At 54.1% G+C, this 57327-nt stretch carries 53 protein-coding genes and 1 tRNA gene (1 of these 54 only partly in view); 46 read left to right on the forward strand and 8 right to left on the reverse strand.

What is annotated here, in order from left to right:
* Nucleotides 1-167: 167 nt before the first annotated feature.
* From cuyB to ACESY8_RS02595, 4 genes are all read left to right on the forward strand, one after another.
* Nucleotides 168-872 carry a cysteate racemase gene (gene cuyB / locus ACESY8_RS02580; RefSeq protein WP_007494712.1) on the forward strand — a complete coding sequence of 235 codons (705 nt, stop codon included), beginning with the start codon at nucleotides 168-170 and terminating at the stop codon, nucleotides 870-872.
* Nucleotides 873-990: 118 nt separating this feature from the next.
* Nucleotides 991-2511, forward strand: a complete 1521-nt coding sequence (locus ACESY8_RS02585) for a Mur ligase family protein (protein WP_434307799.1) — start codon at nucleotides 991-993, stop codon at nucleotides 2509-2511.
* On the forward strand, nucleotides 2501-3325 hold the full coding sequence (locus ACESY8_RS02590; protein WP_044940738.1) for an epoxyqueuosine reductase: 825 nt from the start codon (nucleotides 2501-2503) through the stop codon (nucleotides 3323-3325). The genes ACESY8_RS02585 and ACESY8_RS02590 overlap by 11 nt, the downstream gene beginning before the upstream one ends.
* 55 nt (nucleotides 3326-3380) lie before the next feature.
* Nucleotides 3381-3818, forward strand: a complete 438-nt coding sequence (locus tag ACESY8_RS02595) for a CBS domain-containing protein (protein WP_009257909.1) — start codon at nucleotides 3381-3383, stop codon at nucleotides 3816-3818.
* A 69-nt stretch (nucleotides 3819-3887) separates the two neighbouring features.
* Here the strand turns inward: ACESY8_RS02595 and typA are convergent, their stop codons facing one another.
* Nucleotides 3888-5714 (reverse strand): translational GTPase TypA, encoded by a 1827-nt coding sequence (gene typA / locus ACESY8_RS02600; protein ID WP_007494705.1) that lies wholly within the window; start codon nucleotides 5712-5714, stop codon nucleotides 3888-3890.
* A 313-nt stretch (nucleotides 5715-6027) separates the two neighbouring features.
* Here typA and ACESY8_RS02605 point away from each other — a divergent pair.
* Nucleotides 6028-6104 (forward strand) — tRNA-Arg (locus ACESY8_RS02605).
* Nucleotides 6105-6334: 230 nt separating this feature from the next.
* Here ACESY8_RS02605 and ACESY8_RS02610 read toward each other — a convergent pair.
* Together ACESY8_RS02610 and ACESY8_RS02615 are read right to left on the reverse strand one after the other, a co-directional pair.
* Nucleotides 6335-7765, reverse strand: coding sequence for a site-specific integrase (locus ACESY8_RS02610; protein WP_009257964.1), 1431 nt, complete (start codon nucleotides 7763-7765; stop codon nucleotides 6335-6337).
* 21 nt (nucleotides 7766-7786) lie between these two features.
* On the reverse strand, nucleotides 7787-7996 hold the full coding sequence (locus tag ACESY8_RS02615; RefSeq protein ID WP_009257965.1) for a helix-turn-helix domain-containing protein: 210 nt from the start codon (nucleotides 7994-7996) through the stop codon (nucleotides 7787-7789).
* A gap of 940 nt (nucleotides 7997-8936) precedes the next feature.
* On the opposite strand from ACESY8_RS02615, the gene ACESY8_RS02620 reads away from it, so the two are divergent.
* The 20 genes from ACESY8_RS02620 to ACESY8_RS02715 all read left to right on the forward strand — a co-directional run bounded on the left by ACESY8_RS02620 (nucleotide 8937) and on the right by ACESY8_RS02715 (nucleotide 30900).
* Nucleotides 8937-10001: a YqaJ viral recombinase family nuclease gene (locus ACESY8_RS02620; RefSeq protein WP_009257966.1), complete on the forward strand. Its 1065-nt coding sequence runs from the start codon at nucleotides 8937-8939 to the stop codon at nucleotides 9999-10001.
* A gap of 17 nt (nucleotides 10002-10018) precedes the next feature.
* Nucleotides 10019-12292 carry an SF1B family DNA helicase RecD2 gene (recD2, locus tag ACESY8_RS02625; protein ID WP_009257967.1) on the forward strand — a complete coding sequence of 758 codons (2274 nt, stop codon included), beginning with the start codon at nucleotides 10019-10021 and terminating at the stop codon, nucleotides 12290-12292.
* 69 nt (nucleotides 12293-12361) lie between these two features.
* On the forward strand, nucleotides 12362-13426 hold the full coding sequence (locus ACESY8_RS02630) for a hypothetical protein (RefSeq protein WP_009257968.1): 1065 nt from the start codon (nucleotides 12362-12364) through the stop codon (nucleotides 13424-13426).
* Nucleotides 13427-13465: 39 nt separating this feature from the next.
* Nucleotides 13466-15256 carry a YodL domain-containing protein gene (locus tag ACESY8_RS02635; RefSeq protein WP_071698921.1) on the forward strand — a complete coding sequence of 597 codons (1791 nt, stop codon included), beginning with the start codon at nucleotides 13466-13468 and terminating at the stop codon, nucleotides 15254-15256.
* 35 nt (nucleotides 15257-15291) lie between these two features.
* Nucleotides 15292-15507: a hypothetical protein gene (locus tag ACESY8_RS02640; protein WP_227144128.1), complete on the forward strand. Its 216-nt coding sequence runs from the start codon at nucleotides 15292-15294 to the stop codon at nucleotides 15505-15507.
* A gap of 76 nt (nucleotides 15508-15583) precedes the next feature.
* The gene (locus ACESY8_RS02645) at nucleotides 15584-16534 is read left to right on the forward strand and encodes a hypothetical protein (RefSeq protein WP_498794584.1); all 951 of its coding nucleotides are present in this window, start codon (nucleotides 15584-15586) and stop codon (nucleotides 16532-16534) included.
* 12 nt (nucleotides 16535-16546) lie between these two features.
* Nucleotides 16547-17092 (forward strand): DUF7666 domain-containing protein, encoded by a 546-nt coding sequence (locus ACESY8_RS02650; protein ID WP_009257972.1) that lies wholly within the window; start codon nucleotides 16547-16549, stop codon nucleotides 17090-17092.
* A gap of 1 nt (nucleotide 17093) precedes the next feature.
* Entirely contained in the window at nucleotides 17094-19286 is a 2193-nt protein-coding gene (locus ACESY8_RS02655) for a PcfJ domain-containing protein (RefSeq protein ID WP_009257973.1), read from the forward strand.
* Nucleotides 19287-19347: 61 nt separating this feature from the next.
* The gene (locus ACESY8_RS02660; RefSeq protein ID WP_009257974.1) at nucleotides 19348-19830 is read left to right on the forward strand and encodes a hypothetical protein; all 483 of its coding nucleotides are present in this window, start codon (nucleotides 19348-19350) and stop codon (nucleotides 19828-19830) included.
* A gap of 12 nt (nucleotides 19831-19842) precedes the next feature.
* On the forward strand, nucleotides 19843-20064 hold the full coding sequence (locus ACESY8_RS02665) for a hypothetical protein (RefSeq protein WP_009257975.1): 222 nt from the start codon (nucleotides 19843-19845) through the stop codon (nucleotides 20062-20064).
* The gene (locus tag ACESY8_RS02670; RefSeq protein ID WP_009257976.1) at nucleotides 20061-20381 is read left to right on the forward strand and encodes a hypothetical protein; all 321 of its coding nucleotides are present in this window, start codon (nucleotides 20061-20063) and stop codon (nucleotides 20379-20381) included. Before ACESY8_RS02665 ends, ACESY8_RS02670 begins: the two co-directional genes overlap by 4 nt.
* Nucleotides 20381-22402: an NAD-dependent DNA ligase LigA gene (ligA, locus tag ACESY8_RS02675; RefSeq protein ID WP_009257977.1), complete on the forward strand. Its 2022-nt coding sequence runs from the start codon at nucleotides 20381-20383 to the stop codon at nucleotides 22400-22402. The genes ACESY8_RS02670 and ligA overlap by 1 nt, the downstream gene beginning before the upstream one ends.
* 327 nt (nucleotides 22403-22729) lie before the next feature.
* Nucleotides 22730-24844, forward strand: coding sequence for a hypothetical protein (locus ACESY8_RS02680; RefSeq protein WP_009257978.1), 2115 nt, complete (start codon nucleotides 22730-22732; stop codon nucleotides 24842-24844).
* Complete coding sequence (locus ACESY8_RS02685; protein WP_009257979.1) at nucleotides 24841-27300, forward strand: hypothetical protein; 2460 nt, start codon at nucleotides 24841-24843, stop codon at nucleotides 27298-27300. The genes ACESY8_RS02680 and ACESY8_RS02685 overlap by 4 nt, the downstream gene beginning before the upstream one ends.
* 14 nt (nucleotides 27301-27314) lie before the next feature.
* Nucleotides 27315-27947: a hypothetical protein gene (locus ACESY8_RS02690; RefSeq protein ID WP_009257980.1), complete on the forward strand. Its 633-nt coding sequence runs from the start codon at nucleotides 27315-27317 to the stop codon at nucleotides 27945-27947.
* 22 nt (nucleotides 27948-27969) lie between these two features.
* The gene (locus ACESY8_RS02695) at nucleotides 27970-28506 is read left to right on the forward strand and encodes a hypothetical protein (protein WP_009257981.1); all 537 of its coding nucleotides are present in this window, start codon (nucleotides 27970-27972) and stop codon (nucleotides 28504-28506) included.
* Nucleotides 28507-28508: 2 nt separating this feature from the next.
* Nucleotides 28509-28748, forward strand: a complete 240-nt coding sequence (locus ACESY8_RS02700; protein WP_009257982.1) for a hypothetical protein — start codon at nucleotides 28509-28511, stop codon at nucleotides 28746-28748.
* A 293-nt stretch (nucleotides 28749-29041) separates the two neighbouring features.
* Nucleotides 29042-29374 (forward strand): pantoate--beta-alanine ligase, encoded by a 333-nt coding sequence (locus ACESY8_RS02705; protein ID WP_071698923.1) that lies wholly within the window; start codon nucleotides 29042-29044, stop codon nucleotides 29372-29374.
* Nucleotides 29375-29569: 195 nt separating this feature from the next.
* Complete coding sequence (locus ACESY8_RS02710) at nucleotides 29570-30481, forward strand: ParM/StbA family protein (protein ID WP_071698924.1); 912 nt, start codon at nucleotides 29570-29572, stop codon at nucleotides 30479-30481.
* Between the two features lie 5 nt (nucleotides 30482-30486).
* Entirely contained in the window at nucleotides 30487-30900 is a 414-nt protein-coding gene (locus ACESY8_RS02715; RefSeq protein ID WP_009257985.1) for a hypothetical protein, read from the forward strand.
* A 33-nt stretch (nucleotides 30901-30933) separates the two neighbouring features.
* Here the strand turns inward: ACESY8_RS02715 and ACESY8_RS02720 are convergent, their stop codons facing one another.
* Nucleotides 30934-31269 (reverse strand): helix-turn-helix domain-containing protein, encoded by a 336-nt coding sequence (locus tag ACESY8_RS02720; protein ID WP_009257986.1) that lies wholly within the window; start codon nucleotides 31267-31269, stop codon nucleotides 30934-30936.
* Nucleotides 31270-31372: 103 nt separating this feature from the next.
* On the opposite strand from ACESY8_RS02720, the gene ACESY8_RS02725 reads away from it, so the two are divergent.
* The 9 genes from ACESY8_RS02725 to ACESY8_RS02765 all read left to right on the forward strand — a co-directional run bounded on the left by ACESY8_RS02725 (nucleotide 31373) and on the right by ACESY8_RS02765 (nucleotide 40536).
* On the forward strand, nucleotides 31373-31957 hold the full coding sequence (locus tag ACESY8_RS02725; protein ID WP_071698999.1) for an SLOG family protein: 585 nt from the start codon (nucleotides 31373-31375) through the stop codon (nucleotides 31955-31957).
* 140 nt (nucleotides 31958-32097) lie between these two features.
* Nucleotides 32098-33078, forward strand: a complete 981-nt coding sequence (locus tag ACESY8_RS02730) for a helix-turn-helix transcriptional regulator (RefSeq protein WP_044940849.1) — start codon at nucleotides 32098-32100, stop codon at nucleotides 33076-33078.
* Between the two features lie 128 nt (nucleotides 33079-33206).
* Nucleotides 33207-33809, forward strand: a complete 603-nt coding sequence (locus ACESY8_RS02735) for an MptD family putative ECF transporter S component (protein ID WP_044940852.1) — start codon at nucleotides 33207-33209, stop codon at nucleotides 33807-33809.
* 115 nt (nucleotides 33810-33924) lie between these two features.
* Nucleotides 33925-34698, forward strand: a complete 774-nt coding sequence (locus ACESY8_RS02740) for an energy-coupling factor transporter transmembrane component T family protein (RefSeq protein WP_071698925.1) — start codon at nucleotides 33925-33927, stop codon at nucleotides 34696-34698.
* 1 nt (nucleotide 34699) lies between these two features.
* On the forward strand, nucleotides 34700-36166 hold the full coding sequence (locus ACESY8_RS02745) for an ABC transporter ATP-binding protein (RefSeq protein WP_071698926.1): 1467 nt from the start codon (nucleotides 34700-34702) through the stop codon (nucleotides 36164-36166).
* Nucleotides 36167-36181: 15 nt separating this feature from the next.
* Nucleotides 36182-37966, forward strand: a complete 1785-nt coding sequence (locus ACESY8_RS02750; RefSeq protein ID WP_071698927.1) for an ABC transporter ATP-binding protein — start codon at nucleotides 36182-36184, stop codon at nucleotides 37964-37966.
* Complete coding sequence (locus ACESY8_RS02755) at nucleotides 37967-39715, forward strand: ABC transporter ATP-binding protein (protein WP_071698928.1); 1749 nt, start codon at nucleotides 37967-37969, stop codon at nucleotides 39713-39715.
* Between the two features lie 16 nt (nucleotides 39716-39731).
* On the forward strand, nucleotides 39732-40100 hold the full coding sequence (locus tag ACESY8_RS02760; protein WP_071698929.1) for a metal-dependent transcriptional regulator: 369 nt from the start codon (nucleotides 39732-39734) through the stop codon (nucleotides 40098-40100).
* Nucleotides 40101-40137: 37 nt separating this feature from the next.
* Nucleotides 40138-40536: a winged helix-turn-helix domain-containing protein gene (locus ACESY8_RS02765; protein ID WP_058722710.1), complete on the forward strand. Its 399-nt coding sequence runs from the start codon at nucleotides 40138-40140 to the stop codon at nucleotides 40534-40536.
* Nucleotides 40537-40695: 159 nt separating this feature from the next.
* Here ACESY8_RS02765 and ACESY8_RS02770 read toward each other — a convergent pair whose 3' ends face one another.
* Nucleotides 40696-40947: a helix-turn-helix domain-containing protein gene (locus ACESY8_RS02770; RefSeq protein ID WP_207731714.1), complete on the reverse strand. Its 252-nt coding sequence runs from the start codon at nucleotides 40945-40947 to the stop codon at nucleotides 40696-40698.
* Nucleotides 40948-41003: 56 nt separating this feature from the next.
* Complete coding sequence (locus ACESY8_RS02775; protein ID WP_058722745.1) at nucleotides 41004-41324, reverse strand: helix-turn-helix domain-containing protein; 321 nt, start codon at nucleotides 41322-41324, stop codon at nucleotides 41004-41006.
* Between the two features lie 142 nt (nucleotides 41325-41466).
* Here ACESY8_RS02775 and ACESY8_RS02780 point away from each other — a divergent pair, with 142 nt between their 5' ends.
* The 5 genes from ACESY8_RS02780 (at nucleotide 41467) to ACESY8_RS02800 (ending at nucleotide 47313) form a co-directional block, all read left to right on the forward strand.
* Nucleotides 41467-42351: a hypothetical protein gene (locus tag ACESY8_RS02780; RefSeq protein ID WP_058722711.1), complete on the forward strand. Its 885-nt coding sequence runs from the start codon at nucleotides 41467-41469 to the stop codon at nucleotides 42349-42351.
* A gap of 31 nt (nucleotides 42352-42382) precedes the next feature.
* Nucleotides 42383-43000, forward strand: a complete 618-nt coding sequence (locus ACESY8_RS02785; protein WP_058722712.1) for a hypothetical protein — start codon at nucleotides 42383-42385, stop codon at nucleotides 42998-43000.
* A gap of 131 nt (nucleotides 43001-43131) precedes the next feature.
* The gene (locus ACESY8_RS02790) at nucleotides 43132-43761 is read left to right on the forward strand and encodes a TetR/AcrR family transcriptional regulator (RefSeq protein WP_498794592.1); all 630 of its coding nucleotides are present in this window, start codon (nucleotides 43132-43134) and stop codon (nucleotides 43759-43761) included.
* Nucleotides 43762-43843: 82 nt separating this feature from the next.
* Nucleotides 43844-45586 (forward strand): ABC transporter ATP-binding protein, encoded by a 1743-nt coding sequence (locus ACESY8_RS02795; RefSeq protein ID WP_058722713.1) that lies wholly within the window; start codon nucleotides 43844-43846, stop codon nucleotides 45584-45586.
* Complete coding sequence (locus ACESY8_RS02800) at nucleotides 45583-47313, forward strand: ABC transporter ATP-binding protein (RefSeq protein ID WP_058722714.1); 1731 nt, start codon at nucleotides 45583-45585, stop codon at nucleotides 47311-47313. Before ACESY8_RS02795 ends, ACESY8_RS02800 begins: the two co-directional genes overlap by 4 nt.
* A 158-nt stretch (nucleotides 47314-47471) precedes the next feature.
* Here the strand turns inward: ACESY8_RS02800 and ACESY8_RS02805 are convergent, their stop codons facing one another.
* Nucleotides 47472-48434 (reverse strand): helix-turn-helix transcriptional regulator, encoded by a 963-nt coding sequence (locus ACESY8_RS02805; RefSeq protein WP_058722715.1) that lies wholly within the window; start codon nucleotides 48432-48434, stop codon nucleotides 47472-47474.
* 188 nt (nucleotides 48435-48622) lie between these two features.
* Here ACESY8_RS02805 and ACESY8_RS02810 point away from each other — a divergent pair, with 188 nt between their 5' ends.
* From ACESY8_RS02810 to ACESY8_RS02840, 7 genes are read left to right on the forward strand one after another with little or no spacing between them, the layout of a single operon-like run.
* Complete coding sequence (locus tag ACESY8_RS02810) at nucleotides 48623-49234, forward strand: MptD family putative ECF transporter S component (RefSeq protein ID WP_058722716.1); 612 nt, start codon at nucleotides 48623-48625, stop codon at nucleotides 49232-49234.
* The gene (locus ACESY8_RS02815) at nucleotides 49234-49956 is read left to right on the forward strand and encodes an energy-coupling factor transporter transmembrane component T (protein ID WP_058722717.1); all 723 of its coding nucleotides are present in this window, start codon (nucleotides 49234-49236) and stop codon (nucleotides 49954-49956) included. The genes ACESY8_RS02810 and ACESY8_RS02815 overlap by 1 nt, the downstream gene beginning before the upstream one ends.
* Entirely contained in the window at nucleotides 49953-51470 is a 1518-nt protein-coding gene (locus ACESY8_RS02820) for an ABC transporter ATP-binding protein (protein WP_082670659.1), read from the forward strand. Before ACESY8_RS02815 ends, ACESY8_RS02820 begins: the two co-directional genes overlap by 4 nt.
* 3 nt (nucleotides 51471-51473) lie before the next feature.
* On the forward strand, nucleotides 51474-53234 hold the full coding sequence (locus ACESY8_RS02825) for an ABC transporter ATP-binding protein (protein ID WP_118438869.1): 1761 nt from the start codon (nucleotides 51474-51476) through the stop codon (nucleotides 53232-53234).
* Nucleotides 53231-54940: an ABC transporter ATP-binding protein gene (locus ACESY8_RS02830; RefSeq protein WP_058722718.1), complete on the forward strand. Its 1710-nt coding sequence runs from the start codon at nucleotides 53231-53233 to the stop codon at nucleotides 54938-54940. The genes ACESY8_RS02825 and ACESY8_RS02830 overlap by 4 nt, the downstream gene beginning before the upstream one ends.
* Nucleotides 54941-54956: 16 nt before the next feature.
* On the forward strand, nucleotides 54957-55328 hold the full coding sequence (locus ACESY8_RS02835; RefSeq protein ID WP_058722719.1) for a metal-dependent transcriptional regulator: 372 nt from the start codon (nucleotides 54957-54959) through the stop codon (nucleotides 55326-55328).
* Nucleotides 55329-55355: 27 nt separating this feature from the next.
* Nucleotides 55356-55643, forward strand: coding sequence for a winged helix-turn-helix domain-containing protein (locus ACESY8_RS02840; RefSeq protein ID WP_058722746.1), 288 nt, complete (start codon nucleotides 55356-55358; stop codon nucleotides 55641-55643).
* Between the two features lie 57 nt (nucleotides 55644-55700).
* Here ACESY8_RS02840 and ACESY8_RS02845 read toward each other — a convergent pair whose 3' ends face one another.
* Nucleotides 55701-57327: the 3' portion of an ABC transporter ATP-binding protein gene (locus ACESY8_RS02845; RefSeq protein WP_058722720.1), read on the reverse strand. 98 nt of this gene lie beyond the right edge of the window; 1627 of the gene's 1725 nt are visible here — the last part of the coding sequence; its start codon lies beyond the right edge, outside the window; its stop codon occupies nucleotides 55701-55703.

The following is a 57327-nucleotide window of genomic DNA, read 5'->3' on the forward strand; positions in this document are numbered from 1 at the left end:
CAGGGCCCCCCCCACCCGGCTTGCGCCGTGCGGGGACCCCGATGATCTCATCTGCTCGGGGCAAATGAATTGCCCCGGCATCAAGGTTTTGGCCGTCGGCCAAAACGCTTGTGACGCCGCACTCGCGGCGTCGGGTCCCATGCCGCTGCATGACAGGAGGGACGGGTATGTCTGAACAGCGCCTCGGCATTTTAGGCGGCATGGGCCCCCAGGCCACCCAGGACTTCTACCAGCGGATTCTGGATCGCACCGACGCCTCCTGCGACCAGGAGCATCTGCCCACTCTGATCTGGAGCGATACCTCCATGCCCGACCGCACCGCCGCCATCCTGGGCGGGGACGCGGAGGGCTGCTACCGCCGCCTGCTGGACGGGGCCAGGCTGCTGGAGCGGGGCGGCTGCACCGCCCTGGCCATCCCCTGCAACACCTCCCACTACTTTGCCGACCGGCTTCAGGGGGATATCGCCATCCCCCTCATCCACATGCCCCGGGAGACCGTGGGCGTGCTGGCGGCGGACGGGAAAAAGCGGGCGGGTATCCTGGCCACCGACGGCACGGTTCAGACCGGCATCTACCAGAGGGAGTGCGCCGCCCGGGGCATGGAAGGCGTGACGCCCCCCGCCGACGTGCAGAAGCTGGTCATGAGCATCATCTACGACGAGATCAAGCGGGGCGAGAAGGGCTCCCGGGAGAAGTTCGCGGCCATCGACCGCTGGCTGCGCGCCTCCGGCTGCGACGCGGCCATCCTGGGCTGTACCGAGCTGTCCGTCTACCGCACCTACCACGGCCTGCCCGACTACTATCTGGACGCCATGGAAATCCTGGCGGAAAGGTGTATCACCGCCTGCGGCTACCGGCTGCGGATGGTGTAGTGGGAGAGGGGCGGGCGGAGAGGAGCCCCGCCCCTGCCTTTGTACCCGAAGAGGCCGATGCCCACATCGGCCCGCGCGTTCGGCCTTCCCAAAAATGATTGACTGGTGGTGAATCCGTATGTCCAACCGAACCCGTCTGCCCTTGGGGGACTATTATCAGCTCCTGCTCCGCCATGGACTGCTGGCGGACGCGGCCCCCCTGGCCGCCGACCTGACCCACCCGGTGTCCCTGGTGTCCTGTGACTCCAAGCTGGTCATCCCCAACACCCTCTTTGTCTGCAAGGGGGTCAAATTTAAGGAGGAGTACCTCTGCTCCGCTATGGAACAGGGGGCCTTCGCCTATGTCAGCGAGCGGGAGTATCCCGCCGTCCCCCTGCCCTGCATCCGGGTCACCGATATCCGGCAGGCCATGGGCCTCTTGGCCGACCGGGCCTACGGCCATCCCTCCGGGGCGCTGCGGATCACCGGCATCACCGGCACCAAGGGCAAGACCACCACGGCCTATTATATTAAGTCCATCGTGGATGCCTGGCTGGCCGGACAGGGCCACCGGGAGAGCGCCCTGCTGTCCACCATCGTCACCGACGACGGGGTGGAGCGCAGGCCCGCCAAGCTGACCACGCCGGAGCCGCTGGATCTCCAGCGCCACCTCTGGAACGCGGTGTCGGCGGGGGCGGACTATCTGACCATGGAGGTGTCCAGCCAGGCCCTCAAGTACGGCCGGGTGATCGGGGTGGAGCTGGCCTGCGCGGTGTTTCTCAATATCGGGGAGGACCACATCTCCCCGGTGGAGCACCCTGATCTGGAGGACTACCTCAACTCCAAGCTGCTGATCTTTCGGCAGGCCCGGAGCGCCTGTGTCTGCCTGGACTGCGACCATGTGGAGCGGGTGCGCGCCGCGGCGGCCGCCTGCCCCCGGGTGGTGACCTTCTCCCAGAAGTTCCCCTCCGCCGACGTGTACGGCGCCCAGGTGCGCAAGGAGGGGGACCGCATTGCCTTCCATGTGCGCACCCCCCGCTATGAGCGGGAGCTGGCCATTTCCACACCGGGCCTGTTCAATGTGGAAAACGCCCTGGCCGCCGTGGCGGCGGCGGAGGTCTACGGCATTCCCGCCGAGGCGGTGGCCGCCGGACTGGTGCGGGCCTTCGTGCCCGGCCGCATGGAGCACTATGTCAGCGCCGACGGGGAGATTTCGGTGATTGTGGACTACTCCCACAACGGCATGAGCCTACAGAACGCCCTGCGCTCCGTCCGGGCGGAGTACCCCGGCCGGGAGCTGACCGTCCTCTTCGGCTGCACCGGCGGCAAGGGCATCGACCGCCGGGAGGGCATGGGCAACGCCGCCGGAGAGTGGGCCGACCGGATTATCCTCACCGAGGACGACCCCGGCCCCGAGGAGGTGGAGGCCATCTGCGCCGATATCGGCGTGTTCCTCACTGCCCACGGCAAGGATTACACCGTGATCCCCAACCGGGAGGCGGCGGTGGAGACCGCCATCCTGGGCGCCCGCCGCCCGGCGGTGGTGTTGCTGGCGGGCAAGGGATGCGAGGAGGCCCAGAAGCGGAAGAACGGCCCGGAGCCCTGCATCCCGGACGGGACGCTGGCCCGGCGGGCGCTGGACAAGTACAATGCTGGATAAGTGGTTCGCAGCCGCCGGGGCCGCCGCCTGGGGCGGCGTGGCCTTCCGGCGGCTGCTTCCGTTTTTGTCCACCGGTGCCCGGGAGAAGGTGGAAACCCTCTGCCCCGCTCCAGAGACTGTCCTGGTGGCGGCCTTCCCCTACTACGCCGGGGAGCGGCCGGGCAACCTGTCCCTCTACGCCCGGGGGGAGGACTACCACCGGGTGCTCACCCGGCGGCTGAATACGGTGTGTGATGCCCTGCGCCGGAAATACCCGGGGGAATCGTTTGTCCCCGCCGCCGACAACTCCCCCCTACCGGAGCGGGAGGCCGCCTGGCTGGCAGGCATCGGCCTGCGGGGGAAAAACGGCCTGCTGATCCTGCCGCCCTACGGCACCTATGTATTTCTGGGTACCATTCTCACCGGGGCGGCGCTGGACGTGCCGGAGCGCCCCGCCGCGCCGGACTGCCCCGGCTGCGGGGCCTGCCGGGCGGCCTGTCCCGCCGGGGCCCTGGGAGAAGGGGGGCCGGATGTGTCCCGCTGTCTGTCCGAGCTGACCCAGAAAAAGGGGGCGCTGACGGAGGAGGAGACCGCCCGGCTGAGGGTCCACCCGTTGATTTGGGGCTGTGACTTCTGCCAGCGGGCCTGTCCCTACAATGCCGCCCCGGCCCACTCGCCGCTGCCCGAGTTTTCCACATCTCTGGTAGACGCTCTGGAAAACTCCGATCTCGAGGGGCTCACCAACCGCACGTTCCGGGACAAGTACGGGGGCCGGGCCTTCGCCTGGCGGGGCCCCGGCCCTCTGCGGCGCAATCTCGGGCTGAAAGAGGAATAAAACCGCCTTTCCCGTCCAAACTAGCAGTAAAGTTTGGGAGAAAGGCGGTTTTGTCATGCAAGTACGCGATCTTATGAACCCCAGCGTGGTCTCCATCACCCCCAGCGAGTCGGCCTCCCTGGCGGCCCGGCTCCTGTCCCGGCACAACGTGGGCTCCCTGCCCGTCTGCGGTGAGGACGGCGGCCTGCGGGGCATTGTCACCGACCGGGACATCATCCTGCGCTGCGTGGCGGCGGAGGAGGACCCCCTCAAGACCCAGGTGAAGGACATCATGACCCGCAACTGCGCGGTGGTGTCCCCCGACGACGACGCCAGAGAGGCCACCCGGATCATGGCGGCCAAGCAGGTGCGCCGCCTCCCCGTGCTGGAGGGGGGCAAGGTGGTAGGGATGGTCTCTCTGGGGGATCTGGCCCAGTGCCGCCAGTTTGACATGGAGGCCAGCAAGGCCCTCTGCGAGATCTCCGACCAGGTAAAGCACGGCTACGTGGAGTAGTCGTTTCCCCGGCAGACTGAAAAACCGCCCCCGGAGCATGCTCCGGGGGCGGAAATCATGTTGCGGCAATCAGCCCTTTTTCTTGGAGGCCTCGCGCATGCGGGCCGCGTGGTCCAGCAGGCGCTTGCGCAGGCGCAGGGATTCGGGAGTGACCTCCAGCAGCTCGTCATCGGCCAGAAACTCCAGGCACTGCTCCAGGCTCATCTGGCGGGGCGGGGTGAGACGCAGGGCGTCGTCGGAGCCGGAGGCGCGCATGTTGGTCAACTGCTTCTTTTTGCAGATGTTAACCGAGATGTCCTCCTGCTTGGGGGTCTCGCCCACCACCATGCCGGCATAGACGGGCACGCCCGCGCCGATGAACAGCACACCACGCTCCTGGGCGTTGTAGAGGCCGTAGGTGACGCTCTCGCCGGTCTCGAAGGACACCAGGGAGCCGGAGTTGCGGCGCTGGATCTCGCCCTTCATGGGGGCATAGGAGTCAAAGACCGAGGCCATGATGCCCTCGCCCTTGGTGTCGGTGAGGAACTCGTTGCGGTAGCCGAACAGGCCGCGGGAGGGCACCAGGAACTCCAGCTTCATCCGATCACCCACCGGAGTCATCTCCAGAAGGTCGCCCTTGCGGGCGCCGATCTTCTCGATGACCGCGCCCACGCTGTCGCTGGGTACGTCCACCACCAGACGCTCCACCGGCTCGCACATTTTGCCGTCAATCTCCTGGTAGAGCACGCGGGGGGGGGAGACCTGGAACTCGTAGCCCTCCCGGCGCATGGTCTCGATGAGGATAGACAGGCTCATCTCGCCCCGGCCCGCCACGTTGAAGGCGTCGGTGGAGTCGGTCTCGGTGACCCGCAGGGACACGTCCTTCATGGTCTCGCGGAACAGCCGCTCCCGGATCTGGCGGGAGGTGACGAACTTGCCCTCCTTGCCCGCGAAGGGGGAGTCGTTGACGGAGAAGGTCATCTCGATGGTGGGGGCGGAGATCTTCACGAACTCGATGGGCTCCACCGCGTCGGGCGCGCAGATGGTGTCGCCGATGGTGATCTCGCCGATGCCGCTCATGGCGATGATGTTGCCGGCGGTGGCCTCGGTCACCGGCACCCGGCCCAGGCCGTCAAACTGATAGAGGGCGGTGGCCTTGGCCTTCTGAGGCGCGGCGTCGGGCTGGTGGAAGTTGCATACCGCGATCTCCTGGTTCTGCTTTACAGTGCCCCGCTCGATGCGGCCGATGGCGATGCGGCCCACAAACTCGTTGTAGTCAATGGAGGAGACCAGCATCTGGAAGGGGGCCTCCGTGTCCGCCTCCGGGGCGGGGATATAGTTGAGGATGGTCTCAAACAGGGGCACCAGGTCGGTGCCGGGCACGTCGGGGGAGTAGGAGGCGGTGCCCTGGCGGCCGGAGCAGAACAGGGTTGGGGACTCAAACTGCTCGTCGGTGGCGTTCAGATCCAGCAGCAGCTCCAGCACCTCGTCCATGACCTCGTGGATGCGCTGGTCGGGGCGGTCCACCTTGTTGACCACCACGATGACCTTGTGGCCCAGCTCCAGTGCCTTGCTCAGCACAAAACGGGTCTGGGGCATGGGACCCTCGGCGGCGTCCACCAGCAGGATGACGCCGTTGACCATCTTGAGGATCCGCTCCACCTCGCCGCCAAAATCGGCGTGGCCCGGCGTGTCCACGATGTTGATCTTCACGTCCTTGTAGTGGACGGCGGTGTTCTTGGCCAGAATGGTGATGCCGCGCTCCCGCTCCAGATCGTTGGAGTCCATGACGCGCTCCACCGTGGCCTGGTTCTCGCGGTAGATGCCGCCCTGCTTGAGCATTTCGTCCACCAGGGTGGTCTTGCCGTGGTCGACGTGGGCGATAATGGCGACGTTTCTCAGCTTCGTATCTTGCAAAGTGGTGCACCTCTCAATTTATTCCGAAATCTGTCCATATCATTGAAAGCTCGACCACATATTATACCGTAGAACAGTAACGCGCGCAACTGATTTTGCAAAAAAAACGCCCAAATCGGGGGACAAAAACACCCCTTGCCGTTGACAGGCGCGGGGAATTGGGGTACAATATCAAAGCATCTGCGCGCCAGTTTTTCCACAATTTCATATGCGCCTGTAGCTCAGCAGGATAGAGCGACCGCCTCCTAATAATCAGGTCATCAAAGTCCTGGGAGGCGGATCGCTCCATCCTTGACCATGAAAAATCGAATATGTCTCCGTAGCTCAGTTGGATAGAGCACACGCCTCCTAAGCGTGGGGCCGGCAGTTCAAATCTGCCCGGGGACGCCATAAATGCCGTAACCGCAAGAGGTTGCGGCATTTTCCTTATCTTTTTTCGCTACGAGGATTAGAACAGATTTCCTTTTTATCATTGGTTAGAGTGGAGACTTCTTACTCCCATCTGCTCAAATTTCCATCACAGGACTCGAACGATTTTTATGCCAAACTTGAAAAAACTGCTCATTTTGCTAATGAGCACTGCCGCAGCATTTTATGTCGTCTCATGCTTTCCTGTGTATTTATGCACCAATCAGTTTTTTTGCTAACTGATTCATAATCTGTTCTCCATACTGCTCAACAAACTTTTTCGTGAAGGCATCCATGAGTTCGGGTTTAGCCTCCAATTGCTTCAGCAGAATTTCAGAGTCAGGTTCAGCAACGGCGCTTTCTGCGCGAAGCCTTTGCTCAACGCCACGCAAATCCGCGTTCGCATAAAAGGCCATTTCGAATTTCTGGGCGTTGACCTTCCGATCCTCATCCAAGATGTGTGCGTAAACTTGGGTAACCATGTCGCTTTGTGCATGACCGGTATCACCCTGCGTTGCCTTAACATCTCCCTTATTGATTTTCAGCTTATAAGTTGTGCTGGAGTGACGGAGAGAATGAAAAACAACATTTGGAAGACCAGCGGATTTTTTCAATCGTTCAAACTGATTTCCAATAATCCGATCTTCACAGGGGCGGCCCGTTTCCTGCGCCAAAACCAGATTGTAGTCGATATAGTCATCGCCCATAAACTCCTTGAGCTTGTCCTGCTTCTCTTTCCATTCCCGCAAGATAAAGGCAAGAGTTCGCGGAATCCAAACCTTACGAATGCTGCTTTCTGTTTTAGGCTTTTTCAAAACGAGCCGCGTAGAAGACTTCCCGCCCATCAAGCGCGGGAATACAAAGAGGATGTCCTTTTCGCCAACTGCGTTGATAGCCTTCTGGTCAACACGGGCCAGCTCTTTTTCAATCCAGACGAAGGCATCATCCCGAGCGATTTCTTCATCTGATATATGAACACAGTCCCATGTAAGGCCGGTGATTTCGCCCATCCGCATGGAGCAGGCAAAGGCCAGGTTGATTGCGACATACAGCTTTCCATCCGAGCAGTGGTTGAGAGCATCTCGAATAATATCGGCAGTCCAGATGGCTCTGACCTTTTTCTCCCGCTTGGGCAAGATTGCATCCTCGAACGGATTTTTACCAATAATGTCCCAGCGGACAGCCTGATGAAATGCACAGCGCATCAGCTTAATAATCTTTTCAATGGTGCATGGCGTAACAAAGTCTGTCCGTGCATGTCTGTATGGAGTTTCGATTGGAGGCGTTTTCTGCAGCTTCTGGATGAATTGGTCCACTGACCTGCGATTGATGTCCTGCACAATTTCGTCCCCAATCAACGGGTTAATGTAATTGCTGATTAAGCCATTATTAGAAGCATAAACAGACAGTCCCCATCTTTTGGTTCCATATAGTTCTACAAAGTCTCGCAGAAAATCTTTTACGGTCAGTTCACTGGGCGGAATAAAAGTGCCGTTATTGATCTCATTTTCCACCGCGGCTTTCCGCTTCAACGCCTCTTTTTTGGTTATAAAAGTTTCCCACTTCTGTTTCTTCTCACCTTTTGAGTCATCATAGGTGTAGACAACAGCATATTTCTTACCGCGTTTCTGTATTGATGCCATAGTTGTAGGCTCCCTTCCAAATCAATCGGAACCATCAAGCCATTCGTCAAAGGACTTTCTGGAAATCCTCAATTTAGTCCCTATGCGTACAGATTTGAATGCTCCGCTGGCGCACAGGTTATAAATGGAGCGTTTGCTGACGCCCAGGATCTCAGCAGCCTCTGAAACGGAATAGCTCCGTTTTTCTGCATTATTCCGATCTGTGTTTTCAAGAAATTGTTTATCAGCCACGAATAGCCTCCTTTCTGTGTGGCCGACAAAGAAGCCTACGATTCCCTACATATATCATATACGCTTTCTCTGCCGCCACATCAACAAAAAAGTAAAAAACAAGGCGTTCGATTCCAAATATTTAAGTAAGCTGTCCCAGGTCACTTCCTGCGCCGGGGCTTTCCGCCGCGTATTGCCAGGGCCTGCTATGCAGTATTTCAACCGTGGGTGAGCACACAAAGTCTCCGCACACTATCCGCGCTCCCTGTATAACCCCTGAAACAGAGTTATTCTTTTTTCAAAGTACAAAGGCGTACAGATCAGCATGGAACATCCTGCTATATCTGTACGCCCTATAAATAGGAAAATGGTGCAGGAATTTCTGCACACATTACATGCTTTCTCAAAAACTTTTGAGAAAGTAAAAGCACGCGCCCGAAACACCAAATATAGATATTCATTCTTGACTAAATCAATATATTGTGCTATCCTGTACTTGTAATTGATTTTTGTGCGTTCCCCATGTGGGATACAGATCTTGTATCTGTACGGCAAGGCTCAAAGCCCTGCATTGCACACGCAGTTAAGATTGTATTTGTGCCAGTAGTATTGCTGCGCCCATTCGGGCCAGTATATTACTGGCTTTTTTTATTTTTCGGGGTTTCCCCATCAGCGAGGATGACATTGGTTCATAGGCAACTATGGACAACAGGCGTTTTGCCCTTTGTCATGCTCGCTTTTTTGTCGCCCAAATGCCGGAAACGGCTTTGAGGATATATCAAACTACAGAAAGGCAGGTAACACGCATGAATGTAAAAAAGCGAAGGCAGGAGCCTAGGGCAAAAAGGAAATGGCCTTTGGAGAACTGGCAGCATCAGAAGGTGCCCAAATCCAGCCAAGTCCATAGTCCAATGATTCGAGTACACGCTATTCCCCGCCGAACACGGAGGGGGTGCTAAAGATGCCGGCGAGCAATGTAGCCGCCGAAAAGCGAAGTCAACCCCAAATTTTGGTGGAAACGGCGGGCCTGTCCGAAGAGAAATGGCTTGCATACCGCCGGAAAGGGATTGGCGGCAGTGATGTGGCGGCTCTGCTGGGAATTTCACCCTGGCGGACGGCAAGAGACCTCTACTTTGACAAGTTGAATATTGTAGCGGTCGAAGATAATGAGGACAACTGGGTTGCTCTGGAAATGGGGCACCTGTTGGAGCCGTTGGTGGCGAAGATATTCCAACACCGCACAGGGTACAAGGTCTATCAGATCAAAAAAATGTTCCAGCACCCACAGTATTCGTGGATGCTGGCCGATGTGGACTATTTTGTGGAATTGCCGGATGGCAGTACCGCAATTCTGGAGATTAAAACGACAAATTATAACGCAAGGGATAACTGGTGGCTAAACGGTGAAGAAACTGTTCCCGTCTATTATGAAACCCAAGGGCGGCACTATATGGCTGTCATGAATGTGGATCGCTGCTTCTTCTGCTGCCTGTATGGCAACAACGAGGAAGAAACCATTATTCGTGAAATCCGGCGGGATGAGTCCTATGAGGAGGAGATGATTTTCCTGGAGCAGTATTTCTGGGAAAACCATGTTCTTACCAGGACGCCGCCGCCTTATACCGAAGATGGTGATCTGGTGCTTGAAAGCGTGCGCCGGCATACGGGCTCCGCGGATCAGGATGCCCCCGTTGTAACGCTTGATTTGAGCCTGACAGCCAAATTGATGCGCTATCTCCAGCTCCAAGAGCAGAAGAAACTCACGGAAGCAGGCAGCAAAGAGATCGAGGCGGATATGAAGCGGCTGAAGGCGGCGCTGGTTGCGGAAATGGGCAAGAGCTGCAAGGCCGTTTGCCAACAGGATGGGGTGAACTATATTGTCACCTACAATCCAGTGAGAACGCCCGGCATTGACAAAGACAATCTGATACGGCTGAAGCTGGACCACCCTGATATTTACGAGCAGTATGTAACCGTTTCAGAATCCCGAAGGTTCAGTGTGAAAATTGATACCAAGACGGCATGAGAAAGGAGGAAAATGATTTGATCCATAGAGGAACTTATGATGGGACAATTTACTATAATCCTGCAAATAAGTTCTGCATCATCAGTGTAAAAACCGCGGAGAAGGATGTACCCGAAGAAGCCAGGTCTATCCGCCGACGCAAGGATCATCTGATTCGGTTTGTGGCAACCGGCTACGAACTGCCCCGCACAGATGCGGTAGAACTGGAACTGGATGGCGAATGGAAAAAAGGAAAGTATGGGATGCAGCTTCAGGTGGAGCAGTGGCATGAAATTGTCCCTCAAACCAAGAGTGGAGTGGAAGGCTATCTGGCCTCTGGCCTTATCAAAGGCATTGGGCCGGCGCTCGCCAAACAGATCGTATCACGCTTCGGCGTGGAGACACTGGACATTCTGCAAAATCGCCCGGAGCGGCTGCTGGAGATCAAGGGCATCACGGAGAACAAGCTGGAGGCCATCAAGACCTCATATGCAGAGAGCCGGATGTTGCAAGACCTGATGACGCTGCTCTCCCCGTTCAAGATTACACCGAAAACAGCGCAGAAGATTTATCAGTTTTTCGGCCCGGCCAGCGTGGACATTTTGAAAAAGAGTCCGTTTGAGCTTTGCCAAATATCCGGTTTTGGCTTTTTAAGGGTGGATGCCATCGTTCAGAAAAACGGAGGCGACCTGCGCGCCCCTATGCGAATCAAAGGCGCCTTGTTCTGGGCGTTGGAGGATAGCAAGGGGAAAAACGGACATTTGTTTTTGACCAGTGAGGCTTTGCAAAAAGAGGCGCTCCAATTACTCAACGCTAAAATCCCTATTCCTTCGCTTCGGCTCCATGCACAAGAGGTCAGCGATGTCCTCGAAGATATGATCCTGCATGGAGAGGTCGTATCCGTCAAAGGAGACATTTATCTTCCCCGTGTGTTTGCACAAGAGGATGAAACCGCCCGCCGGATTGCGATGCGTGTGGTGGAGCCTCCTGCTCCGGAGAAGATCGAACAAATTTTGGAGCAGGTCAAACGAGAAATTGGATTGGCGCTGTCCTCAAAACAGGAAGCGGCTGTGTATGCAACCTATCGCCACAATCTTTCCATCATCACAGGCTCCCCGGGCACCGGCAAGACAACCGTGCTGAAAACAATTTTGGAGGTCTACCGCCGCCTGCATCCCCAGGGAGAGATCGCCTTGATGGCGCCGACAGGCCGAGCCAGCCGGCGTATGGCGGAAAGCACCGGGGTTGATAAGGCCAAAACGCTGCACAGCATTTTGGGGCTCGCCAGCGAGGAAGATGAAATAAAACGCAACAACACCCAAGAGCCGCTTTCGGCCGATTTGATCATTGTGGACGAGTTTTCCATGGTGGACATGTGGCTGGCAAATAAATTTTTCTCACGCATCAAAGGTGGAGCACGGGTCATTCTTGTCGGAGACCCGGATCAGCTTCCCAGTGTAGGCGCCGGGAATGTGTTCCGCGAACTGATTGACTGCGGCCTTATCACCGTGACGGTGCTGGATCAGATTTTCCGTCAGTCCAAGGACAGCCTGATCGCCTACAACGCCAAATTCATTAACGAAGGCAACACCAAGCTGTACTACGGCCAGGATTTCGTTTTCATGGCAAGCAACAATCAGGCGGAAGCCGCTGAACGAATTGTTGCCCGCTACTGCCGGGAGATCGAGGAAAGTGGGATTGACCGGGTGCAGATCCTGTCGCCTTTCCGCTCGGATGGCGCGGCCTCTGCGGAACAGCTCAACGAAGCGATCCGCGAAGTGGTTAACCCGTTCCGTTCCGCCGAGGAAGAAATCAAAATCGGTGTCAAGGTATTCAGGGTCAATGACCGGATCATGCAGACCAAAAACACTGCCAAGGTATCCAATGGCGACCTGGGATTCATCCGCTATATCAAAAATGATGAAGATGGAACTCGCGTTGGACTTGACTTCGGTGTGGGCCGTGAGTTGGAGTACGGCATAGAGGATATGGTCAATCTGGACCTCGCCTATGCCACCACGATTCATAAAGCAATGGGCAGCGAGTACGATACGGTCATTATGCCGCTCTTAAAGGCACATACTGTCATGCTCTATCGAAATCTGCTCTACACTGGCATTACCCGCGCAAAAAAGCGTGTGGTGCTCATCGGTCAAAAGCAGGTACTGTTCATGGCAATCCATCGCAACGAGATCGGCAAACGCAACACGCTTCTGGGTGAGCGCATCCACCTGTACTATAAGGCGTACGCCCGGCGGGCCGGTATTCCCGTTCCGGCGGACTTGGAAAAAGAATTGAAGCACGCAGGCTAAAAATGTGACGCAAGGTGCAGAAAAATGCCCGGCGTCCCCTATTTATTATACAGGAAGGAGTTTATGAAGATGAGTGACAACAACAATAATGCAAAAACGATGTACGAGGCCGTTCCTGCCGCTGCGGAACTGAACAAGGTACCGGGGTTTGATCCGCTGAAGTTCCTCCGGCGTGCCGGGGACTCCATGAAATTGGACTTACCCTATCAGAAACTCTGGTTCCGAATGGCACACCCCAACGGGCGTATGCGTCTGACGGCCATGAGGATCACAGAGCAGATGGCGATTTTCGAGGCCAAGGTATTTCTGGACCGCAGTGACGCGGAGCCGTTCAGCGTGAGCGTTGCCCAGCAGACCATGCAGGATAGCAGGGACTTTGTGAAGGCAGCTCAAAATGAGGCGTTGAGCCAGGCCCTTTCGGACGCTGGATTTGGCATCCAGCTTGTGAGCGCCGACACTCATGCCGCTTCCGTACAGAAAGCGGCGCCTGTGAGTAAAACGCAGCCCTCTGCCATTACTCCGCCTGTGAGCACTGTGTTGCCGCAGGAGCCCTCCAGCGCCTCGCAGAAGGCCGCTGTTCTTTCCGAGGGTAATTCCGTTTCCGGGGGCACACAAACGCCACAGAGGGCATCTGAAAACGCAGAAACAGCAAGAACGAAGATTCAGCCTGCAGCAACTCCGGCCCATGAGCAGAGTTTGCCGGTAAGCCCTACTACAAACACGGATACGCTGCCAGCGGATTCCGCGCCAACGACAGAGCAGCCGGAAAACAGCAAGACAGCGGAGGAATTGCCAATTCATCTCCCTGCGGAAGAACTGCCAGTTCAGCGCCCTGCGGAGGATCTGACAGTCGCCAAGGAGGCACAGGAGGTCCCCGAAGCCAAAGTCGTACAAGAGGCCCCTGCATACACCCCGGATATGCCAGTAGAGGATATTCTGAAGGTGATGACGCTGGAACAGGCACAGGAGGTCGTTGTGGACAGCGGCGTATGCCGGGGGCTGACTATCGCAGAGGTGGCGAAGAAGCGGCCTGTCAATCTGCGTTTCTATTTGACTCCGGGCAACAAAAGCAAGGACAACATCGTTCGGGCTGCTGCCCAACTGGTCCTCAATTCACTTCAAAAGGCTGGTTGATGCGAAGCCCTGGCTCGGGTATGAAGGGAGGAATGACAAATGGGCTCATACCCGGATGAATTTCCTTTCGGCATCATGGAAGTTGTCAATCTATTAAACCTACGCATCAGGCGTCAACAGGCGAACAGCGTCTATGTGGACTGCCCGTTCTGCGGTGACCGCCGGGGACGGATGAATGTCAATTTCGTCAAGAATGTCTGGCGGTGCAACTACTGCGATGCACATGGCGGAATGCTGGCGCTGTATGCTGAACTTAACCATACGACTACATCCGATGCCTACTGGGAGATTGCAGAAGCTCTGTGTGACAATATCCAAGAGGAACACGCACGCTCCGGGAATGAAGCCCAACAGCGGCCGGCCAGCCCAAGCCCTTCAACTTCAGGGGCCTGGGCTGCCCCTGCCGGCCATTCTTCTTCCGAGCGAAAAACAGTACCACAGTCGAATAAGGCCAGTCCAGCGGAGATCCACCAGACGCTATCCCTGCTGCTTGCTCAACTTACGCTGCGGCCGGCACATCGGGAACATCTGCGCTCCCCTAAACGCGGGCTGTCTGATGAACAGATTGACGCACTGGGATTTAAGAGCACCCCACCGCCTTTTCTATGCCGGTCTATTACAGAACGGCTGATCAAGCAGGGCTGCAAGGTGCAGGGAGTGCCGGGCTTTTACCAGGATAACGGTGGACATTGGACTATGGCTTTTTATCAAAAGACAGCCGGCATCCTGATCCCTGCCATCGGCTTTGACGGCATGTTGCAGGGATTCCAGATCAAACTGGATATACCGCTGAAAAACAAGGATGATCCGCCGGAAAAGCCGGGAGCAAAATATATCTGGTTTTCGTCTTCCTCAAAAAAGGGCGGGACAGGATCGGGCAGCCCGGTACATCTGGCAGGAAATCCATCTGCCCGTGTCGTTTATGTGATTGAAGGTCTTTTGAAAGCAGACATCTCCCATTGCCTGACCGGGCGCACTTTCGCCGCGATTGCCGGCGCCAATAACACCAGTCCGTTGGACGCTATGTTCGCGTTGCTGGCGCAGAGTGGTACAGAGGAGATTATCGAAGCCCATGACATGGACAAGTACAACAACAAAATGACCATGGCCGGGGCATCCAAAATTTACTTAATGGCGCAAAAGCACGGCATGAATTGCCGGCGGTTGACTTGGAATCCCAATTATAAAGGGTTTGATGACTGGCAGCTGGCTTTGCGCCAGGGCAGTCAGCGGCAAAAGGAAATTGAAAAGTTGAGTTTCAAAGAGCAGTATCTGCGCGGGCTGTGCAAGCTGGCCCACATTGAGGACTGCGTGGAACAGTGGCAGCACCGGGCCGAGCAAGACATCGGACTGACAGAGTATCTGGGGCTGACAGGGGAGGAACATAAAACCTTCCTGTGCGGCGGCCGGGACGCTCTTGCCGCCCTGTTGGAGCCACAGCGGCGAAAACAAAGGTTTGTACTTTATCAACTTCAACTGGACGAAGAGAACGCGATCCCATTTGCTTTCAAGGATATTACAGCGTTAAAAGCGGCTGGTTATGAACAGCCGCCTGCGGCGATGTACTATGTGGCAGGAAGTGGAGAAATCTACTGCCCAGCGGAGGAATCGGATGACACACTTTTGAAGCGCCTGTTTGCCGACTGCCGGGAGCGGCTGCCTGAAGGCTGCCGCGGGCGGCCAATGGCGGTTTCCGATGTAGTGGAACTGAATCACGGTGCCAAGCGGGCGTATTATTATGTAAGCGGACAAGACCAGTTTAGACAAGTAAAGTTTTCCCCTATGCTCGCAAAGAAGGAAATTCCAGAAAAGACACAAGAGAGGTTTTGATGGTTGTCGTGAGTGAGACAAAGGAGAGCCAGCTTTTGGCACTCCTGGAGCAATGCGTCCATCTGGACGCTGATGTGCGGCCCCGTACAGAAAAAGGCTTTTTCACGGTGACGGTTCCGCCGCCGTGGAACGGTTCAGCGCGCAGGGCGGCTCAAGCAATACAGGATCAAATCAAGGAATGGTCAAAGCAATATCCGAATGTGGTGTGTTACTGCTTTGACGGTTACAGTACATTGGTTTATGTGCTGTAAAACAATGTGGCAAAGGCATGGGATGGGCATTGGCCTGTTCCGTGCCTTTTTATGAAACGACGGAAAGGAGATCACTATGGGATATTTTTCAGAAATGGCGCTGAACAAGCAGGAGGAGCTCGGACTTCCCGCAGAACAGGTATCGGCAGGAAACGCCTTTGAGGATGAGGAAACTTTTGACGAGCTGCCGGTGCCGTCGGCCAGCCATTCAGCGGCTTCCCCTACCGTGGAAACGCCGTCATCGCCCGCATTTGATGCAGACGATGGGGCCGAGGAATTGGCGGAAATGAACGGAGACGATGCTTCCGAGGCAGCGGACACGGATGGGGAGGATGCCGGTAAAGAGCAGGAGGCACCCGCCAAGGCCGATGCAACCACCGATGCGGACGAGGAAAAACGCCGTGCCGAGCATGAGGCGGCTGAAGCCAAGCGTAAAGCAGAATGGGAAGCCCGGCAGGCTGAAAAGAAAAAGGCCGAGCAGGAGCAGCTGGAGCGTCTGGCCGCGATGAGCGACGACGAGGTGGTGAACGCCTCCATGCAGCGGGTCAACGCAGATACAGAAAAACTGACCCGGCGCAACATGAAAGAGTGTGTGGCAGAATTTATCCAGACCAAGTGCCTGGAGGATATTGCTTTCGCACGCCTCACCATGCACCCGCGCAAGTCAATGATCCACTGTTTCCAGTACATCAGCCGCAAGGCGTGGGACTACATTCAGGATGAACTCAAAGCAAGCGGCATTCAGCCAGGTCCGGGCAGCCAAGGGTATGGCTGTGATGTTCCGGACGATTTGTGCTACCAGTGGGCAGAGGATTATTTCCGCGACCCAGACGCCAAAGAGGATCATAAGGAAGAAGAAAAGTTTGTACCGAACCCCTACTATGGAAAAGGTTTCGCCAGAACCACCAAAAAGAAGCAGAAGGAAAAGAAAAAGGCAGAAGCCAAACCGAAGCCTGTGCAGAAGGAAAAGCCTGCCAACGATGGTCAACTATCGCTGCTGGATCTCGGCATGACAAAGGCAGGTTAAGGGGGGTGCAGCATGATTGCATATAAAGGATTTCTTCCCGGCCTGATTTGCAGAGGTTACCAGTTCAGGATGGGACTCAATGTAACGGAAAAGGCCAACTGCGCTCATAATGGCTTTCACTGTGCTGAGGACCCGCTGGATTGCTTGCGCTATTACGGAGATATAAACCACGCAGAATACTATATTGTCGATGCTGGCGGAGACATTGACGAAGATGGTGTCGATTCCAAAATTTCCTGTACAGAGTTGACAATTTTGAAACGGCTGACAAAAAAAGAACTCTTCCTCCATGGCCTTGCTTTTATGGCAGACCACCCGAAGCGGAAGTGGAACAGCAATATAAAGGTGGACAAAGCTGAAGCGTGGAATGGCTATGCAGCGGTGCGCGGCGCCGACCCTATTGCAAAAGGGACTCGGAACGGCGATGTACTTGCTTTTGCAAAAGAGGACGGCACTACCGGCGGCATCCAGCAGATCGTGGTGGCGGAGATTGACGGGAAAACGCTCCAACCAGGAATTTGGTATGGAGTGGAGCTTGAAAAAAGGATGGTGAACTAAATTGAAGAAATCTGCACTTCTGGCAATGCCGAAATTGACGGCAACGCCGGAGATGAAACAGGCAGCAATAGCGGATGAGCCGAAACAGCATGAAGGCCCCTATGGCTATCGCTATGTTGAACGGACCTACTATCCATATATGAACTGCGTCGTTCAGGATGGCATCCTCAAAGCGGCTTTTTATCTGCCGGAACATCTGCGGCTGGATGGCAACAATCCTGCTTATGAAGTGTTCCTTGACAAGAAAGCGCACCAGTTTCTGACTTACGACCATTTAGAGAAAAAATGGCGGGACGCCAAACTGGACAGGCTGAATTGGCCGGGGAGAAACTATTATGCCACCTGCTGGGCCAGTGAGAAAGATGCTGCCGTAGTACAGGACTATCTTTGTGGGGAACGCGGCGGTGATCTCGGTATCCTTGATTTTCAGAGAAATGTACGGGACGAACAGTTGGAGCAGAGGCATAAACGAATTACCGGCGCGTGGGATCAGGATCTGGCTCAGGTGCCTGAACTGCCCAAGGATTGGATGCGCTGGATTGATAAGGTGGCTGTGCGGGAAAATTTCATCTTCTATCGCTATAAACGCGGCGGAGCCCAAAACGGTTATTGTACCTTTTGTGGGAAAGAGGTCCCTATATCCGGGCATCCATATCACAATAAGAAAGGACGCTGTGCCTGCTGCCGGCATCCCATTGTATTCAAAGCCCTGGGGCGCGCCGGGTATATTCGGACAGAAAAGGACTATGCTTATCTGATTCAGCGGTGCAAGGATGGCTTTGTTCTCCGTGAATTCTGGGCAGAGAGGACTTACTGGAAAGACAGTCTGCCCTCTGGAAAGCCTTACTGGCATGAGTTTCGCCGTTCGATTTATGACCGCAGTGGAGAAATACGCTCTTACTATTGGGGCGTGTATTGCCAGCGGGAAACACGCTGGATTTCCGGTAATCCCTGCTACTATAGTTACTGTGGCAATCAGACAGGCAGGGTCTATGGCAAGAGCCTTCCCTGCATGGAACAGAAGGAGCTGTTCGGCACTGGCCTTGTGCAGTGGATACGCACCCATCCGGTGACTGATCCGGAAAAGTATTTGGCTGTTTGGAAGCGGATGCCGAAGATGGAGCAGATTTGGAAGGCAGACTTGCCGAGGCTGACAAAAGAATGCTTTGAACATTGTGATTCTGTGCGGGAACGGATACTCTATCCAAATGAGACGCGACTGATTCGAGCATTGGGATTAGACGGCCCCAAATTCCGCCGTCTGCGGCAGATAAATGGCGATACGGAAGACCTGGCATGGTTGCAGCTTGAAAAGCGGACCAATCAACGCATACCGGATGAACTGTTTCGCTGGTTTAAAAAAGAACGGATCAGCGCCAAAGATATTCTGTTCATCGCGGACCGCATGAGTCCGATTCAGATCCGAAACTATCTGCAAAAACAGAAGCCGTATTTTGACGGAAGTTGTCGGCAGGCGTTGACCACATGGCAGGACTACCTTGCTATGGCAGAGCGTCTGCATATCGACACCAGCGATGAAATTATCTATCGTGCGCGTAAATTGCGTCAGCGGCATGATGAACTGGTTATCCAGTGTGAGGCTGGAAGCCTGGAGCTTCAAGCAGAGAACATGGACAAGAAGTACCCCCATGTTCGCTCCATCTGCGAGGAATTGCAGAAAAAGTATGCCTATGCAGATGAAGATTATCTGGTCATTGCCCCTCAAAATACTTTTGATATTATCAAAGAGGGACGGATGCTTCACCATTGTGTCGGAAATGACGGCGCCGGCGAACGGTACTATGACCGCATCGAGCGCCGGGAGAGCTTCATCATGTTTCTGCGCCGAGCGGAGGAACCAGAAGATCCCTATTACACACTGGAGATCGAGCCGGACGGCACTGTGCGTCAAAAACGCACGCTGTTTGACCGCCAGCACGAGGACATCGAGCAGGCGACGGAATTTCTGCAGAAGTGGCAAAAAGTCATTGCGGCACGGCTTACAGGCCAAGATTTGAAGCTGGCCGCGCAGAGCCGCGTCCTGCGCAACGAGGAGTTTATCCAGATGAAGAAAGATCGGGTGGTCATCCATACCGGGCACCTTGCCGGCCATTTGCTGGCAGATGTGCTTTTGGCTGACTTGATGGAAAACAAAGAAATCGTGCAGCAGCAGGAGCTCCCTGCGGCTGCATGATACAGGTGCAATGGCCGGGCGTCCTTTGAGGGCGTCCGGCCAACTGTTGCAAGGAGGCTTTATGAGAAAAACATCTTTTGAGTACCACATCCACGGTTACCGCTATGCACCGGAGAGCTTCCACATCTATAAAGGACTGCCGGGGCAGGAAAAGACGGAACTCCCCCTGTCGGATGAGCAGCGTTATCAGATGGGGTATCTTTATCTGACACAGGGCATCAAGAGCGCCGTAGACTATGTGAAGCATATCGAGCGGGAGCGGGAACGCAAGTGCCGCCTGTATATGACCTACGGCTTTATGCTCAAAGAAAATCCGCGCAGTTATGTGTACTGTGCGGACCTGCGATGCAGGGAGAACGACCCGCCGGCGGTGCGCCTGCAGACCCTGCGCGCATTCCGGGAGCATCTGGCCCAGAGCGAAGGCCGTATTGAGCAGAGCGTGGAGTGCGAACTGGATGGGCGTTACCGCCCTATCCATATGCGAAAGAATTATGTGACTGCGGACTTTGACCGGCCCATTGTGGCCTGGCTGAATATCAGATAGAAGGAGAAGAAAATGAAACAGATTGGAAATTTAGCAATCGTCTGCGCCCAGCGGCCTGATGTGTTGATGCAGATTTACGGTGGGACCGTGAGCATCCATGCGGGCGAAGGGCCGGAGCGGGCCACCCTCTCCACTGCGTGGGAGGATGACGACGCCATTCAGGACATGATCAGGGAATTAAACTTTGGGCGCTATGCCGCCCATCCACGGAAGAAGGAAGAAGGTGCAGCATGATTAAAAATTTGAATCAGCTCAAACGCAGGCTGCGGCCGGGCACACGCCTGGAGGTCACCGGCCACTGCCGGCCCGGATGCATCGGCCAACTGCGGGAGGTCACATGGGTCAATACCCAGGGTGTTTACACCAAAATCCTCAATCCGCCCGATCCGCGCATCAATGCGGCAAACGATGGGCGGGGCTCCATAATGTGGTGGGGTGCAGCCAGCACCTGGTCATTTGAGGACGGTGTGTGCAGTTCATATATGAATCAAACAAAGACGGCGGAAACGCTGATTATGGCGTTCCGCGTTTTGGATGAGGAGGCGGCCTGATGGAACAGAATACTTTGAGAAAGCAGCGGGAGCTGACCGACCGGCTCAACCGCTACCGCAACGAATACTATAACTACAACAATCCCAGCGTCAGCGATGAGGTCTATGACCGGCTCTTTGACGAACTTCACAAACTGGAACAGGAGACGGGCATCCAGATGTCGAACTCTCCCACTGTCACCGTGGGCTATCCCGTGGTAGGCAAGTTAGAGAAAACCGCCCATAAAATCCCGCTTCTTTCTCTGGATAAAGTAAAAAGCAGCGTGGATTTGTGCCGGTTTATGGGCGAGCATCAGGTGATGATCATGCTCAAGTTGGACGGCCTTACCATCAAACTGACCTATGAGAACGGCGAACTGGTGGAAGCGGCCACACGGGGCGATGGTGATGAGGGTGAGATCGTCACTCACAACGCCAGAGCAATCAGTGGGATTCCAGCCCATATTCAGTACCCGGGGCGTCTGGTAGTCACCGGTGAGGCGTTTATCCGTCCCCGTGATTTCGAGCGTCTGAACACTTCGATAGTGGATGAGAATGGTGAAACCTACAAGAATGGCCGTAATCTGGCGGCTGGCTCGGTGCGCCTGCGGGATGCCGGCGAGTGCATGGAACGGTGTGTGACCTTCATGCCCTTCAATGTTCTGGAGGGTTTTGATGACCTGCCCCGCAAGTCGGAACGCCTCAAAGAAATTCGGCCGCTGGGCTTTACTCCGTGCAAGTATCTGGTGACGAAGCGGCCATTGACGCAGGCGGAGACCGAGGACGGCATCAAGCAGCTGCAGCAGTATGCAAAAGACAGCGATATTCCCATCGATGGCATCGTTGTAACCTACAATGATATTGCCTTTTCCAAAAGATGCGGGCGCACAGGACATCACTATAAGGACGGTCTGGCGTTCAAATTTGAGGACGAGCTGTTTAAGACAACACTTCGTTCCATCGAGTGGACGCCGGGACGGACTGGTGAGATTGCGCCTGTAGCCATCTTTGCTCCAGTAGAAATCGAAGGATGCGAAGTGACACGGGCCAGCCTGCACAATCTGTCCTTCATTGAGGATCTGGAGCTGATGCCGGGCAACCGCATACTGGTCAGCAAGCGGAATATGATCATTCCGCATGTGGAGGAAAACATGGACAGGGGCGGTTTCAATCTGGAAGCGGCGTTCCCGCACCAGTGCCCCTGCTGCGGTCAGCCTACCCGCGTTCATGAAACCAAAGGGCGGGATGAAAACGGCAAGGAGCGGATCATCAAGACTCTGTTCTGCGACAATGCCACCTGCGAGACACGGAAACTCAAAAAGTTTGTCCATTTTGTCAGCAAGAAGGCGATGAACATTGAGGGGCTGTCCGAGGCGACGCTGGAAAAACTGATTGGCCGTGGATGGATTCACAGCTATCTGGATCTATACCGGCTGGATCAGCACCGGGATGAAATTATCCGCATGGAGGGCTTTGGCGTAAAGTCCTGGCAGCGCCTGTGGGATGCTGTCCAGCAGAGCCGCAACACCACCTTTGAACGGTATGTGATTGCCATGGACATTCCCATGATCGGCAACACAGCCAGCGGTGTTCTCTGCCGGGAGTTCCATGGCAGTCTTGAAGAATTTCGGGACGCGGTTTATACGGGCTATGACTTCCGCCAGCTCCCGGATTTTGGAGAGACGCTGCACAACAATATCCATGAATGGTTCTGCAATGAAGAAAATTTTTGTATTTGGGAGGAATTACAGATGATGATGAACATCCAGAAGCCGGCCGCGGCCAACAATCAGGCAGTCGGCCAGGACACTCCATTTGCCGGGAAGAACATTGTGGTGACAGGCAAAGTAGAGCCCTATACCCGCGATGAGATGAACAGCCTGATCGCCTCTCTGGGCGCTGTGGCCGGCAGTTCGGTGAGCCGCAAGACCGATTATCTGGTCTGCGGTGAGAAGGCCGGCAGCAAACTGTCCAAGGCACAGGAGTTGGGCATTCGGGTGCTGACGCCGAATGAGTTTTTCAATATGGCTGGTGTGGCTTAAAAGAAAACAGGTCAAAAAATAACAAGGGAGAGGGCTGCGGGTGCGGTCCTCCCCTTCTTTATCGGCAAAGGAGATGTTTCAGCATGAAAGGCAGTTACTTTGTTCCGCAGGTGGGGCAGGTTTATCAAAACCGAAATGACAGGAGTTATCTATGCCTGTCTGTGGAAAAAAGGCCCCTATTAAACGATACCACCGCACAGATGCGGCGAACTTCTGATGGATGGACTCTGACGGCTCATGGTCTTATCCGTTATGAAGATGGAACGATTGAGTGGAATTACTCTACTGGAGGCAGATGGAGCGAATCAAAGTGAGGAGGGAGCGAAGATGAATAACGAATTTCTGCCAGCCTACAAGGTATATCAACAGGTCATTGATCTTGAACTGTACTATGCGTTTGTAGATCTTGTCGTACACACCTCTCAAGAAGAAAAAGCCTGGGAGATCTATCGAAATATTGTGGACACGCAAATCTGGCAACAAAAGGCAGAAGGACAGAATTATTTTGAAGCCTATAACCTCCGTTACCCCGGCGAGGTCCTGGAACGGTTTGAAGAGAAGCTGGGAAAAGATGTCCGCATTATTCGTGCGTTGGCGCTGGCACTGGGGAAAACCCGTGCGCTTCAGTTAGACAATATGTTTGTTGGAAATCAGCGCGGCAGTTTTCTCCAGATGATCCGGCGGACTTCCAATGGAGATGTGTACCTGCAAGGGGCTCTTTATCTGTTGGAAACAGATATGCCCCGCCGACACGCCCTGCTGGATGAACTGGCTGCCACAGAATATGCCAAGACCGAGGATGCCTTGTTTGTCCTGTCTCTGTTCGATGACCAGGAGGAAGGGTACCGCACTATGCACAGCCAGCTTCTCCGATTGCTGGGGAAAGAACGCACGCTTTCCCTGCCTGAAAACTGCGGCGTGCTGGAATGGCTGGTCCAGCATTATGCTCCGTATATCAAGTCGTATCGCGGAAAGTCAGATCTTGTTTTGCGAACACTGACGAAGTTTTTCAGAATGAACATGAAACCGGACAGCCGGGAGTTTTCAATCCTGACAGATGCCGGCTACAGCGGTGAGGAAATTATACTGACCAATTCCCTTTGTGTGTGGGCAGACAGAATCCCGGACAGGATCTCCTGGAACGGGACCACCGCAGAAAAAATCGCATCGGCGTGCTGCCAAATGCTCTTAAACCAACCGGATGGACTGTCGGAAGGGCTCTATGCCTATGTTGGATGGTTGTTTGGCCGCTATGAAAGGTTTGCTGTCCAGTACAATGGGTATCCAAATCTCTGGGAGGCGATTAAAAAAGAACTCATACCATCCGCACCACAGACAATGATCTGGATGCTGAAAACCGTCAAAAAGGAATTCCCGTATCGCTTTGACGCCTTTGACCCCCAGTACGATATTCTGGCAAAAGAAGTGCCGCAAGGCGATTACTGGGAACTGTTTACAGATCAGATGCTCTGCTCTTGTGGAAAAACGCCAATTATTCAATGGCTGGCAAGATACCGGGAATTAACGGGCGCTGATTACTGTGATGGCTTCCAGGAATGGCACCGTTCCTCCGATAGAGCTTTTGCTCTGCTGGTAGAGAGAAAAGAAATCCGGCTGTGGCAGTTTTTTGAACAGCATCAGGAAGACGGCCCCTCTGCGCAGTCGATGAAACTGCTCTTGGGATATGCCATGAATATCTCCAGCTGGCAGGGCTTCCGTTTTGTCCGGCGTCTGCTGCAGAAATACACTCCAGTGCAGCTCCAGAAGTTTTTTGGGGAGCGGTTTTTCTTTCATGAACTTTTTGTAAGGGGTAATCGGTACAGCAGCAGAGACTATGAGTTTTTTATCAAACGCTCTTTCCTGACAGAAGAGCAGCATCGGCAGCTCTTTGAATGGATCGAGGCTTCTTTTTTCCAAATGGAGCCGAAATGCTATCAAGAGTTTATCTGGTGCGCTTTACAAGATTCGGATGTGCAGCGGCTATACGACAGGCGGCTGCTTGCGTCCGTTTTGCGAAGCCTTTTATCCAGCGGGAAGTACACAGGTGGCCGTGCGGACCATCTAAAGGAAAAATTCTACAGTAAGGAAGAGCTGGAAGCCGATCAAAAAGCCGACGCTGAAAAAGCGGAACGGGAGGAACGCCTTCGCCGGGAGCAGGAGCACCAGAAGAAATGCGAACGGTTGGAGCAGACCTATGACGGTACGATGTCTTCTCTAAAAGAGTTTACAAAAAGTTTCTATTACGATAGGGATGTGAAAGAAGCCCTGGATATGGTGTACGAAAAGCTGCGGGAACAGCCTGCGGGCTGCGCGGCGGCATTTGCAGCGGACGAATTAGAACAATTTTTCAAGTTGTGCGGTGATTTGGCACGATACAATCCAGGAGACGAACAGAAAATTTTGAATATGGCAAGAACAATGATGGGAGGTCTTGCGGCATGATCTATGCGGAAAAGCATTTATCTTTGTTGTCCCGAATGGGGCGCGATGGGCTGCAGCTGCGTTTCACTGGAGAATTTCCAGAAGAAATACTGGATCAGACCTGTAAAAAAATCGAAGATATGGGTCTGCAAGAGCAGATTCGCAAGGAAGAAGCCACGCAAATCCAGAGGGAATTGATTCAAGTTCCAGAATTTGCGGAATTATATCAGGCTCTGTGCGCACATGGAATAGCGGTATCTGTTATTCAGACGATGCTCCATGCGGCAAGCAGCTATCAGGAGCACTTGTCCCAATATCCGAAGGAGCAGGTGCTGGAGGCGGCGGTGCTGGATCTCAAGCCTTCCCTGAAATTTGAGTACATGAAACACTACCAGCCGCTGGTGCGGTATGAAGAAGAGGAGCAGGCCGTCGCAGACAACCTGGATACCTTCCCTGTTCTGGAGTGGCAGGAAATCTCTCCGCTGACGGAACATCAGCGTTCAATGATGCGTCTGCCGTTTCTTGGCACTTATCTATTCAACTGGCACGACCATGAGCGGAAGGCTGTAGAGCTGTTGGAGCAGAATCTGCCCCTCCAGAAAATCCTGATGATGAACTATGTGTGGGGAGTGGAGTTGTTTCTGGATGCGGACAGTCTGAAAAATCTCAAATGGCTACAAATGCCGGATGTAGAAAAATTCCGCCGGCTGATGGAAGCCTTCGAGTATGATGCGGAAGATTTATCGGAATTCTGGACGCTCTGGCTGGAAAACCGGGCCGGACAATATGATGTCGAATGGTGGCTGAGTCAGCTGTTGCCCATCAGCAAAGAGCGGCGGCAGAAAATCCTGCAAAGCAGGCTGAGTTATCTCAATGCCCTTTACGCTGGCTGCCTTCACATCAATTTTGAACAAGTAGAGTATTTTCAAGTCCAGCTCCTTATCTATGCGGTGGAGCACAAGAAAAAGCATTTTTTGAATCTGGTGAATCAGAACAGCGAACTATTTTTCTCGCTGGGGCGGTATTCGCTTTTATTTGTGAGTGGCTTCTGCGAACGCTGTAATCTCAATTCACTGACGGTTAAGAACTTAAAGGACAGTGATTCTATTGAACGGACAACCAGCTACTTTGAACTTTTGGAAGAGGGCCAGCAATATACCTTTGAGGAGCTGCGCCTGTTGTGGCACCAAGAGGAAGTATATGTAAGACTGTACGCCAAACTCTCCCCGCTCTCCGTGGACCAGAGGATGCTCACGATCCGGCAGCTGATAAAGCGGGATCTTGTCAGCCAGAATATCGGAGACGAGGCGCTGGAACAGGTAACTCAATGCTTGCTGGAAAAGCCGTTTGGAGCTTGGTATGAGAAAGATTTCGGACACATCCGGGGACTGACGCGGCAGACTGCAATGCTTATGCTGCAGCACTATCCGGAGATTCAGGCATTTATCCCGGAATTTCGGGCAGAGGCGGATGCGGTTTTCGCGGTCAGCAACGCTTCCAAGATCACAGGCTTTTCAAACTGGAGTCAGGTGTGCGGCTCAATACTGGTTACCGATCAGAATTGGGCCTATCTGAAAGAAAACATGGGCTTTTCCGAGGAGTTCGTCCGCGAGTATCAGCCGGGGATTGTGAATTTCCTGCTCCGGGGCGGCAGCTCGATGGTCCGCCCGCTGTATAACGAATTGCAGTATAGGAACGAAAGTGAAAAAAACTGCGAGGCGCTCCGGCGTATTGTACAGGCAGAGCTGATGGGCCAGTTCTATAAACTGAAATACTTTGCTGGTGATTTGAAGCAGGAAATCCATTACCCAATTCAAGAGGCGCGGGAAGATGTCTGGAAACAGAATCTCTCTTTGACCAGACTGGGCCTTATGGCGAAAGAGGTGGATGATTTTTACCACACAATCCGCATGGGCGAGCTTCCGCACTTTACCTGCTTATCCTGCTATCAGGGCAGCCAGAGGGACTGCCTTTTGGCCGCATTCGATAGCAACAAAAAAATCATTCTGGTTTACAAAGACGAGAGCGTAGTAGCACGGGCGTGTCTCCGGCTGACGAAAGGCTCTTTCCAGCAGCCATCAACGCTCAATTTTGAATTTGCTGATCTGTCCAAAGAAGATGTTCCCACAGGCAGTCACGCATACAGTGAGAAGCTGGTGCTGTTTCTGGAACACATTTATACCTCTGGATTGAAGAAAAGTGAAGAGACGGCGGCAAAAGAAATGGTAGTGGCACTGGCAACGCAGAAAGCGGAAGAACTCGACGCAGTTGCGGTGCTGTCAAATCAGTATCGCGGATGCTATCCCAGTGGGCGGTATGTCAGCGCCCCAATCTATATCTACATCTCAAAGTCCAAAAATGGGCGCCAGTATCTTGACTCTCTGGGAGGCGCTGCAGTGACTTTGGCAGAGGAACAGTATAAGCAAGAATCGTTTTTTGTAGAACGGGCCGCACTGGACCGAGCCCATGCGGCATGACAGGAGGTTTCTTTATGATGTTTGACAGTATTTTGGTAAAAGTATCCTGCAGTGAAGAACTGCTGTATCTCCACACCATATCCCGGAGGCATAAATCCCCGTACCGCTTTGCAATCCTGCGTGATACGCTGGAGCAGTTGGAGCGGGAGCCGGGGCGTCAGATTATCGTGGCTGACTGCGGCTGCTATGCCGCCCTTCGGCTCACACGGGCACTGGACGGCGAGATGCTGGTGATCCGCTTTTCCTGGCTGCAAAGCGCCGGTGCGGACAGCCTGCGCGGCTATGAGGAGTGGGTGCGGCTGCCCTACCGCCGCTTCCACGAGTGTGTGGAGGCCGGGACGGATATGGCCGGATGGAACTGGAGCCAGCTCTCCGTGCCGGAGAAGGTGACCCGCCGCTTTGAATTTCACAGCAGGCAGAATCTCCATCAAATCGCCCAGCGACCGCTCCTGCGGCACAAGCTGGGGAAAACTCTGGAACACCATTTCCAGTGGCGGGATGCGGAGAAGATCCTCATTTATGATGACGGTGCGCCGTACAGCTTCTTCTTTGAAGAGGTCACGCCCCGGGGCACGGGAATCTGCGGCGGCATCATCCTGCATGGTGCGGATAACCTGCAGAAAGCCCAGTACAGCGTCCACACCTAATTATAGCAGGGAGGTACATACCATGACGATCATTAAAATAAATGGCGGCTTCTGGGGATGGGAGCCAATAGAGACGCTGGAACGGCTTTATCCGCTGTTTGAGCAGTACACATTGGACCCGATCTATGAGTGGTACGGGAATTTTGTAAATCGGAAGCCGGAGTGGCAGCGGTCAGAAGAGCGTCAGGCTTATCAGGGCTGCACGGTAATTTCGGGGCGGTTTCTGCATTATGGGAACTTTTTCTATATCGTCACCGATGAGGAAGAACTGATCCAGCGTTTTGAGCGCCTGGTGGCGGACAACAAGGCCACACAGGCATACCAGGACGAGAGGAAAGTCTGCTTCCCGTGCAGCGAGTGCAACCAGTGGTCGGCTGCCAGCGGGCTCTGCGGACTGACTGGCCGTTATAGACAACCCCAGTGGGAGTGTTTTGCGCGATATGTTCTGCCGAAGGGGAAAGTCGAAGGTGACGGCGCAAATATGCGCATTGAACTTCCGATCCCGGAAAAGGCAGGAAAGAAAGCGGTGCTTATCGGCCGCGGCCAATGGGAGGTTTAACAATGGATTGGAGCAAAGTCCACAGGAAACTCGCTGGCCGCTTCAGGCTTCTGGAGCGTCGAAATGAGGATGGAGATTGTGTGATCCACTGTTTCGGCTCTTTGGGCCAAACGGGAGTGAATAACGATGATGTTCGCTATATATGCGGCTTCTATAGTCTTCCCTATAGAGAGGACTGGCGCAGAGAAGAAGCCCGCGACGCCGGCGACAGTTTTTATCTCCTGATTAAGACGGATGACTGAAAAAGTGCTTTGTCTGCCCTTATCAAAAGCATAGGGCAGAATCTGTGTAAATTCATAACAGGGCCGGGCAGAGGAATATTCCTCTACCCGGCCCTTCTTTTTGGGGCTGACATGGCCCGTGTTAAATCAATCGGAATCATTTTACAGTATTTTATAATCTGATAACTGTATGTCCTTTTGAACCCAATTTTCTACTATGCTTCGACTTCATCTTCTTGTGTTTTGACATACAATATGATACTCTTTTACCATAAGCACATCTCAATTAAGCACAAAAGAAAGGTGATCTTAAAATGGCAGAAGCCGAGAGCAAGCGTCAGCGCCGTACCCCGCAAGAGAGAGCGAATGAACTGGATGAAAAAATCACGAAGATAAATCAGTCCATCAATGAGCTGGAGGAGAAAAAGAAAACTGTTGTAGAAGAGTACGATGCGAAGATCACCGCAGCAAAGGAACGCATCAAATCTCTGGAGGCAAAAAAGCAGGAGATCCTTGCTCCCAAGGCTCCCCGAAAGCCCCGTAAGACGAAAAAGCAGAAAATTCAAGAGATTGTGAAGCTGGCAATGAAAAATGGTATGTCGGTAGAGGAAGTCGCCAGCCAGCTCCATGTGGAAGTTGAAAGCTAAACAGTTTTGATAGAAAAGCAGCATCGCCTCGAATGTATCAGGACGATGCTGCTTTTTATGGTGCAGGCCGACTATTCCACGCCCCTGATTTTTCGATGATACCGTTGTAGATAAAAACTTTCCTGCTTTTTTGTTGAGAAAGGCGTCATACAGGCGTAAAGGATATGTATAAAGCAAAAAAGGAGGCAATTATCTATGTTAATTGGTGTCGATCATGGCAACAAACAAATCAAAACCGTTCATGGCGAGCCCTTTGTGTCTGGACTGCAGCAGAGTCTGACCCGGCCGTTCGGCCAGAGCCTGCAATACTGTGGTACTTATTACACACTGTCCAATGAGCGTATTCCGTTCCACAAGGATAAGACGGAGGATGACCGATTTTTTGTCCTTACACTGATTGCTATTGCAGAAGAGATAACCGCCCGGGGAATTGGTGAAAAAGAACAGCAGCACATCCAGTTGGCTGTTGGTCTGCCCCCGGCACATTTTGGCTCTCAAGCAGAGAAATTCACCGCCTACTTTCAAGGCCGCGGGCTTGTTGAGTTTATGTATGGAGACAAACACTACACCATCAGCATTGAGGATGTGGCCTGCTATCCCCAGGCATACGCAGCTGCGGCCACAATGCTACACGCCCTGTTGGATGACCCAAAGGCAGTCGTATTGGATATTGGAGGCTTTACAGCGGATTATCTGTTGTTGAAAAACGGAAAAGCCGACCTCGCTTCCTGCGATTCGCTGGAAAACGGCGTTATCCTGTTATACAATAAAATCAGGTCCAGAGGAAATGCAGAGTTGGATTTGCTGTTGGATGAGGGCGATGTGGATGCCATCCTCATGGGCAGACGGACACAGTATCCGGCCGAGGCTATACAGCTTGTGGAACGACTGGCGCAGGAGTTTGTCAACGACTTGTTCAGCACTCTACGAGAGCGGATGTTGGATTTGCGCTATTGCAAAGTGGTGTTTGTGGGCGGCGGCGCTATTCTGTTGCGCCGGCAGATCGAGGATTCCGGCAAGGTGGGAACGCCTCTGTTCGTCACGAACATCAACGCCAATGCAGCTGGATTTGAATACCTGTACCGGCTTGAAACAGTGGGCAGGTGACAATCATGACGGCCAAAAAAGAAAGGGGGCGCTTCTCCCTGCGGTTCAATATCGGTGACCCAGTGCAGCGGGCCGCAGTTGAACTGCTGGAACTACAACCGCCCCACAGTAAAGCCCAGTATATTGCAAATGCGCTTGTGTACTATAACACTCATTTTTCTGACGATCCGCAGCCGTTAAAAGTGCCAGCCATTGACCGTGCGGCCATTGAAGCGATAGTGCGAGAAATTATGCGTCAGGATGAGCAGGCTTCGGATAAGGCAGTTTCGACCGGGGAATCCTCTCCTCCAAAGAAAAATAAAATAGCCCTGCCGCCGCAGGAACAGACGACAGAGCCATCAGAGGGAGCATCCGAAGTTGATGATATGACCCGCAATCTGATCGCCAGCACCATGGCGGCTTTCCGTAGAAATGGCTAAAAAAGAGGTATGGGAGCGAAGCTGTGCCGACTCTCATACCTCTTCCTTTTCCTGTATGGCAGCAATAAAGTGATCGATAATCTGTTCCAAGTGGCGGTATTGGCTGGGTGTCAATGTGGAAATCTTCTGCTGGAGCAACGAAGTGTCTGCTTCAAGAATTTTACCACGCAGTAAATAGTCTGCGCTGATGCCAAGTGCTTCACAGATCTTCAGCATGGTTTCCGGGCGCATCGCTTTTTGCCCCATTTCCGCATACGAGATGGTTTGCGATGTGAGATGCGTCAAATTTGCCAAAGTCTCCTGTGTCATATTTAATTGTTTTCTTCGCTCCAGAATCCGCTGGCCCATTTCTTTCAAAAGCTCACTCATTCGCAATCCTCCATACTATAGTTACATTTTATCCACTATAGCATGAAAAATTAAGCGACTATAGTTGAGTTTAATCAACCATAGCATATATAATGATCGTAAGATGAAAAATTTGGAGGAAAAACAAGTGAAAATATGTTCGTGTGCGGTGATTGGTCAACACCCTACCCGCTTCAAATTCAAATACAATGAATATATGACCTCATGCAAGCGCATAAAAAAGCGGATGCATGATGTATTTGTGTCACTTTACCAGAGCGGTGTGCGCTGCTTTTTCGTTGGGGGAGCTCTGGGAGTAGACATGTGGGCAGGCGAAATCCTGTTGGATATGCAGCGCCAGGTAGAATATCGGGAATTGGATGTTGTGATGGTCTGCCCCTTCCCCGGCCATGATGTCCGATGGGACCCAAAGAGCCAGGCACGGCAGCGAAAACTCCGAGAGGGCTGTGCCAAGGTGCTGATGGGATCAGAACACCCAGGAGCCGAAGGGTATAAAAAACGCACGGAATATATGATGGGGCAGGCCGACTATGTTGTAGCTGTTTATGATAATGATCCGAAACATTACAGCGGAGTGGAGACAGCGATAGGGATCGCTGAAAAAAGAAACTTGTCAATAGTGTTGATTCATCCAGACACAGGAATTATAAACATAGTAGATCATTACAGAGAGAGGCATACGGATTAGGCAAAATATGTTACTGTTTCTCCAAAAAACTAAAAAGGTGTGCGGTTTTGGTAATACGAAGCCACCTTGACTGTCGAGGAAAAATCGGGTATCATCTGATTAGCGATAGCTAACTTGAACGAGTTAGAAAGAGGTGGGTTATGTCACATAGCAGTCTATATCTTACCAATCTTTATAACGATTTGATAACCAATACCCCTCAGACAATCACTATGGACATTCCTTCAGAAGTCGGGCAAGGCCAAATTTCTCAAACAAAAATCAAGCACGGCGTTATCCTCTCAGACTGGAAAATGTGCTATCAATCCGATATGAATGTGCAGGGTCCTGTTAGTGGAGAATATATGCAAATCATTTTCTGCCTGAATGATGGAATTTCATGGGGGATAATGAATGAGAATCGTTCTATTACTATACAGAAAAATGAGTCTTGTATCTATGCTGGACATGATGGCACAGAATATATCTGCTACAAAAAAGACAGTAACTTCTCATTCAAAAGCATTAAAATCCCAATTCCCTACTTTTCACAACTCCTTGCTGATTACTTTGACGGACAGGAAATTACAGTCTATGAAAAGAAGCTCCTGAATGGTATTGCCAAAGTCTCTGTCACACCAATTATGGAGCAAATACTGTCGGAAACAAGCAAATTTTCTCAATACCGCGGGGGGCTGGGCTATCTCTATTTGGACGGCAAACTGTTGGAGCTGCTGTCCATCTATCTGGGAGAAGTTTTGGAATTGGACATTCTGATGGGCAAAAATATTTCCATGTCCCGGACGGAGCGGACTGCCATCATGGAAGCAAAACGGATCATCGACAGCCAGCTCGCCTTTGCCCCCTCTTGTGAAGAACTGTCTCAACAGGTACATCTGAGTCTGACCAAGCTGACACGGGGATTTTCTTCCTTCTACGGTATGCCGATCCATCAATATGTTATTGAGCAGCGGTTGACACAGGCGGCGCAACTGCTGTTGGACGGAGACTGGAATGTGGGGGAGGTCGCTGCGATTGTAGGGTATGGAAAACCGAGCAACTTTGCGGCGGCCTTCAAGAAAAAATACGGTGTTGCACCCAAACATTACAGGGAGACACGCTTCAACCACACAAAGCAGTGACCTTTAACTGCTTTTGGGTGAAAATGGGCAGGTTTTGGGTCGAATTAGAAAGGCATAACTGATACAATATGCGTTGAGGTTAGTAAGTGCTAACCTCAACGCATATTGTTGTTTAGAGGAGGCAAAGCATGAAACAGAAGTTGAATGCGAAAGATTTTATCCTGATTGGCGTCCTGACCGCCCTCATGTGGATCATCTGCATGATTATCAGCACCATTATGAGTGTGGCCGGCCCAGTGACCAATGTGTTCTATCCATCCGTTGTCGCGATCCCCAATGGCATCGTGATGATGCTCTTACTGGCAAAGGTACCGAAAAAGGGCGTTTTCACCATCTGCTCCGCAATCCAGGCTATCCTGTTCCTGCTGGTGGGCGCTTTCTGGTTTATCCCCATCGGCTTGGTGATTGGCGGTGTGATCTGCGATTTCCTGGTCATGGGCCGGAAAGAAATCACCATGAAGTCCATGACCGTGGCCTACGCCCTGTTCAGCGCCATTTTTGCCTTCAGCGCCATCTGCCCCATCAAGTTCCTCCAGAGCGCCTTTGTGGGAGCCATGGAGAAGAACAATATTGCCCAGGAATACATAGACGGGATGCTGAATATCACCTCCGTCCCCATGCTGGTGGTCATCGTTGCGGCCGGCTTGGTAGGTGGACTGATTGGCGCCGTGATTGGGCAGAAGGCTTTGAAGAAGCACTTTATAAAGGCAGGGCTCGTTTCAGTCAAATAACAAGGCACAGCCCCTCGGCAGTCAATCAGACAAGCGCAGGCAAGCGGGCTGCCTGATCTCAGGGCGCGGGGCTGAAAATGGCCCCGCGCTTTGATTTGGATAGGGAGGCATTGGAATGGAAGAATCACAAATCAAACAAATCATTGAACAGCAGCCCCTTCATGGATCGGCACTGTTAGATCCCCGCTGCAAGATTTTACTTCTGGTCTGTATCGGGTTTGTCAGTTACTTTTTGGCTGGGGAGGTGGTCAGCCTTGCGCTCATGCTGGTGTATGGCCTGTTTATTGCCGTGGGGAACGGCGGAAAGTGGGCCTTGAAGATGATTGTGGTCTACATCATCGTTGCCTATCTCAACGCCCTGCTCCGCTATGTGCAGGTGCCGGTACTGAGCGTGATTATGAGCGTGTTCGGCGTGACGCTTTTGAAGCTGATTCCCATTGTGATGATGGGCCTTTGGATTTTGCGGACCACCTATATGGACGACCTGATGGTGGCGCTCCAGCGGATGCGGCTTCCCCAGGCGGTGACGATCCCGCTGGTGGTCATGTTCCGCTATATCCCCACCCTGCGGATTGAATACAGGCAGATCCGTAGCACCATGGACATCCGGGGGATCAGCGACACCTTGTGGAAACGGGTATCTCATCCTCTTGCCACCATTGAGTATATTTTAATTCCCCTGCTGATGCGGTGCCTGAAGGTCACGGACGAGCTGGCGGCCTCCGGCACCACCCGGGGGCTGGAGCTGGAGTGCAAACGGTACGCCCTGCGCCCCATTCGCTTCTCCTGGCCGGAGGTCCTGGTGTCCCTGCTGGGCGTTGTCTTTCTGGCGGCGCTGCTGTTCCTGGACCAGACCCGAATCGGGGAAATCATCTTGTGGAGGGTGTGACATGATCTCGTTTCAGAATTTCAGCTTTCGCTATGAAGAGAGCAAGGACTTTACCCTCCGTGGCATTGATATGACGGTGCAGACCGGCGAATTTATCCTCCTGACCGGGCGAAGCGGCTGTGGCAAGACCACGCTGATCCGCTCACTCAACGGCCTGATCCCGCACTTTTATCCCGGTGAGATACAGGGCGACCTTGTGATGGATGGGCGCTCCCTGCTGGAAATGAAGCCCGCACAGCTGGCCGGGCAGGTGGGGACGGTATTTCAGGACCCGCGCTCCCAGTTCTTCATGACGGACACTACGCGGGAACTGGCCTTTGGCTGCGAAAATATGGGCCTCCCCCGTGAGGAAACCATTGACCGCATCGCAAAAGCCGCAAAGGATCTGGAACTGGCGGACTACCTAAACCGGAGTATCTTTGCCCTGTCCAGCGGAGAGAAGCAGCAGATCGCCGTGGGCTCGGTCTACGCGCTTTCACCGAAGGTCTATATCTTCGATGAGCCCTCCGCAAACCTGGATTATGCGGCCACCAAACGGCTTGCGGAGATTATGGGAAAATTGAAGCGGGACGGATACACCATCTTTGTGGTGGAGCATCGCTTTTACTATCTGCGTGATTTAATCGACCGGGTATTTCTCATACAAAACGGAAAAATCGAACAGGAATTTACAAGGGAGCAGTTTTGCTCCTTACCGGAGGGAACGCGCATATCCTATGGGCTGCGGACTGCATATCCGGAGCGGGATGCGGAGCATTATCAGGAAAAAGAACGCCGCCCAATGGGGAAACACCTGCTGAGTGTGCAGGGCCTTTCCTTTGCTTATCCGAAAGAGCAGGAGGTCTTTCGGAATGTCAGCTTTGAAGCCCACGCCGGGGATGTGATCGGCATCCTGGGCCACAACGGAGCGGGCAAGACCACCCTCTTGTCCATCCTGACCGGCCTCTTGAAGCAGCGGAACGGCGAGATCACCTTTGACGGCAGAAAGCTCACCCCACGCCAGCGCCGGGCGCTGTCCTATTTGGTCATGCAGGACACGGATTACCAGCTCTTTGCCAGCAGTGTGGAGGAAGAACTCTCTCTTGGGATTCGGGAGGACTGCAAAGAGAAGGTGGACGCCGCGCTGGAGGCGCTGGAGCTGTCCGAATACCGGGAACAGCACCCGGCGGCCCTCTCCGGCGGGCAGAAACAGCGGGTCACCATTGGCGCGGCCATCGTCAAGGACAGCCCAGTGATCTATTTTGACGAGCCCACCAGCGGCCTGGACTATGACTCCATGGTGCGGGTCAGCCGCCTGATTGAGCAGTTGTCCGCTTCCGGCGTGATCGTGTTTGTGGTCTCTCACGACTTTGAGTTTATCGTCCGGACCTGTACGGAGGTGGTCCAGCTGGACGACCAGGGGGCCGTTCAAAACCACCGGCTCACGCCGCAGATGTTGAAAGCTCTGTCGGAACAGTATTTTCATTGATGGGAGGTTGAAATCATGTTTCAAAAGGTATTTGAATACGCGGGGCCGCATAAAAAGGGCCTCTATGCGGCCACAGCGGTGGTGCTGGTCAGCGTTTTGATGGGCGTCCTGCCCTTTGTGCTGGCCTACCAGGTAATTGCTCCGCTGGTGATGGGAGCGGAACTTGACGCTTCGTTTCTTATCCTGCGGGTGGCTTTGGTGCTGGTGTGCCTGGTCTTGCAGGCTGTTCTCTATGGCTGGGGGCTCAATCTTTCGCACAAGGCCGCCTATGACACGCTGCTCCGGCTGCGGACTGCCCTGCAAAAGCGGTTTGAGAAACTGCCTCTGGGCGTGATCCAGGACAAGGGCACCGGCACGGTCAAAAAGCTGTTTGTCGATGATGTGGACAGTCTGGAGGTCCTGTTGGCCCACTCCATGCCAGAGGGAATCGCAAACCTGATGGTCCCCATCGCGGTCTATGTGGCTATGTTTTTCGTGGACTGGAAGCTGGCGCTGCTGTCTCTGGCCTCCATCCCCATCAGCCTGATCGCCATGATGACCATGTACTCGGTGGGCATGAAGAAAATGGGCCCCTACTATATGGCCGGCCAGAAGATGAACAACACCATCATTGAGTACATCAACGGCATGGAGGTCGTCAAGGTATTCAACAAGGACGCGGACTCCTATGAGCGGTTTCGCAAGGATGTTTCGGATTACCGGGATTACACCTTGGCTTGGTACAAGGCGGCATGGCCCTGGATGGCAATTTACAGCAGCCTCCTTCCCTGCACTGTGATTTTGACTCTGCCGCTGGGGGCGTGGTTTGTCTTCGCCGGCTGGTCGGCTCTGCCAGACCTGATTTTGGTGCTGTGCCTCTCCCTGAGCATCGGGATGCCGCTCCTCAAATCCCTGGGCTTCCTGCCCACCATGCCCCAGCTCAACTACAAGATTTCTGCGCTGGAGCAGGTTTTGGATGCGCCGGAGCTTCAGCAGACGCCGGACAGCTTCCACGGCAAGGATGATACCATCGTTTATGACCATGTTTCCTTTGGCTACACCAAGACACAGCCCGGCCCGGACGGAAAACCCATGGTGGTGGAGGATGAAGTGCTCCACGACATCAGCTTTACGGCCAAGGCCGGACAGAAAACGGCCCTGGTGGGAGAGTCCGGCTCGGGCAAGAGCACTCTGGCAAAGCTGTTGATCCACTACTATGACGCGCAGAAAGGCAGCATCTCCATTGGCGGACAGAAACTGTGTGACATGAGCCTGGAGGCGCTGAACAGCCGTATTTCCTATGTAGCGCAGGATCAATACCTGTTCAACACCTCTCTGCTGGAGAATATCCGCATGGGACGGTTGAACGCTACCGATGAGGAGGTCCTGGAGGCAGCGCGAAAAGCCCAGTGTATGGAGTTTCTGGAAAAGCTGCCCCAAGGTATCCACTCCATGGCGGGGGATGCGGGCAAGATGCTCTCCGGCGGTCAGCGCCAGCGTATTTCTCTGGCCCGTGCCATCCTGAAGGACGCCCCTATTGTGGTGCTTGATGAGGCCACCGCCTACGCTGACCCCGAGAACGAGGAGAAGATGGAGGCGGCGATTGCGGAACTGGTGAAGGACAAGACTCTGGTTGTTATCGCCCATAAGCTGCCTGCTATTATGAACGCCGACCAAATCTGCGTCGTAGACCACGGCAAACTGGTTGCGGCAGGAAAGCATCAGGACCTGATCCAGTCCTGCCCGGAATATCAAAAGCTGTGGAAGGCGGCCCAGGACAGCGCCGAATGGAACATACATACCGCAAAGGAGGGGAACTAAATGTTTGCACTGTTTTCAAGGATTTTGAAACTTGCTGGTCCATATAAAGGGCGTATTCAGGGCGCTTTTGCCTGCGCGTTTGTGGAGTCGATCCTGTCTAAAATGCCGATCTTCCTGGCCTTTGTGGTGTTGAGCGGCTTTGCCGCCGGAACATTGACCGGACAGACCTGCCTCTATGTGGGTCTTGGCCTCACGGCGGCCGTGCTGGTGCAGATGCTGGTCCACTACCTCAGCGACAGCCTCCAGAGCGCGGCGGGCTACCTGATGTTTGCCGAGAAGCGCATGGAGCTGGGCGGACACCTGCGGAAACTGCCTATGGGTTACTTCACCTCCGGCAATATCGGCAAAATCAGTTCTGTCCTCAGCACCGATATGGTGTTTATTGAAGAAGTCGCCATGAGCACGCTGGGCAACATGATGAGCTATCTGCTGTCCTCCCTGGTCCTGCTGGGGTTCATGTTCTATCTGAATTGGCAGCTGGGCCTGATCGCGGCCCTTGTGACCATCCTGGCGTGGCTGGTTTCCAGAGGGATGAACAAGGTTTCCCTGCGGGAAGCCGCTGGCCGCCAGGAACAGAGCGAACGGCTGACGGACGCGGTGCTGTCCTTTGTGGAGGGCATCGGGGTCATCAAGAGCTATAACCTGCTGGGTGAGAAATCGGAAGAACTGACCGGCAATTTCAAGCGGTCCAGAAATACATCCCTCGCCTTTGAACGGAAGATGACCCCGTGGACCATGGGGTTGAATGTCCTTTATGGAATCGGGATTGCCGCGATTTTTGGCCTGTCGGTCTTTCTGGAGCGGAGCGGTGTCCTTTCTCTGGCCTATGTGCTGGGCGTCCTCCTGTTCGTCTTTGACCTGTTCGGGCCGCTCAAGGCGCTTTATGGCGAGGCGTCCCGCCTGACTGTGATGAACGCCGCCCTGGACCGCATTGAGGCTGTATTGGATGAGCCGGAGCTCCCGGACACAGGGAAACAGCATATCCCGGCTCAAGCGCAGCCAGGCCAGCCGGAGGTGCAGTTCAATGATGTAGCCTTTGCCTACCAGGACAAAGAGGTGCTGCACCACATCAGCTTCTCGATGTTCCCCAATAGCATGACCGCTCTCGTGGGCCCCTCCGGCGGCGGGAAGTCCACCATCGCCAATCTGCTGGCCCGGCTGTGGGATGTGAAAAGCGGCAGTGTTGCCATCCGGGGCGTGGACACCCGACAAGTCCCCCTCGCGGAGCTAATGGATCACATCAGCATGGTATTCCAGCGCGTGTATCTCTTCCAGGACACGATCTATAACAACATCAGTATGGGCAAGCCAAACGCCACCGAGGAGGAGGTCTATGAGGCGGCGAGGAAAGCCCGCTGCTACGATTTCATCATGGCTCTGCCTGACGGATTTCAGACTGTGGTGGGAGAGGGCGGCGCAACCCTCTCCGGCGGTGAGAAACAGCGTATCTCCATCGCCCGCTGTATTCTGAAAGACGCTCCTATTGTAATTTTGGACGAGGCGACCGCCAGCGTGGACACTGACAATGAGAGCTATATTCAGGAGGCTATCTCCGAACTGGTAAAGGGTAAGACCCTGCTGGTCATTGCCCACCGTTTGAATACCATCCAGAACGCCGACCAGATTTTGGTCATCAGTGACGGACATATCTCGCAGCATGGCACCCATGAGGAATTGATGGAACAACCCGGTATTTATCAGGATTTCGTCCGTATCCGTATGAACTCTGCCGGTTGGAGCCTGTCTTGATGGAGAGGAGCTCCCCATGAAACAATTACACGCATCTGGCGAAGATTATCTGGAAGCAATCCTTGTCTTAAAGAGGAAGAAAGGCATGGTGCGCTCCGTAGATGTGGCCCGGCACCTTGATGTATCGAAACCCAGCGTGTGTCATGCGGTAGCCACCTTGAAAGAGGGCGGGTTTCTCACCATGGACGAAGACTCTTTCCTGCACCTGACCGATGTGGGCCGAGAGGTTGCCGAAAGAACTTATGAGAAGCACTGCTTTTTCATCCGTCTGCTGGTGGATGCAGGTGTAGAGCCAAAGACTGCCGAGCAGGATGCCTGCCGCATGGAGCACGCAATCAGCGATGACAGTTTTCAAAAAATTAAATCAGGGCTAAAGGACAAGTAAAAGTGGTCTGGCAGTCGAGGTTATCGGAGGTGATGTAGTGGGAAAACTGTTCATATTATCAGTCGAAGAAGATGATCTTGAAACCGCAGAGAAAATCATGGCCTTCATAGAGTCAACAGAACTGGTCATGTGTACGGATCTTTCCTCTGCCCCTCTGCGCTATAAGGCTTTATGTATCGACGCTGCGTGCCGTCAAGTGTTTTGGCAGGGCAAATTCATAGAGCTGACTCCTATGGAGTTCGATGTGTTTCATTTGCTTGCCCGGCGGCCCGGACGGGTATTTTCAAAAAGGGAGATCTATGAGTTCGCCGCCCCTGATTCGTTTGACAGCAGTTGGACGGGGATTTCCAGCATCATTTACAAGCTGCGCCATAAGCTGAACGCTGACTTTATCCAAACCGTGTATGGGAAGGGCTATAAATTCTTGCCACCGTAACACTGTTGACCATTAAAGACAAGACAATAGAAAGGCCGAATTTTAGGTAAGTAATACTTTATACATGGAGTAAATCGACAAGATTAGAGTAACGCCAGCCAGCAAGCAGATATAAAAAACGACGCTTTGGTGTGAGCAGTAATGCCCTCAAAGCGTCGTTTATATTTTGTCTGGAATGTGGCGAAGAACATCTTCTACCCTGCAAGAAAGAATGTTGCAAAGGTCATTCAGTGTTGCGGTTGAGATATTCCGGTTTTGTTTCAAAGAATCCAATGTCCCCTTGCTGAAGGAATAATCCTTTATTAAAGAATAGGTCGTAATTCCTTTTCGACGCATGGTATCCCAGAGCGGATCGTAAGTAATAATAGAGACCACCCCTTTGTGATTCCTATTATATTTGACATGTTGCATCTTGAATATTCCCGGTATGTCGGGTATAATATCTTAATTACATGATTTCATGTCCATCAATTTTTCTCATTCAAGCGCCTGACCATCAGCAGAACAGCTTCTAAATCCTGATCGTTCATCGACTTGATGCCATCTATAATCTCCTGAACTAAAATTGGATTTCGGTATTCTGTTTCCTCATCGAAAAACAAACGGGGCGTGATACCGAGCGTGTCAATCAAATAGAGCAGTTCTTTCACAGATGGCTGGGAATACCCCGTTACAATGTTATGAATATAGTTCTTGCTATGCCCTAAATCATAGCTTAACTGATACTCGGAAATCCCCTTTTTTACCCGTAACTCTGTAATACGGTTTCTAATAAAGTCCATCTCCATATACGATTCCTCCACCACCATTTCCCTCATGGTACACTTTTGTGGTGTGACATTAGGGTGCGCGTGGTGTGCTTTTTTATGCAATAGCACTTTAATGGTGTTATAATTGAGTAAAACGCCACACGGGAAAAGAGAGAAACGCATGGATCGAGAAAGAGAATCACCCCCGGAGAGGCTGCCGTTCTGTTTAGACGACACAGTTGGTGGAATAGTAAGGGCATGTCAGGAGTGCCCCGGCGTCTACTATATCGCGGCCCGGAAACAGGACGGCAGGTTTTTAGCGGACGAATACTATGTGGTGGAACGCTCCTCGCCAGCCATATCAAAAGAGGCTATGGCATACGGAAGAATGTCGGAAGAGGACTCCCGTGTGCTGCTCTATCCGTTTGCGGAGGAACGACATGGGTATAAAATTATTGAGTATGAGATCTATCGGTATCAGGTCCGGCACGGAATGTACGCAGACGGACAAACCTCGCTTCGTGATGTTGCTTTTTTCAATATGGAGTATCATCCGGAATACTTTGGGCCCTACCCGGCGCCCCTTGCCACGCCGCGGGGCCGTACTGCACGCTACAAGCCGCTGATGAACGGCGTCTTCTGGATCGAAACAGGTACAGGAGAGGAAGTCCTCGCTGTCTGCTATCCTATTTGGAACTGCGACTTCTCGGAAACCGTATTGAAGCAATCGGAGCAGTCCGAAGAGGATGTACGGGAAGGAATTGACAATACCTTGGGGTATCTGTTCTTTTCCAAGCGGGCCAGCAGTCTCGCCTTGTTTGAACTATGGGGGCAGTACGAGGAGTTAAGGACTGGCGGCCTAATCAACTACCCCGCATTGATGAACTATATCTGGGCCTATTTTCCGGAGTACGCCGCCACATACAATATGCAGAATCAGCTGGGGATGCACGATACCTTCGGCCTGTTGATGAGCGCACTGGGGACGGAGGTGGAATTGCAGAACAACCCAAATGAAGTAATTGCAATGTCAACGGCCGCCGGGCTTGATTTCCTGAATTTTTAATTGGGCTAAAAATGACAGATCAGGTGGAACAATGGACTGGGATCAAAATGAAGAGCTGGTAGAACAAATCCTTCGTACCGGCATGTACGCAAAGCTGTATGATGAAGAAACAACATACGGGTACCTGACCTATTTAACCTACCGGGTGGAGGACACGCTGTTCACTTGGAAAAAGAAAAGCGATGTGGACGGGTTTTGGGCCGACCTCACATGGGAGGAATATATCTCCTTTTTGCGGCGAGAAAAAACATTGCTCCTGGCAGCTCAAAGGGTGCTGTTCAACACTGTGATGGCTTTCCCGGCCTCCGCATTTGACTTTACATTGTCAGAGGCAGAAGTGGACTTTCCCGTAGCGCGTTATGACAGCGCCGGGATGCTCCATATGGCAAAGCTCTATTCCTTCGAGAACTGTATCTCAATCGTAGAGTTTCTGATGTTCCGAGCAGAGAGGGCGTATTATCCGCTGTGGAAGAAACAGCGGGGACCCCACTACACATGGGAGCTTTATATCGTGGAACTGCTTCACAGCCGAAGGGAATTTGTAGACCCACTATCGAGGGCCTTCCGCAACGCGCTGGTTCAACTGGACTTTCTCCCGGCGTGGCAGATGATCTATCCGACTATTCAAGAGGATGCAGAAATAGAATAACATGAAAAGACCCCGCAGATTCGGTCTGCGGGGTCTTTCGCTCTCTTATTCTGAGCTCCCCTCTTGACAAATGAAAACCGTAGTGCTATATTCAAAACAGCGTTATAAAACATTGTTTTGAATGAGGAGGAATGGCAGTGGCAAAACAAAAGGTGGGCGTCTATGACCGGGTGCTGGAGTGCGCCAAGGAGGAGTTTTTGTCCAGGGGATTTCTGGACGCTTCCTTGCGTACCATCGCCCAGGAAGCGGAGACCAGCACCGGGTCAATCTACACCCGCTTTGGGGACAAAGAGGGGCTGTTCCGCGCCCTCGCGGAGCCGGTGGTGGATGAATTTAAGGCCATGTTCCGCAAGGTCCAGGAGGACTTTCACCAATTCCCGGAGGAGGAGCAGAGGGCCGAGATGGGCCAGTACACTGCCCGCCATCAGGAAGACCTGTTGGACTACATCTACGACCACTTTGATGTATTCCGCCTGCTGCTGGACGGGGCCCATGGTACCCGGTTTTCGCGCTTCCTGGACGAACTGGTGGACATCGAGGTGGAGTACACCTACAAGTACATGGAGGTCATCGGTTGCGAGAGCGTCAAATCCGGCCTGGTGACGGAGGAGTTCATCCATATCATCGTCACCGCCTACTTCAACGGCATGTTCGAGGTGGTGCGGCACAACATGGACCTCGCCGCCGCCCACCGCTATGTCAAGATGCTCAACCGCTACCACATGGCAGGTTTCGGCACCGTGTTTGACCCTCAGCCCTGACAAAAGAGGCTGTGCCCTTGGGTGCAGCCCTCCTGTTTGCACAAAAGTTAGCAATTACTAACCAAAAGGAGGAATTTATATCATGAAACAACAAAGCCCCATGCTCCGTTTGTGGGAGCTGGGAGAGGGACAGCAGGGCGGCCTGAAGCGGGCGGTCCTGTCCGCTGTGGTGGGGGTACTGTTTGGGATGCTCCCTTACTTCGCCGCGGCGCAGATCACCCTGGGCCTGCTGAAAGGGGAGCAGAGTATGCAATACTACCTGATATGGTGTGTTGTGGCGCTCGTGGGCTTCCTGCTCCGGGCCACCCTGTATTCCCTGGCCCTGTCCCAATCCCACAAGGCCACCTTTGCCATCCTGAAATCCATCCGGGAGCGGGTGCTGGAGAAGCTGCCAAAGATGCCTCTGGGTACGATTCTGGACACCTCCAGCGGCCAGATGAAGCAGATCATTGTGGACCAGGTGGAGAGCATGGAACGGCCCCTGGCCCATCTTCTGCCGGAGATGACCGCCAATGTGCTGGGGCCAGTGTGCATCCTGATCTACCTGTTCGTACTGGACTGGCGGATGGCCCTTTTAAGCATGGTGTCCATCCCGGTGGGCATGGCTTTCATGATGGCGGTGATGGCTGGCTACGGCAAGCAGTATGAGGGCTCGGTCAAGACCACCCAGGCCATGAACAGCGCCATTGTGGAGTACATCGGCGGCATTGAGGTCATCAAGGCGTTCAACCAGGGCAAGCAGTCCTATGCCCGCTTCTCCGACAGCGTAAAGGCCAACGCCTCCTACTTCTACCACTGGATGAAGAGCTGCCAGATGCCGGTCTCTCTGGCCCGTGCCATCTCACCTACCACCATGATTACTATTCTGCCGGTGGGCTGGCTTCTCTACACCGGAGGGAGTCTGCCCATCGAGACCTTTATCACCACCATCGTCCTGTCCCTGGGCATTGCCGGGCCTCTGCTGGCCGCTATGGACTTTGTGGACAGCCTTGCCAAAGTGGGCACCATCGTGGGCTCGGTGGACGCCATCCTGAACGGGGCGGAGCAGGATCACGGGGAAGCGTCGGTGGAGTTCCGGGGCCGGGACATCAAGCTCTCCCATGTGTCTTTCGGCTACCACGCGGACAAGGAGGTGCTCCACGATGTGTCCCTCACCATTCCCGCCGGGAGCATGACCGCCTTTGTGGGGCCCTCTGGCTCGGGCAAGTCCACCATCGCCAAGCTGATCGCCGGCTTTTGGGATGTAACCTCCGGCTCCATCACCTTGGGCGGACAAGACTTGAAGCGGGTCCCACTGAAGCAGCTCTATGACCAGGTGGCCTTTGTCTCCCAGGACAACTACCTCTTTGACGAGAGCATCCGGGAAAATATCCGCATGGGTCGCCCGGCGGCCACCGACGCCGAGGTGGAGGCCGTGGCAAAGGCCGCCGGGTGCGACGCCTTTATCCGGGGCCTGGAACGCGGCTACGACACCGTGGTGGGCGGAGGCGGCGCCCATCTGTCCGGCGGCGAACGCCAGCGCATCGCCATCGCCCGGGCCATGCTCAAAGACGCGCCCATTGTGGTGCTGGACGAGGCGACCGCCTACATAGACCCCGAGAACGAAGCTGTTGTTCAGCAGGCCGTGGGTAAGCTGGTGGCGGGAAAGACCGTTCTGGTCATCGCCCACCGCCTCAGCACCATCACGGGAGCGGATCAGATCGTGGTAGTCAATGGCGGCCGCATCCAGGATGCGGGCACCCACGAAGAACTTTTGAAAAACTGCCCGCTGTATCAAGAGATGTGGCGGGCTCACATGGGCGCAAAGGAGGGAGAGCAGGCATGATCGGCGTTCTGAAAAAAATCTGGCACTTTGCCGGCGAGGAACAGGGCAATATCCGAAAGTCCATGATTTTAGGCTTCTTTTACGCGGTGTTCCACATGTTCCAGATCGCGGCCATCTATGTGGTGGTGCTGGCCCTGGTGGGCGGCTCCACAGACCCCGCCCCGGCATGGCAGGCGCTGGGGCTTCTGCTGGCCAGCATTCTGGGCCGGGCGGTCCTCAACCGCTTCAGCCAGCTCCAACAGACCCACGCCGGCTACTTCATGGTGGCGAATAAGCGTATCTCCATCGGCGACAAACTCAAGCGGGTCCCCATGGGCTATTTCAACGACCAGAGTTTGGGGGAGCTCACCGGCATCACCACCACCGTTCTGGACGAGGTGGAGAGCACCGGCCCTATGGTACTGGTTGGTATCCTGGGCGGCCTGATCAATTCTGCCGTCATGCTGCTGTGCATCCTGTTCTGGGACTGGCGGATCGGTCTGCTGGCCCTGGCGGGGATGCTGGTGTATCTGGCCCTTCTCTCCGGAATGGAGAAACAGTCCGCCAAAATCGCCCCCAAGCGCCAGCGGGACGAGGCCCGGCTGGTGGAGGCGGTGCTGGAACAGCTCCAGGGCATGAGCGTCATCAAGTCCTTTAACCTGACCGGAAAGGGTGACAAGCGGGTGCGGCAGGCTCTGGAGGACAGCCGGGCGAACAATCTGGCGGTAGAGAAGCTGTTCACTCCCTATATCTGGGGCCAGGAGATGGTTCTCCACCTGTTCAGCGTTCTGATCCTGGCCGCGTCGGTGGGGCTGTGCCTGACAGGAGCCATGTCCCTCGCCAATGCGCTGATGGCGGTCATCGTCTCCTTCCTGATTTTCTCCCAGATCCAGTCCGCGGGCAGCGGCGTGTCCGCCCTGCGTCTGGTGGGCAGCTCCATCGACCATGCAAACCAGGTGGACGACATCCCGGAGATGGATCAGCGCGGCACGGTAATCCGTCCAGAGGACCACGAGATTGTATTCGACCATGTGAACTTCTCCTATGGAAGTCGCCCCATCCTCAAGGATGTGTCTCTGACCATCCCAGATCGAACGACCACCGCCATTGTAGGGCCCTCCGGCTCGGGCAAGACCACTCTCTGCAACCTGATCGCCCGGTTTTGGGATGTGGACGGCGGCCGTGTGACCATCGGCGGCCGGGATGTGCGGGAGTACACACTGGAATCCCTCATGGAGCAGGTGAGCATGGTGTTCCAGCGGGTGTACCTCTTTGCCGACACGGTGGAGAACAATATCAAGTTCGGCTGCCCGGACGCTACCCATGAGCAGGTGGTGGAGGTTGCAAAAAAGGCGTGCTGCCACGACTTTATCTCCGCCCTGCCGGATGGATATAATACGGTAATTGGCGAGGGAGGAGCCACGCTCTCTGGCGGAGAGAAGCAGCGCATCTCCATCGCCCGGTGTCTCTTGAAGGACGCGCCCATCGTCATCTTCGACGAGGCCACGGCCAATGTGGACCCCGAGAATGAGGATCAGCTCCAAAGGGCTATGGAAGCCCTGACGAGGGAGAAGACCGTGCTGATGATCGCCCACCGGCTCAAGACCGTGCGGGGTGCGGATCAGATTCTGGTGCTGGACCAGGGCAGCGTCGTCCAAAAGGGTACCCACGACGAACTGATCCAGCAGGCGGGCATCTACCGGGATTTCGTGTCCGAGCGCACGGAGTCCAGCCGATGGACACTTTGATTGATCGCAAAAGACAAAACTGCAGTACAGATATTTGCACTGTGATTTTTGGGTGGCTATGGCATTTGCAGCAAAAAAATCGCCATGCGCAGATATGGGGAACGCTATAAAGAAAGCGTGCAGTTCCAAAACTAAAGTGGAGCTGCACGCTTTCTATTCTACTTCTTTCCTACCTTCCTAAACTCTCCCGGTAACAGTCCAGTGCTCTTTCGGAACAGCTCCGCAAAGCGGCTGGAGGTAGAATAGCCCACAGTCTGCGCAATCTGTCCAATGGACAAATCAGTATTGGTGAGAAGGTACTCCGCCTGGCTCATGCGGCGCTGCTGGATGTACTCGGTGATGGTGCAGTCGTAGACCTTCTTGAAACTGCTCTTGAGTTTTGTTGTCCCCATGCAGGCAATCTGGGTCAGACGCTCCATGGGAACTTCCGCGGCGTAATGGTCGCTCAGGTAGGTAGCGACTGTCTGAATATTCTCAATATCCTGGGTTGCCAGCCGCCCAGTGGCCGCCGGACGCTTTTTCTGATACTCCACCACCAGCGACAACGCTTCGGCTACCTTGCTCTCATAAAACAGTTTGGCGGCGATCCCATCTCCGCGGTAATTTTGAAGCTCTGTAAGGAGCCTGGACATTTCCGGGAAGTCTGTTGTCTGGTCGATCTTTCGGAATGCCTCCACCGGGTTGTGGTATTCGTCCGGATACTGCTTTTTGAGATAATCCTCATAGTAGGCGGGCATGATCTCAACGCCGATGGAGCGAATGGGAATATTTTTGTGGATCAGCACCCGGTAGGGCGAATAGCCACCGATATAGGTTTTGATACACCCGGCGGACAGCCGGCGGTACGGAGCCAATTCCTCGCCGGAGATGGAATCATAGCGGGTGATGCTCAAACACTCTGGCAGGGAGAATTCCAGCAGAGAGTCCTCGTGAAAGGAAAAGTTATGGATCTTGATGTCGTACAGATCCTTTTGCCCGTAGGTCCAGTAGGACCCCTCTCCGATTTCGGGCGATAACTTCCACGAGATACCTAAAGAACCATACTGCTGATTATCCGGGTCGGGAATAAAACCGTGCCCTTTCAACAGCGGCGCATAGTATTGCTCAATGATTTCGGGCATGACAAAAGACTCGCCTCCTCTTTACAACGATTGGACGAACTTTTGAAACGAAAAGACGAACCTCGTTTCAAATCATTGAAAGCCGCCCCAATCGAGTGTATGTTATAGGTGACGGTTAGCGAACTCTAACCAAAGAGTAGCATATCACAAAGAAAAAGTCAACATGACGCAAAAACAGGAGGAGCAAAATGAGTAATCAAGTCAATTCACTGAAGAAGGGCCTTACGGTCAAGGATCTTGTGACAACGGGTATTTTCAGTGCCATCTTTTTTGTGTTTACCCTGGTCGGCGGACTTCCGTTCGCCCCGAATCCAGTCCTGACCTTCTATATGCCGATGGGGGCGGCGCTGCTGTGCGGCCCTATTTATCTGCTGATGGTGGCTAAAGTGCAGAAGCGGTGGAGCGTCACAATCCTCGGCATCATCATGGGGATCATCTGGTTTGCCACCGGAATGCACTGGGCGTTTTCCCTGGGCTATATCGGGATGGGACTCATTGCGGACTTGGTAGCCGGCGCCGGTCACTACCGCAACAAGGCCATCAATCTGCTGTCCTATATGCTGATTTCCCTGGGAGGCATCTATACTTATGTGGTATTCTTTCTTGACCCGGACGGCTGGGCCAGCACCATGCTGAACAATGGCACGGAACAGTCCTACATCGACACCATGAACGCCTCCGCACCCTCCTGGCTCCTCGTGGTCATCATCGCCGGCACATTGACGGTGGCGGCTCTCAGCGGCTGGGTCGGCGGCAAGATGCTGAAAAAGCAGTTTGAAAAGGCTGGGATCACCGCATGATGGGCGGAGCGTCATCCCGGCGCGGGCTGTGGCTGGACCCCAGGACGAAGATATTGCTGCTGCTGTTCTGCATCCTTTCCGCTATGATGGCCCCGTCCCTATTCTACGAACTGGGCCTTGTGGTGCTGATCGGGCTGCTCGGCGTCTGCTTCGGGAAGTGGAAATATGCCTGGAAGGGTGTACTGTTCTATGCGCTGATTGTCCTGCTCACCCTCTGGATCATGGACACCATGACGGGCACTTGGCGCACCATGTTTATCGCCTTTTTGGGGCTGTTCCATAAGGTCTATCCCTGTGGGATGCTGTCCGGCATTGTCCTCTCTACCACGAAGGTCAGCGAATTCTTATCCGCCATGAACCGCATCCACGCACCGAAAAAGCTGGTGATCCCGCTGGCTGTCATGCTCCGCTATGTCCCCACCATCCAGGAGGACTGGCGGTTTATCAAGGACGCCATGCGGATGCGGGATGTGTCGCCGTCTCCCAAGGGACTGCTGACGCACCCGGCCATGACGGTGGAGTGCATTTATGTCCCGCTGATGATGGCGGCATCCAAGGCGGCGGATGAGTTGTCCATCGCCTCCATTACCCGCGGGATCGAAAACCCGAAGCCCCGGACCTGTCTGGTGCAGATTCACATAGGACCCGCGGATCTTCTGGCGGGCGTCTGCTTCGCGGCGTACCTCGCTGTGGGGCTGTACTGGAAGGGGGTGTTCGGATGATTGAACTGAAGCATGTGTCGTTTGCCTACCAGGGCCAGGAGCATGACGGCCTGCACGACATCAATCTGACGATTGCGGATGGAGAGTGCGTCCTGTTCTGCGGCCGGAGCGGATGCGGCAAGACCACCATCACAAGGCTGGTCAACGGCCTGATCCCACAATTCTATGCGGGAGAATTGACGGGCAGCGTACTGGTGGATGGACAGGAGATCAGCAAGCTGCCCATGTACCAGATCGCCGCTAAAGTCGGCTCTGTGTTCCAAAACCCCAGGACGCAGTTTTTCAATGTGGACACGGACAGCGAAATCGCCTTTGGGATTGAAAACGAGGCCCGGCCGCCCGTGGAGTTGGCGGAGCGGGTGGAGCAGGCCACCGACGACCTGCATATCAGTCCGCTCCGAAACCGCAATATCTTTGAATTGTCCGGGGGCGAAAAGCAGAAGATCGCCTTCGCTTCGGTCTATGCCATGAATCCAGAGATTTACCTGCTGGATGAGCCGTCCTCCAATCTGGATATGACATCTATCCAGGAGTTAAAAGGCCATTTGCGGCTGCTTCAAAAGCAGGGCAAGACCATCCTGATCGCGGAGCACCGGCTCTATTATCTGATGGATCTGGCGGACCGGATCGTGTACTTGGAGCAGGGCCGGATCGAGAAGGTTTTTACGCCGGAAGAGTTCCGCGGATTACCAAGGGAGGCCCGGGAACGCATGGGATTGCGGGCGGCGGACTTGGCGGAGGTGCGGCCTCCGCAAGTCCACTCGCCGGCATCTTCCCCTGTCCTGGAGCTTCGGAATGTCACGCTCCGGTATAAAAAGCGGACGATCCTGCACCGCATCAGCCTTGCCGCCGCAAAGGGTGAGGTAATCGGCGTGGTGGGCCACAATGGGGCCGGGAAAACGACCTTTTCCCGCGCCCTGTGCGGGCTCCACAAGGACTGCGAGGGGCAGTTTCTGTGGGATGGACAGGCGATGGAGCGGAAGAACAGGCTGAAACGCTCCTACATGGTGATGCAGGATGTGAACTACGAATTATTTGCCGAGAGTGTGGAGGCGGAGTGCTCTTTCGGCATCCGCAATCCGGACTTGACCTTGGCCGCCTCGACTCTGGAGGAATTGGGGCTGGCTCCCTATCGGGAGCGCCACCCCAATACGCTGTCCGGCGGGCAGAAGCAGCGGGTGGCCGTAGCGGTCAGCATGATCTGCGGAAAAGACCTGCTGGTGTTTGACGAGCCCACCAGCGGCCTGGACTTTGACAGCATGACCCAGGTGGCGGGGCTGATCCGGCGGCTGTCTGAACTGGGAAAGGTCATTTTCATTGTCACCCATGATTTTGAATTTGTCTGCCGCACCTGCTCCCGTGTTCTGCATTTTGACGAGGGCGAGATGCCCGATGATATACCCGTTGTGATGGACGCCCTCCCGAAGCTGAGAGAGCTGTTCTCTGTCAAGGTGAATGGCTCCGAAGGAGACAGAGAAGGTGGCCTGGGCCATTCAGATGGAAAGGAGAGGTAGTCTATGAAACAGAAGAAAACCAATCGTGTGGCCTTGCTGCTCCACTGGGCCGGGGAGCAAAAAGTATGGCTGTTCCTGGCCGTGCTTCTGGCGATGGCCGGGGGCCTGTGCATTGTGGTGCCCTATATTGAAATTTACCGGCTGATGGACGCCGCCTTTGGCGGAACCTGTACCGAAGAACTGGTGGTGCGGGTCGTGGCTGCTGTGGCTGCGGCGGTGGTGCTCCGCTTTGTGCTGTTCGGGGCATCTGGAGTGGTATCCCACAAGGGAGCCTACGGCGCGCTGTTCAAGGTGCGCTGTATGGTAGCGGAACACATGGCTAAGGTGCCGCTGGGGGCGCTGAACGAGCGGCGGACCGGAGACATCAAAACCGTGCTGAATGAGGACATTGAGAAGCTGGAGCTGTTTCTGGCCCACAACCTGCCGGATCTGGTGTGCTATCTGGTGGGGCCGGTGGTGGTTTTTGCCTACCTGATGACCGTCAACATCCCGCTGGCTCTGATTTCCCTGGTGCCGCTGGTGCTTGCGGCCGTGGTGATGGCGGTCATGTTCCGCAACACGGACGACCTGATGGACCGGGCCAACCGTTCCATCACCGCGCTGAACTCGGTCATGATCGAGTATATCAGCGGCATGAAGCTCATCAAGGCATATAACATGGGGAGCAAATCCTTCCAGAAATTCTCCTCCGCCATCCATGATGAAAACGCCATGTGGAACGAGACCTCCCGCCGCATGGGGCCCCCCTACGCGGCCTTTGTGGTCATCATTGAGTGCGGAATGCTGCTCATGGTGCCGCTGGGCGGGATGTTTTTCCTGAAAGGCTCCCTAACAGCCAGCGCATTCCTGCTGTTCCTCTATGTGGGGTCCATGTACCTGACGGAGATCCGTCCGCTGCAGGAGTTGGGGACCAATTTCGCCAATGTGCTGAACGCGGTCACCAAAGCGAAGGAAATCCTGGATGTCCCCATCTATGAGGGCGGCACGGATTTCCCCCAATGCCATGATATTGAACTGCGGAATGTACGGTTTTCCTACGATGACAAAACCGATGTGCTGCAAGGCGTCAATCTCAAGATCAGGGACGGAGAGAGGCTGGCCCTGGTGGGACAGTCCGGCGCCGGCAAGAGCACCATAATCGAACTGATCTCCCGCTTCTATGATGTGCAGGAGGGCGAGGTGCTGATCGGCGGAAAAAATGTCAAGGAGCTGGACTACGACACCATCTTGAGCAATGTGGCTATCGTATTTCAAAAGACTTTCCTCACCCGCGACAGTGTACTGGAGAACATCCGCATGGGGAGCAGCGCCAGTCTGGAACAAGTGAGGGCCGCCGCAAAGGAAGCCCAGATCGACGACTTCATCATGTCTCTGCCGGATGGCTACGATACCAAGGTGGGGAGCTTCGGCTCCCGGTTTTCAGGCGGAGAGAAGCAGCGGATCGCCATTGCCCGCGCCATTTTGAAAAATGCCCCAATCCTGATTTTAGATGAGGCCACCAGCGCCTCCGACCCGGAAAACCAGATGGAGATTGACAGGGCCATCCAAAATCTTTGTAAAGGCAAGACCGTCATTGTGGTTGCCCACCGCCTGAGCGCCCTGAAGATGTGTGAACGGGTCGCAGTGGTGGAGGACCACACCATCACCTGCGCCGGCACCCATGAGGAAGTCCGCAGGGATAACGCTTACTACCGGAAAGCCTGGGAGGACTATGAAAAGGCCCGGAACATTACCTATCAGTTGGAAGGGGGGCGAGGAGAATGAGAGAACACGATGTCTTGAAAAAGAACAAAAATTTTTATATTGGCGTTGGGGGAACTGTTTTGGAGGGCCTGCTCTCCGGCAGCCTGTTCCTGCTGCTTTACTCGGTCATGCAGTTTTTGTGGGCGGGACAGTTTGACCTGAACCGGGTGTTGATGCTGACCGGGGCGATTGCCGGCATCTTCCTGCTCCGTATCCTGATTTACAGCTATGGCTACACCAAAGCCCAGATCGGCGGCGCGGAAGTCAGCCAAAATATCCGGCTGTTTATGGGGGATCATCTCAAGCGTATCCCCCTGTCCCGGTTTACCCAGGGGCAGACAGGCGACTACATCAACACCATCACCAGCGATGTCAATAACTATGAAAAGATCCTGACCCACAAAATCGGGGACCTGGCGAAAAACTTTGCCTTGTCTATCATGCTGATTGTGTTTGTCATGACGATCTATGTCCCCGCCGGGCTGATCCTGCTGGTGGCGGATCTGCTGCTGATTCCCGGTTTGTGGCTTTCTTTCCGTATGGTGAAGAAGTACGGCAAAGAAAAGAATGACATCTGTGCGGAGAATGTCAGCAGCATCGTAGAGTATGTATCCGGCATCCAGACCTTCCGGGCTTATGGCGTGGGTGGCTTGAAAAACAAGACGGTCATCAGCGCCATGCGGGACTTCTGCCGCATCAGCTTTGTATATGAGGCCAAGGTGCTCCCTGTAGGAGCCGGGCTGGGCATCCTGATCTGGCTGTCCTGCCCGCTGGTCATCTGGAACGCCTATGCGCCGTGGGCAGCCGGGGCCATCGACACGGTTTCCTATCTGTTGGTCTGCATGTTGCCGCTGTTCTGTTCCAAACTTGCCAACGCCATTTTTGTAGACCTCACCAGTTACAAAAACCTGATGATCTCCAAAGGAAAAATCTTGGGCGTGATGGATGAGCCGGAGGAGAGCGGCAGTATGGAGGCACTGCGGCCCGCTACCCATGAGATTGTCTTTGACCATGTGGACTTTGCCTATGTTCCCGGAGAGCCGGTGCTGAAGCAGGCGTCCTTTACGGTGCCGGATCAGAAGCTAACCGCCATTGTGGGCGATTCCGGCTCCGGCAAATCCACCATCCTGAATTTGATTGCAAAATATTATGAGCCAGCCAGTGGCGTCATCTCCATCGGAGGGAAGCCCATCAATCATGTGGCGGCGGAGCGCGTGCTGGAGCAGGTTTCCATGGTAGATCAGGATGTGTTCCTCTTTGACGACACCATCCGGGACAACATCCGTCACGCCCGCCCCGGCGCATCAGACGCGGAGATTGAGGCAGCCTGCCGGGAGGCCAACTGTGACGGATTTATCCGCAGGATGGAAAAGGGCTATGATACCCCTACCGGCGAGAACGGCAATCTGCTCTCTGGCGGGGAGCGCCAGCGGCTGTCCATCGCCCGTGCCATTCTGAAGGACAGCCCGATTCTGCTGTTGGACGAGGCCACGGCATCCCTGGACATCGAGAACGAGCTGGCGGTCAAGCAGGCCATCGCCAATCTGCTCAAGGCGAAAAAGACCGTGGTAATGATCGCCCATACCCTTTCCATCGTCAAGAATGCGGATCAGATCCTGGTAGTGGCAGACGGAACGATCAAGGAATCCGGTACCCACGAGGAGCTGCTGGCTATGAACGGCAAGTATGCGGCCATGTGGAACGCAGAACAGAAAATCACTGTATAAATGAGAGGTCGCGTCTATGAAAAAACTCCATGCGTCGGGCGAGGACTATCTGGAGGCCGTGTTGGTACTCCAAAAGGAAAGAGGGATGGTGCGCTCCGTAGATGTGGCCCGGCACATGGGGGTATCCAAGCCCAGCGTGTGCCATGCTGTAGCTACCTTGAAGGCGGGCGGTTTTCTTACCATGGACGAGGACTTCTTTCTCCGCCTGACCGATGTAGGCCGGGAGGTAGCAGAGCAGACCTATGAGAAGCACTGCTTCTTCACACGCCTGCTGATAGAAGCCGGTGTAGAGCCGAGGATCGCGGAACAGGACGCCTGCCGCATGGAGCATGTGATCAGCGAAAGTAGCTTTCGGCATCTGAAGCAGAATATGGACAAAAAGAAATAGTCGCGGGAGGTGAAGCTGGTGACCGGGATGGCTGTGCTGCAATATGGGAATTTGTGTATTGACCCAAATCAACGCAGGGTCTATGTAAATGAACAAGTTGTGGAGTTGACCACGATGGAGTTCAATATCTTATACTATCTGGCTTTGCATCCCGGCTGGACCTTTACCCGGGAGCAGCTTTACCGATATGCGATGCCTGATGATTTTGCTTCCGGCCTCGAAAGCGTCACCAGCCGGATCTACAAGATACGGAAAAAACTAAATATCAATGCGATTCAAACTGTACATGGATACGGTTATCGCTTTCAAAAATAAAAATAATGGCTGTGAATAGATTGCCTCTAATCACAGCCATTATTCTATATTCATCAGTTATAGATGCCAGCCAGTTGCCCTTGTGCGTAGAGATAAAAATTTTCGATATATCCCATCCTTTTGTAGTAATTCGTTATGTTTCCCTTGTTGAACAACTCGCCCTTGGTCTATTACAATAATCTGGTCGGCGTTTCGGACAGTGCTCAGACGGTGGGCAATCGAGATCAGCGTCTTATCCTTTGTCAGCTCCTGGATGGCAGATAAAAGCGCCTGCTCATTCTCCGGGTCCACGCTGGAAGTCGCTTCGTCCAGAATGATGATGGGAGCATCTTTCAAAATGGCCCTGGCGATGGAAATACGCTGCTTTTCTCCTCCGGAGAGAGTGGAGCCGCCCTCTCCGATGATTGTGTCGTATCCTTCAGGGAGGGACAAAATGAAGTCGTGGCAGCAGGCCCGTTTTGCGGCCGCTACCACCTGCTCATGGGTGGCTTCCGGCCGGCCAAACCGGATGTTGTTTTCCACAGAGTCGTGAAAGAGGTACACATTCTGAAAGACCATGCTGATGTATTCCAGCACGCTGTCCGCAGTATAATCCCGCACATCTTTTCCGCCAATCCGAACGGTCCCTTCCTGCACATCCCAAAAGCGGGCAATCAGATTGCAGAGTGTGGTCTTGCCGCTGCCGGAGGGTCCTACAATCGCGCAGGTGGTGTGCTCCGGGATTTCCAGCGAAATATCATGGATCACCCGGCGGTCCCCATAGCCAAATGAGATATGTTCCAGAGAAATATCATAGTGGGACACAACCAGTTTCTCCGAGCTGGCATCCATCTTTGGAATGTCGGTGACTTCCTCCAGCCGGTCCAGTTCCGTATTGATCTTCTTGCTCAAAAAGGCGCTGTTGCCCATCGTCTCCAAGTCGGAATAGACTGTGAAAGCGCAGAACAGGAAAGTCAAGCAATAAGGCAGGCTGATCTGCCCTGCCAGATACAGCAGAGCCGCCGCCGCAATCAGCACACAGCTCATGAGCTTAAAGGTCACCCCATAGAAACGGAGGACGCCAGCCGTAGCCTTTTCCTGTCCGTAGTCCGCATCCCATTTTTCCTGGAACGCAGCGCGGACTTCCCGCTGTCCTTCGTCACCTTTAGAGAAAGAACGCAGCACCGAAATACCCCGTATGTATTCCATCACCTTACCGACCAGATGCTCTTGGGCCTCTTGGTAAATAGGGGCATATTGGGCGGCACGAAGCCTCACCCAGCGGAGAACCAGCATCCCAAGCGCCAGCCCCACAAGGCTCAATCCCGCAATCACCGGGCTGAAAAAGAACATCATCACGGACATCAGCACAGCCATGGCCACACCGCTGGTCATCTGCTCAATCGCCAGCATGGAGTACCCCTCCAAATCGGCAATCGTGGTGGTGAGCATGGCCTGAATGGTGCCCAGATTTTGTTCTGAGAAATATCCCATGGGTGCCTGTTTCAGCCGTTCTCCAATCTCCAGCCGGTAGTCCCGGAAAATGTCATAGCCAGATCCGCTCATGGTACGGTCATACATCCACTGGAAAAAGAAGCGGCCCAGTACACTGCCCAGAATTACGCCAAAAGCCTGCCCGATGATGACCGGAGAGAGTCCATCCAGATGGAGCAGAATCCAGAATACACCGAACATCATAAACCCG

It is taken from the genome of Clostridium sp. ATCC BAA-442 (genome assembly GCF_964239415.1).
Taxonomy (GTDB): Bacteria; Bacillota; Clostridia; order Oscillospirales; family Oscillospiraceae; genus Flavonifractor; species Flavonifractor plautii.

What these genes read in the sequence shown, in the direction of transcription:
- cuyB (WP_007494712.1), top strand. Translation starts at nt 168, where the DNA reads ATGTCTGAACAGCGCCTCGGCATTTTAGGCGGCATGGGCCCCCAGGCC.
- ACESY8_RS02585 (WP_434307799.1), top strand. Translation starts at nt 991, where the DNA reads ATGTCCAACCGAACCCGTCTGCCCTTGGGGGACTATTATCAGCTCCTG.
- ACESY8_RS02590 (WP_044940738.1), top strand. Translation starts at nt 2,501, where the DNA reads ATGCTGGATAAGTGGTTCGCAGCCGCCGGGGCCGCCGCCTGGGGCGGC.
- ACESY8_RS02595 (WP_009257909.1), top strand. Translation starts at nt 3,381, where the DNA reads ATGCAAGTACGCGATCTTATGAACCCCAGCGTGGTCTCCATCACCCCC.
- ACESY8_RS02610 (WP_009257964.1), bottom strand. Translation starts at nt 7,765, where the DNA reads ATGGCATCAATACAGAAACGCGGTAAGAAATATGCTGTTGTCTACACC.
- ACESY8_RS02620 (WP_009257966.1), top strand. Translation starts at nt 8,937, where the DNA reads ATGCCGGCGAGCAATGTAGCCGCCGAAAAGCGAAGTCAACCCCAAATT.
- ACESY8_RS02630 (WP_009257968.1), top strand. Translation starts at nt 12,362, where the DNA reads ATGAGTGACAACAACAATAATGCAAAAACGATGTACGAGGCCGTTCCT.
- ACESY8_RS02635 (WP_071698921.1), top strand. Translation starts at nt 13,466, where the DNA reads ATGGGCTCATACCCGGATGAATTTCCTTTCGGCATCATGGAAGTTGTC.
- ACESY8_RS02645 (WP_498794584.1), top strand. Translation starts at nt 15,584, where the DNA reads ATGGGATATTTTTCAGAAATGGCGCTGAACAAGCAGGAGGAGCTCGGA.
- ACESY8_RS02650 (WP_009257972.1), top strand. Translation starts at nt 16,547, where the DNA reads ATGATTGCATATAAAGGATTTCTTCCCGGCCTGATTTGCAGAGGTTAC.
- ACESY8_RS02660 (WP_009257974.1), top strand. Translation starts at nt 19,348, where the DNA reads ATGAGAAAAACATCTTTTGAGTACCACATCCACGGTTACCGCTATGCA.
- ACESY8_RS02665 (WP_009257975.1), top strand. Translation starts at nt 19,843, where the DNA reads ATGAAACAGATTGGAAATTTAGCAATCGTCTGCGCCCAGCGGCCTGAT.
- ACESY8_RS02670 (WP_009257976.1), top strand. Translation starts at nt 20,061, where the DNA reads ATGATTAAAAATTTGAATCAGCTCAAACGCAGGCTGCGGCCGGGCACA.
- ligA (WP_009257977.1), top strand. Translation starts at nt 20,381, where the DNA reads ATGGAACAGAATACTTTGAGAAAGCAGCGGGAGCTGACCGACCGGCTC.
- ACESY8_RS02680 (WP_009257978.1), top strand. Translation starts at nt 22,730, where the DNA reads ATGAATAACGAATTTCTGCCAGCCTACAAGGTATATCAACAGGTCATT.
- ACESY8_RS02685 (WP_009257979.1), top strand. Translation starts at nt 24,841, where the DNA reads ATGATCTATGCGGAAAAGCATTTATCTTTGTTGTCCCGAATGGGGCGC.
- ACESY8_RS02690 (WP_009257980.1), top strand. Translation starts at nt 27,315, where the DNA reads ATGATGTTTGACAGTATTTTGGTAAAAGTATCCTGCAGTGAAGAACTG.
- ACESY8_RS02695 (WP_009257981.1), top strand. Translation starts at nt 27,970, where the DNA reads ATGACGATCATTAAAATAAATGGCGGCTTCTGGGGATGGGAGCCAATA.
- ACESY8_RS02700 (WP_009257982.1), top strand. Translation starts at nt 28,509, where the DNA reads ATGGATTGGAGCAAAGTCCACAGGAAACTCGCTGGCCGCTTCAGGCTT.
- ACESY8_RS02705 (WP_071698923.1), top strand. Translation starts at nt 29,042, where the DNA reads ATGGCAGAAGCCGAGAGCAAGCGTCAGCGCCGTACCCCGCAAGAGAGA.
- ACESY8_RS02710 (WP_071698924.1), top strand. Translation starts at nt 29,570, where the DNA reads ATGTTAATTGGTGTCGATCATGGCAACAAACAAATCAAAACCGTTCAT.
- ACESY8_RS02715 (WP_009257985.1), top strand. Translation starts at nt 30,487, where the DNA reads ATGACGGCCAAAAAAGAAAGGGGGCGCTTCTCCCTGCGGTTCAATATC.
- ACESY8_RS02720 (WP_009257986.1), bottom strand. Translation starts at nt 31,269, where the DNA reads ATGAGTGAGCTTTTGAAAGAAATGGGCCAGCGGATTCTGGAGCGAAGA.
- ACESY8_RS02725 (WP_071698999.1), top strand. Translation starts at nt 31,373, where the DNA reads ATGAAAAATTTGGAGGAAAAACAAGTGAAAATATGTTCGTGTGCGGTG.
- ACESY8_RS02730 (WP_044940849.1), top strand. Translation starts at nt 32,098, where the DNA reads ATGTCACATAGCAGTCTATATCTTACCAATCTTTATAACGATTTGATA.
- ACESY8_RS02735 (WP_044940852.1), top strand. Translation starts at nt 33,207, where the DNA reads ATGAAACAGAAGTTGAATGCGAAAGATTTTATCCTGATTGGCGTCCTG.
- ACESY8_RS02740 (WP_071698925.1), top strand. Translation starts at nt 33,925, where the DNA reads ATGGAAGAATCACAAATCAAACAAATCATTGAACAGCAGCCCCTTCAT.
- ACESY8_RS02745 (WP_071698926.1), top strand. Translation starts at nt 34,700, where the DNA reads ATGATCTCGTTTCAGAATTTCAGCTTTCGCTATGAAGAGAGCAAGGAC.
- ACESY8_RS02750 (WP_071698927.1), top strand. Translation starts at nt 36,182, where the DNA reads ATGTTTCAAAAGGTATTTGAATACGCGGGGCCGCATAAAAAGGGCCTC.
- ACESY8_RS02755 (WP_071698928.1), top strand. Translation starts at nt 37,967, where the DNA reads ATGTTTGCACTGTTTTCAAGGATTTTGAAACTTGCTGGTCCATATAAA.
- ACESY8_RS02760 (WP_071698929.1), top strand. Translation starts at nt 39,732, where the DNA reads ATGAAACAATTACACGCATCTGGCGAAGATTATCTGGAAGCAATCCTT.
- ACESY8_RS02770 (WP_207731714.1), bottom strand. Translation starts at nt 40,947, where the DNA reads ATGCAACATGTCAAATATAATAGGAATCACAAAGGGGTGGTCTCTATT.
- ACESY8_RS02775 (WP_058722745.1), bottom strand. Translation starts at nt 41,324, where the DNA reads ATGGAGATGGACTTTATTAGAAACCGTATTACAGAGTTACGGGTAAAA.
- ACESY8_RS02780 (WP_058722711.1), top strand. Translation starts at nt 41,467, where the DNA reads ATGGATCGAGAAAGAGAATCACCCCCGGAGAGGCTGCCGTTCTGTTTA.
- ACESY8_RS02785 (WP_058722712.1), top strand. Translation starts at nt 42,383, where the DNA reads ATGGACTGGGATCAAAATGAAGAGCTGGTAGAACAAATCCTTCGTACC.
- ACESY8_RS02790 (WP_498794592.1), top strand. Translation starts at nt 43,132, where the DNA reads ATGGCAGTGGCAAAACAAAAGGTGGGCGTCTATGACCGGGTGCTGGAG.
- ACESY8_RS02795 (WP_058722713.1), top strand. Translation starts at nt 43,844, where the DNA reads ATGAAACAACAAAGCCCCATGCTCCGTTTGTGGGAGCTGGGAGAGGGA.
- ACESY8_RS02800 (WP_058722714.1), top strand. Translation starts at nt 45,583, where the DNA reads ATGATCGGCGTTCTGAAAAAAATCTGGCACTTTGCCGGCGAGGAACAG.
- ACESY8_RS02805 (WP_058722715.1), bottom strand. Translation starts at nt 48,434, where the DNA reads ATGCCCGAAATCATTGAGCAATACTATGCGCCGCTGTTGAAAGGGCAC.
- ACESY8_RS02810 (WP_058722716.1), top strand. Translation starts at nt 48,623, where the DNA reads ATGAGTAATCAAGTCAATTCACTGAAGAAGGGCCTTACGGTCAAGGAT.
- ACESY8_RS02815 (WP_058722717.1), top strand. Translation starts at nt 49,234, where the DNA reads ATGGGCGGAGCGTCATCCCGGCGCGGGCTGTGGCTGGACCCCAGGACG.
- ACESY8_RS02820 (WP_082670659.1), top strand. Translation starts at nt 49,953, where the DNA reads ATGATTGAACTGAAGCATGTGTCGTTTGCCTACCAGGGCCAGGAGCAT.
- ACESY8_RS02825 (WP_118438869.1), top strand. Translation starts at nt 51,474, where the DNA reads ATGAAACAGAAGAAAACCAATCGTGTGGCCTTGCTGCTCCACTGGGCC.
- ACESY8_RS02830 (WP_058722718.1), top strand. Translation starts at nt 53,231, where the DNA reads ATGAGAGAACACGATGTCTTGAAAAAGAACAAAAATTTTTATATTGGC.
- ACESY8_RS02835 (WP_058722719.1), top strand. Translation starts at nt 54,957, where the DNA reads ATGAAAAAACTCCATGCGTCGGGCGAGGACTATCTGGAGGCCGTGTTG.
- ACESY8_RS02840 (WP_058722746.1), top strand. Translation starts at nt 55,356, where the DNA reads ATGGCTGTGCTGCAATATGGGAATTTGTGTATTGACCCAAATCAACGC.